Below are 55,714 nucleotides of genomic sequence, written 5' to 3' on the forward strand. Positions count from 1 at the left end.
CACCGGCACCACGCCCGCCGACCCACCCGCGACGGACACCGGCACCACGCCCGCCGACCCACCCGCGACGGACACCGGCACCACGCCCGCCGACCCACCCGCGACGGACACCGGCACCACGCCCGCCGACCCTCCCGCCCGGGCCGCGCTCCCGGGCCCGTACCTGCTCTGGCTGGCCGGCACCCAGGCCGGTCTGCTCGGCGACGCCGCGCTGTACCTCGCCCTGGGCTGGGCGGCCTCCGCGCACGGCGGGGGCGCGGCAGGCCTGGTGCTGACCGCGATCACGCTGCCCCGCACCGTCCTGGTCCTGCTGGGCGGCGCGGTGGCGGACCGGTTCGGTGCCCGCCGGGTGATGCTCGCCGGGGACGCGGTGATGCTGGTCGCCGCCCTGGCCCTCGCGGCCGCCGCGGCTGTCTGGGGCACGCCGCTCCGGCTGCTGCTCCTGGCGGCTGCCGTGATCGGCACCGTCGACGCGTTCTACCTCCCGGCGAGCGGATCGATGCCCTGCCGTCTGGTGGGCGCGGCGCAGCTGCCGCGGGCCCTCGCGCTGCGGCAGGCCGGCGGGCAGACCGCCGCCCTGCTGGGCGCACCGCTCGGCGGTGTCCTGGTCGCGGCGGGCGGCCTGCCGGGGGCGGCCCTGGTGGACGCGGCGAGTTTCGGGGTGCTCCTCCTGGTGCTGCTGAGGATCCGGCCGGTGGAGCCGGCGGCGGCGCGGCCGACCGACCGGGAGGCGGCGGGGTGCGGACCGTCCGCGCCGGGGCTGCTGCGGGAGGCGGCGGCCGGGGTCCGGCTGGCCCTGGCGGATCCGCTGCTGCGTGCCGCGCTGCTGCTCACCGGCGCCGCGGCCGGGGCGCTGCTGCCGGTGGTCCCGCTCCTCGCGCCGCTGCTCGCCCGGGCCCACGGCTGGGGCGCCTGGTCGGCCGGGCTGTCGGCCGGTGGACAGGGGGCCGGGGTGCTCGCGGTGGCGGGGCTGGTCTCCTGGCGGGGCGGCCTGCGCAGGGCAGGAGCCGGGGCGGCGGCCGGGCTCTGCGTGGCCTCGGTGGGGACCGCGGTGCTGGCCTGGGCGTCCGCACCGGCCACGGCGGTGGCGGGCAGCGTGCTGGCCGGGGCGGGGTCGGGGCTGTTCGCCTGCCACCTCGGACCGCTGGTGCTCCGCGGTGCCCCGGTCGGCCATCTCGCCCGGGTCCAGGCTCTGTTGACGTTGGTCCAGAGTGCGGCGCTGGTGCTGTCCACCGGACTGCTCGGTCTCCTCGCCGAGGTGGCCGGCGCCAGGTGGCCGACGACGCTCTGCGCGCTCGCCGCCGGCGGGGCGGGGCTGGCGGCCTGGGCGTCCCCCGCACTGCGCCGGGTCTGAGCCGCGGCCCGTGCCGTCGCTTCGTGGACCGAGGGCCGAGAACCGGACAGGGGCGGGCCGGAGCGGCGTACTTGCCGGTCGTGCGGTGGCGGGGCAGAGTGCGGGCAGAGGCGATGGGCGGCGTGCGGCTCGATCTCCTACGACTCGGCGGCGTGCGGCGCGACCGCGTACGACCGGCGGCGTGAGGCCGGGGCGGCGTGTGCCGGGCGGCGATCGGAGGCGGCGATGAGTGATCTGACGGACCGACTGGCGACGGGGCTCCCGGGTGGGGCCCTGGTGGTGGACCCGGACGTGATGGCCGCCTACAGCCACGACATGGCGGGCTTCTGCGCGGCCGGCAACCCCGCCGTGGTGGTCTTCCCGGAGACGGTCGAGCAGGTGCAGCACGTCCTGCGGACCGCCACCGAGCTGCGCGTACCGGTGGTGCCGCAGGGCGCCCGGACCGGGCTCTCCGGCGCGGCCAACGCGGTGGACGGCTGCATCGTGCTGTCGATGGTGAAGATGAACCGCATCCTGGAGGTCGATCCGGTGAACCGGATCGCGGTGGTGGAGCCGGGCGTGGTGAACGCGGAACTGTCCAGGGCGGCCGGAGAGGTGGGGCTGGCTTACCCACCGGACCCGTCCAGCTGGGAGTCCTGCACCATCGGGGGCAACATCGGTACCGGCGCGGGCGGGCTCTGCTGCGTCAAGTACGGCGTGACCAGTGAGTACGTGCTGGGCCTCGACGTGGTGCTGGCGGACGGGCGGCTGCTGTCCACCGGTCGTCGGACGGCCAAGGGGGTGGCGGGCTACGACCTGACCAGGCTGCTGGTCGGTTCGGAGGGCACGCTGGGCGTGGTGGTGGGCGCCGTGGTGGCGTTGCGGCCCGCTCCGGCACCGCAGTTGGCGCTGGCCGCGGATTTCCCGAGCGCGGACACGGCGGGCGCGGCGGTCTGCGAGGTGATGGCGCGCGGCCTCACGCCGTCGTTGATGGAGCTGATGGACACGGTCTCCGTGCGGGCGGTCAACGAGCTGGGGCAGATGGGGCTGCCGGAGTCGACCCAGGCCCTGCTGCTGGTGGCCTTCGACGGGCCGGACCCGGCGGCCGAGCTCGCGGTGGTGGGCGCGATCTGCCGGGCGGCGGGCGCGACCGAGGTGGTGCCGGCCGAGGACCAGGCGGAGTCCGAACTGCTGCTGCAGGCACGCCGGCTGGCCCTGCCCGCGATGGACCGGCTGGGGACCACGATGATCGACGACGTGGCGGTGCCGCGCTCGCGGCTGGCCGAGATGCTGAACGGCGTCGCCGCGATCGCCGAGCGGCACGCGCTGACCATCGGGGTGGTCAGCCACGCGGGCGACGGCAACACCCATCCGATCGTCATCTTCGACGCGGACGATCCGGAGGAGTCGGCCCGGGCGCAGCGTTCCTTCGACGAGATCATGGCGCTGGGGCTGGAGTTGGGCGGCACGATCACCGGAGAGCACGGGGTCGGGCTGCTGAAGCGGGAGTGGCTGGCACGCGAGCTGGGGCCGGTGGCGCTGGAACTGCAGCAGCAGCTGAAGGCGGTCTTCGATCCGCTGGGCATTCTCAACCCCGGCAAGGCGGTCTGATAATCAGCCCTGAGCGTCTTTCCAGGGCCTTCGGCCGCCGCATTCCCATGAGCTAAGTAGGATGGTGGGATAGTCGCAGGATGGCTGGATATATCGACAAGGTCGAATGGCCCTCCGCAAAGGGGGCGCGTTCGCCTATGTCGTGCGCCAGGGTGGTGCGCCTGGTTCTTCGTGTGCTCCCCGCGCGCCGCTCCCGAACGTCGCGCCAGGCGCCACCGTTCGGGCGAAATGCCAGGTGAGTGCCGGTGTGTCGGCGCACTGTCCGCTGGAGCGCTCGTTATTCACTGTCGCCCTGGATATCACGCTAACGGGCGAAAACGGGGGCGCTAGGTGGTGCTTTGTCGATTTGTTGCGGAAGTCTGTCTCTCGGCGTCGCAGCCCGCAGGGTTCGTCTGGCCGACGAACTCCCGCACACAATGCACGATTTACAGCTTTCTTGGAGGCTCTCATGGTTCGCACTCGCCACCGCCGGCTGGCCGGTCTTCTGGTCGCGGCCCCGCTTGCGGCCGGTCTGCTGCTGGCGGGCGCCGGCGCCGCCGCCGCCGACAACGGCGCGCTGGCCAACGACGGTTCCAACAGTGGGGTGGTGTCCAACGTCGGCACGGGTAACGTCTTCGGCTCCGTCGACGGCAACTACGTGTCGACCCAGCAGACGGCCACCGGGTCCGGTGCCTCGAACCAGGCCAACACCCTCGCGGTGAAGGACAACTCGGGCACCATCCTGGCCGGTCAGTCCAACAAGAACTTCAACATCGTCTTTGCACCGGTCTTCAACTGACGGGAACGGGTGCCACCGCCGGCGGGGGCGCCGGAGGTGGGTGACCGCGAGTGGGTCGAGCGCTCGCGGTGGGGCTCGAAGTGAGACAACTCGATGCAGGGAACCGGGTAGCGGAAAGGGTCACCGCAAGCCGGCCTCGTGGGCGGTGCCGTCGATCGGCACCGCCCACGAGTGCGTTCACGCACCCAGCCCGGAAGGCGCGGCCCCGGAGGGCGCGGCCCCGGAACGCCGTGCCCCGGGCCGCCGTGCCCCGGAGCGCCGGACGGAGCGCGGCCGCCACCCACGCCCACCGGAAGCCGCCTGCGGCCGGCTCGCGCCGGTCCCTACGCCCGCTCCCGACGAGGGCGCGCACCGAGCGGTCACCCGTCGGCGGTACGGTTGCGCTCCGACAGCGCACCTCGCGCCCGGGGCCCCGACGGCCCCGCCGGCGAGGGGCTGCGTCCGCGGCAACCGGAAGGAAGGGCGCGATGGCAGCGGAGGAGGAGGGCCTGAGCGGCCCGGGCGAGGCCAGGCCTGCCCCGGGATCGGAATCGAGGCCCGAGTCGAGGCCCGCGCCCAGGTCCGTACCCGAGCTGTTGCTCGGCCGCCCGCCGATGGCCCGCCCGCTGCCGTCCTTCGACGCCGAGTCGGCACCGGCCGAGCCCGGCCTGCTCTTCGCCGAGTGGCTGGCGACCGCGCTCGCGGCCGGTGTGCTGGACCCGCAGGTGGCCACGCTCTCCACGGTGGACGCCGACGGTCTGCCGGACGCCCGGGTGCTGGTGCTGCGCGATGTCGACGCCTCCGGCACCGGCTGGGTCTTCTCGGCCGCCGCGGACAGCCCCAAGGGCCGCCAGCTCGCCGATCACCCGGCCGCCGCGCTCACCCTCTACTGGCCGCCGCTGGGCCGTCAGGTCCGGGTCCGCGGCACGGTCGAGCGGGCCGCCGACCAGGTCGCGGCCGCCGAGTTCGCCACCCGCTCCCCGGCCGCCCGGGTCGGTGCGCTGGTCGGCCGGCAGAGTGAGCCGCTGGCCTCGCTGGCCGAGTACGACGAGGCGGAGGCGGTCGCCCGCCGCCGGCTGGAGACGACTCCGGACACCGTCGCGGCCGGGCACGCCGTCTACACGCTCTGGGCGCACGAGGTGGAGTACTGGCAGGGCGACGCCAACCGCCGCCACGTCCGGCTGCGCTACACCCGGACGGGCCCGGTCCGCACCCCGGAGTGGTCGCGGACCCTGCTCTGGCCGTAACGGACGCCCGACGGGGCCCCTCCGTGCAGGAGGCTGCCCCGTCACTCCGCCCCCGTCACTCCGCCCCCCGTCATCGCCGCCCGGTGAGCGTGGCCCCCACGCTGGCGGCCACCACGCAGCCGATACCGGCCAGCTGCACCGCGCCGAGCAGCTGGCCCAGCACCACCAGGCCGACCAGCGCGCTGACCGCCGGCTCCAGGCTGACCAGGACGCTGAACACCCGCTGCGGCATCCGTCGCAGCGCGGTCATCTCCAGCGCGTACGGGATCACCGGCAGCAGCAGCGAGACCCCGGCCACCGCGACCAGCAGGGTCAGCGGCGAGGCGCCGGGCGCGGTCAGCCCGTCCCAGGCCTGGCCGAATCCGAACGGCGCCAGGGTCAGGGCGCCGACCGTCATCGACACCGCCAGCCCCTGGAACCCCTGGAACGCGGCGCCGACCTTGTCCGTGAACAGGATGTACGCCGCGTAGCAGGCGGCCGCGCCGAAGGCGTAGGCCAGGCCGACCGGGTCGAGCGACGATCCGCCGCCGCCCTCGCCGAGCAGCGTCAGCAGGGCCACTCCGCCGGCCGCGAGCAGCGCCCAGACCAGATGGCTGGCCCGGCGGGCGAAGATCAGCGCGACCGCGAGCGGGCCGAGGAACTCGATCGTCGCGGCGGTGCCCATCGGCAGCCGGTCGATCGCTCCGGCGAAGAGCAGCGTCATCCCGGCGGACGCCACCCCGAGCAGACCGGCGGCGGCGAGGTCGCGCGGCCGCCGGCCCCGCAGCCTGGGGCGGGTGACGGCGAGCAGGATCACCGCCGCGAACCCGAGCCGCAGGAAGGTCGTGCCGCTCACCCCGAGAGGGTCGAAGAGCGGCTTGGACAGCGCGATGCCGAGCTGCACCAGGAACATCGCGGCCAGACACAGGAACGGCGCCGGGATTCGCTCCGGGCGCCGCACGAGCTTCGAGTACCGCCGGCCGGACGGCTCGGCGGGTCGCCTGCCCGGTGACAGCCCTTGGCCCGGGCCCGGGGCCCCGCCTCGTCGCCAACCACCGCGCTCGCCGGCGGGCTCGCCGGCGGGCTCGCCCTTGGGGGCGGGCGGCATGGCAAGGGCCTCGGCGACGGCGGCGGCCGGCGTCGGGGAGGTGGTTTGGCCGGTGTGGGGCGTGGGCATAGTGGCGAGTTTGCCGTAAGGAGTGACTTGGGGGCAAGCTCGTTACCAAAATGCGGACGGATGCGGACGGGTGCGTCTGAAAGGGTGAGCTTCGCCGGAGCGTGCGGCGCGGTTGCCGTATTCGTCCGATGGCCCGTCAGTATCAAGGCGGGGTGCGCTATCTCCGCCCCGCGGCCCTGGCCGCCGCCTCCCTCGTGCTCCTGCTCGCGATCGACGGGGCAGGCGTGAGCGCCGGGGCGACCGCTCCGGTGGCCGCCGCGGCATCCCGCATCCGGGCCACCGTCCTGCCCGACCGGTCCGGCCCGCCCGCCCAGCGGGTCCGCGACCTCTACAGCGGCGCGGCCTTCGACGCCTGCACCGCACCCCCGCTCGACACCCTCCGGGCCTGGCGCGGCACCTCGCCCTACGGCGCGGTCGGCATCTACACCAGCGGGTCCCAGCGCGGCTGCGCGCAGCCGGGGCTCACCGCCGACTGGGTCCGCCAGGCGCGGGCGATGGGCTGGCGATTCCTCCCCGTCCACGTCGGGCTGCAGGCGCCGTGCAGCGAGCTCAAGGGCAAGCCGCAGCGGATCGACCCGGCCCGCGCGGCCCAGCAGGGGCGGGCCGAAGCGGCCGAGGCGGTCCGCGGCCTCACGGCCGTCGGACTCGGCAAGGGCAGCCCGGTGTTCCTGGACATCGAGTCGTACCCGACGCAGGACCCGGCCTGTGGCCAGGCCGTCGTCGACTTCGCGCTCGGCTGGACCCAGGGGCTGCACGCGGTCGGCTACCGGTCCGGCTTCTACTCCAGCCTCGACTCCGGCGTCGCCGACCTCGCCGCGGCCGCCCGCGCGGGCAGCTCCCCGCTGCCCGACACGCTCTGGTACGCCCGCTGGGACGACCACGCGGACACCGCCGACAGTGGCGCCCTCACCTCCGACCTCTGGGCCGACCGCCAGCGCGTCCACCAGTACCGGGGCAACGTGACGGAGACGTACGGCGGCGCCACGCTCACCGTCGACCGCAACCAGGTGGACGCGCCGCTGGCGGGCTGACGGGCCGGGCACCCGGGCCGGATAGGGTGTCCCGTCGATCGGCCGCACGGAGGGGGACGGGCATGTCGGAGGGTCAGGGGCACTACGCCGGAGCGGGTGGGCAGGGCGCGATCCCACCGCCCGGGCCGTACCCGCAGAGCGGCCCGTACACGGGCCCGAACCCGTACGCCCAGCCGCAGCCGTACCCGCAGCCGCAGCCGTACCCGCAGCCGTACGGCCCGGCCGCCGGCCCGTACGGGCACCCCCAGTCGTACCCCCAGCCCCAGCCCCAGCCGTACGCCGGGCCGAACCCGTACGCCCAGCCGCTCCCACCGCAACCAGCGCCCGCCGGGCTCGCCGCACCCGCCGCCGCGTCCTTCGACGACGGCTTCCCCGGCCCCCGGCCGCGCCGCGGCCGGATCGCCGTGCTGCTGCAGTTCACCCTCCAGTGGATCTACGCACCGGTCTGGATCGCCGCCCTGGTCGCCCTGTTCGCGATCCTGCTCTGGACCGGTGCCGGCGGCCCGTCCGGTCCCGAGTCCGACTCCTGGCTGAAGGTCAACCGCACCTTCGTCCCACCGCGCCGCCTCAAGGCCGAGCTCACCGGCCGCCCGGAGGACTGGGAGCGGTACGTCGGCCCGATCCTGGAGCGCCGGATCCGGCTCGCCGAGGCGGGGTACGCCGCCGGTGACGGCGACGTCGAGGCCGACTTCGGCCGCACCGTCGGGGTCAAGCTGGCGGTCCGCCTCTACCGGGGCCTGGGCGCGGCCGGGGTGGTCCGGCTCGCGGAGCGCTACGGCTGGCAGGGCGTGCCCGCCGGCGGCGACCTGGCGCGTGTCCGGCTGAGCCGCCGGTACCCCGCCCCGCCCCGGGTGTCCGCACCCGGCCCGCAGGATCCGCCGGCCGCCCCGGGCACGCCGTGGGGCGCCCGACCGGGCCGGTCCGCGTTCCTGCTGCCGTTCATGCTCGTGCTGCAGATCGCCTACGTCCCCGTCTGCGGGGTGCTCAGCCTGCTGGCCTTCTGGGTGAAGCACCCCGAGCCCGACTACTGGGACCGCTGGGGCGCCCGCTGGGCGGTCGGGCCGCGCGCCTTCCGGGCGGAGTTCACGGGCAGCGCCGCCGCCTGGGACCGCCACGTCCGCCGCATCGTCGCGCGCGAGGTCCGCCCGGGCAACGGCAAGGGCGCCGAGGCGCCCCGGCGGATCCGGGTCAACCTCGCGACCTATCGCGGCGCGGGCGCCCAGCACGTCCTGCGGGTCGCCGCCGAGCAGGGGTACGTCCTGGACCCGGCCTACCTGCCGGACCCCGGGGTCTGCGTCCGCCTGTACCGCCCCGACCGGCAGGTCTGACCGGTCGCTGCCCTCGCCCGCCCACGCGGGTACGGCTCACCCGCCGGCCCCGCCCGGCTTGCCACCCGGTGTCGTTCCGCGGCTCGGGCCGGCGGGCGCGCCTCAGTCCCGGAGGCCGAGGGAGAGCCAGCCGCGCCCGTCGCAGTCCCGGCAGGTCTCCGGGATGTGCCCGGTACCCGAGCGGTCGGCCCGGACGCCCAGCCGCGCCCGTGTCCGCACCCCGTCGGAACAGCACGGGCACGGCACGCGGAACCCGGCCGGCTCGGGCTGTACCCGGCGATCGTCATGACTGTCGCTCATGCCGCCCAGTATCGCGTGCCGCTGTCGGTGCGACCGGCCGCGGCAGTGTCAGTGCGGCCCGCTACAACAGGGCTGACCGATCGACCCGATCACGGAGGACGCATGGGCACCTGGGGCAGCGGCAACTTCGACAGCGACGCGGCCGCCGATCACCTCGGCGAGTTCACGGCCCGGCTGATCGGCGAGGTCGAGCAGGCGATGGCCGGTGACCGGGTCGAGCTGGAGGCGGACGAGTACTGGGGCACGGCCGTCCCGTGCAACCTCGAACTGCTCCACCTGATCGCCTCCCGCCACTACGTCGGCGCCGGTCTGCCCGCCGCGGCCACGATCGAGGGCTGGAAGGCGGACTTCATGGCGGTCTGGGAGCAGAGCATCGACGGGCTGGAGCCCGCCCCCGGGCACAAGGAGGAGCGGCGGGCCGTCCTGCTGCGGACCTTCGACGACCTGGCGGCCCTGGCCCGCGAGCGCGAGCGGGACGGACTGGCCCCGTAGCGTCACGGGCGGCGGGCACGGCCCGAGGACCCCGCCCACGGCCGACGCGGCCCAAGGACGCCGCCCCCGGCCGACGCGGCGAATCCGTGACCCGTGCAACGGTGCCGGAATGCTGACAGCGGGCAGGTGGAGAGGCACAATCGGGCTCGACTGCCGCTATTACCGCCCAGTAGCCGCCCGGTGACCGTCGCAGTCGCCGCCGCAGTGCCGCCCGGTCAAGGAGGACCCGTGTTCAGCACGATGCAGGACGTCCCGCTCACCGTCGCCAGGATCCTGGAGCACGGGTCGACCATCCACGGGCGGTCGACCGTCACGACCTGGGACGGCACCGGCCCGGTCGTCCGGACGTACGCGGAGGTCGGCGCGCGCGCCGCGCGGCTCGCCCACGCGCTGCGGGACGAGCTCGGGGTGACCGGGGACGACCGGGTGGCCACGCTGATGTGGAACAACGCCGAGCACCTGGAGGCGTACCTCGCGGCCCCGTCCATGGGAGCGGTGCTGCACACGCTCAACCTGCGGCTCCCGCCGGGCCAGCTGTCGTTCATCGTCAACCACGCCGCCGACCGCGTGATCATCGTCAACGGCACCGTGCTCCCGCTGTTGGCGGCCGTCCTGCCGGAACTCGCCCCCACCCTCAAGCACATCGTGGTCAGCGGCCCCGGGGACCGGTCCGTACTGGCCGGTTTCACCGGCGCCGTGCACGACTACGAGGACCTGATCGCCGGACGGCCCACCACGTTCCCGTGGCGGACCGACATCGACGAGCGCCAGGCCGCCGTGCTCTGCTACACCTCCGGCACCACCGGTGACCCGAAGGGCGTGCTCTACAGCCACCGCTCGGTCTACCTGCACGCCCTCCAGGTCAACACCGGCGACAACTTCGCCTTCACCCCGCGCGACATCGCGCTGCCGGTCGTCCCGATGTTCCACGTCAACGCCTGGGGCATCCCGCACGGCGCCTTCATGTCCGGTGCCGGCATGCTGATGCCGGACCGCTTCCTCCAGCCGAAGCCGCTGGCCGAGATGATCGCCCGGGTGCGGCCCACGGTGAGCGCCGCGGTGCCGACGATCTGGAGCGGTCTGCTCGACGAGCTGGACGCGGGCGACTACGACACCTCCAGCCTGCGCATGGTGGTCATCGGCGGCTCCGCCTGCCCGCCCGCCCTGATGAAGGCCTTCGACGAGCGGCACGGCATCCGGGTCGTGCACGCCTGGGGGATGACCGAGACCTCGCCGCTCGGCGCCTTCGCCCAGGCCCCCGGCGGCCTCACCCCCGAGGAGGAGTGGCCGTACCGGGTCACCCAGGGCGTCTTCCCGGCCTCCGTCGAGGCCCGGCTGACCGGTCCGGGCGGCGAGCGGATGCCGCACGACGGCGTCTCGGCGGGCGAGTTGGAGGTGCGCGGGCCGTGGATCGCCGGCGCGTACTACGGCGGCGCCGGCCACGACCCGGAGCGCCCCGACGACAAGTTCTCCGAGGACGGCTGGCTGCGCACCGGCGATGTGGGCACCATCACCCCGGACGGCTACCTGACCCTGACCGACCGCGCCAAGGACGTCATCAAGTCCGGCGGCGAGTGGATCTCCTCGGTGGACCTGGAGAACCACCTGATGGCCCACCCGGAGGTGGCCGAAGCCGCCGTGGTCGCCGTCCCGGACGAGAAGTGGGGCGAGCGCCCGCTGGCCACCGTGGTGCTGCGGCCGGGCGCCACGGCCGGACTGCGGGAGCTGCGCGCGTTCCTGGCCGAGCGGATCGCCTCCTGGCAGCTGCCGGAGCGCTGGGCGATCGTCGACGCGGTGCCGAAGACCTCGGTCGGCAAGTTCGACAAGAAGGTCATCCGGGCCGGCTACGCGGCCGACGAGCTGGACGTCACGGTGCTCGGCAAGGAGTAGCGGACAGCGGCGGGAACAGCCGGGTCCGGGGGCCGGCCACCACGGGTGGCCGGCCCCCGGTCGTGTCAGCCGGCGGCCGCGACGCCCGCCTCGCCCATCGCGCCGATCCGCCCGAGCAGGTCGACGATCCGGGACTGGACGTCGGCGCTGGTGGAGCGCTCGGCGAGGAACAGCACCGTCTCGCCGGTGCGCAGCCGGGGCAGTTCCCGCGGGTCGAGGTCGACCGAGGTGTAGACGACCAGCGGGGTGCGGTGCAGCCGATCGTTGGTGCGCAGCCAGTCCAGCAGGCCGACCCGGCGGCGGCGGATCTGGAAGAGGTCCATCACCACCAGGTTCGGCTGCACGCTGCTGGCGCGGGCGACGGCGTCGGTCTCGTCCACCGCGTGCTCGACGTGCATGCCGCGCCGCTCCAGGCTGCTGATCATCGCGGCGGCGATGTCCGGATCGCCCTCGACCAGCAGCACCCGGGGGGCGTGGTTCTCGCCGTCGCGAGGGGCGAGGGCGCGCAGCAGCACGGCGGGGTCGGCGCCGTACGCGGCGTCCCGGGTGGCCTGGCCGAGGCCGGCGGTGACCAGGACCGGGACCCTGCTGTTGAGGGCGGCGGTGCGCAGCGACTGCAGGGCGGTCCGGGTGATCGGGCCGGTCAGCGGGTCGACGAAGAGCGCGGCGGGGAAACCGGCGATCTGGGCGTCCACCTCTTCGCGGGAGCGGACGATCACCGGCCGGTAGCCGCGGTCCTGCAGGGCCTGCCGGGTGGCCGGGTCCGGCTCGGGCCAGACCAGCAGCCGGCGCGGGCCGCCGTCCCCGGCCGGGACGGGGCGTGCGGGGTGCTCGACGGGGTCGTCGTGACCGGCGGCGGGCAGTTCGGCCATCGGGCGCGGCGCCGTCCTGGCCTCGGGCGCGGCGGGCAGCTGCGGTGCGGCGGCCGGCGCCGCCGGGGCGGCCTGGAAGGCCTCGGCCGGTCCGGCCGGTCCGGCCGGTCCGGCCGGAACGCCCGTACCGGAGCCGCCCGGAGCACCGGGGGCGCCGAGGGGGCGCGGCGGAGCGAGCTCGGCCAGGCCGGTGCCGACCGGCTGCGGGCCGTCCGGGCCGGTCGTGGCCGGTCCGTCCGAGCCGGCGGCGGGCAGCGCGGGCCGGGCGAGCTCCAGGGCGCCGGGAGCGCCCTCGGCCGATCCGTGCGCCGACGGCGGCTGCGCGGCGACCTCCGGGGCCTCGGTGTCGGGGCCGGGCGGAACGGCCAGCCGGCGGCGCCGGCCGGTGGGCGGGGCGGCGGGCGGCTGGGGCGGGGCCGGCGCGGGACCGGCGGGCAGCGCGTGCTCCAGGCCGGGGTAGACCGGGGCGGACTCGGGCATGCCGGGCAGCGCGAACCCGCCGGACGAGTCCTCGTTGGCCGGCAGCGCGCGGCGCCGCCGGGACGGCTTCGGCTCCTCCGCGCCGTCGCCCTCCGCGCTTGGCCGGCCGAAGGCCTCGGCACCGGCCGGAACGCCCGCGGCCGGGCCGACCGGTACGCCGGTCGCCGGGGTGCCGCCGGCCGGCGTACCGGCGGCGGGGGTGTCGGCCGGAGCCGGTGGGGCGGGGTCGGCGGGTGCGGTGCCGGGCCCGAGCGCGAACGGGCCGCGCGGCGCCGCCGGAGCGGCCGCGGCGGGCTCCTCCGGGAGGCCGTCGACCGGCACCGCGTACGCCGTGCCGGACCGGCCGTCGTCCTTGCCCCACGGGTCGCTCGGCTGGGCGGTGGTGGCGCCCCCGCCCTGGCGCCCGTACGCGGGGTCGTTGCCGGTGCCGTTCCACTGCTCGGGGACGGCCCGCTCGACCCGTGCCGGGGCGTTCGGCCAACGGTCGGCGGCGGCCGCCGCGTCGGCCTCGGGCACGGCCTCGGGTTCGGCCGCCGGCCGGCCCCGGCGCCCGCGCCGCTCGGCCACCGGCGGCTGCGCCGGCTCCTCGTTCACGGCCTGCTCCGGTCCGGGCGCCGGGTCGGACGCCCCGGCGGGTGCCGGGCCGTCGGCCGGTGCCTTCTCGGTGTCGTCCTCGGGGCGCCGGGCCGCGGGCAGCTGCGGGATGCCCGGCAGGTCGGGCAGCACCGCGCTGTCGCTCTCCTTGGGCCGGTCCGACCGGCCCTCGGCCGAGGCGCGTTCGGCGGCGGCCTTCGCCGCGACCGGGTCCAGCGGCAGCTCGACGACGTACGTGGTGCCGGCCTTGCCGGGCAGCTCGTGCGGCTGGAGCACGCCGCCGTGGCGCTCGACCACCGTGCGGGCTATCGGCAGGTGGACGGGGCTGCCGCCGCGTCCGGGGCCGCGGATCTCCACCCGGGCGACGTCGCCGCGCTGGGCGGCCGCGAGCACCACCATCGGGGCGTCGCCCTCGGCCGGGGCCGGCGCGGCCGTCCCGGCGGGGTTCAGCCCGGGGGAGCCGACGGCGGGCGGGGCGTCGAGCGAGAGCGCCACCCCGCTGACGTCGGCGACCAGGTGGGCCAGCGCCTGGGCGAGCCGCTCCCGGTCGGCGATCACCTCGACGGCGGCGGCGTGCACGGAGAACCGCACCCGACCCGCGCCGACCAGCTCGCCCGCGTGCTCGACGGCCTTGCGGATCACCTTGTCCAGGCCGACCGGCACCCGGTCGGCGGCGGGCCTCGCGCCGTCCTTGTCGTCGGCCGGGCCGCCGGCCGCGTTCTCGGCCTCGGAACGCTGGTGGGCCAGGACGCCGTCGATCAGCTTGCCGAACCGCCGGCACTCGTCGGCCAGCCGTCGCAGCGTCCAGTTGGCCTCCGGCCAGAGCTGGCCGGCCGGGTCGGCGGCGAGCGCGTCGATCCGCCGGTGCAGCGCGGTCAGGGCGCCGCCCAGCTCGCTCTCCAGGACGGCGGTGAGGTGTTCGTTGCGGGCGACGAGGGCCAGCTCGCGGCTGCGGTCGGTGAAGGTCATCACCGCGCCGACGAGCTGGTCGCCGTCGCGCACCGGGGCGGTGGTGAGGTCGACGGTGACCGGACGGCCGTCCTTGCGCCAGAGCACGGTGCCGCGCACCCGGTGCTTGCGCCCGGAGGTCAGGGTGTCCAGCAGCGCGGACTCCTCCAGCGCCAGCGGGGTGCCGTCGGCCCGGGAGTGCTGGATCAGCGGGTGCAGCTCACGCCCGCCCAGCTCGCTCGCCCGGTACTCCAGGATGTGCGCGGCGGCCGGGTTGACCAGCACGCAGCGGCCTTCGAGGTCCACGCCCAGCACGCCCTCGGCGGCGGCCCGCAGGATCATCTCGGTCTGCTTGTGCTGACGGCGCAGCTCCGCCTCGACGCCGAGCCGGCTGGAGAGGTCGCGGACCAGCAGCAGGAGCAGGTCGCTGCCGGAGGGCCGGGAGCCCTCGCGGTACGGGTCGTAGGGGACGAGCGGGGAGAGCGCGTAGCCCCGCCCCTCGCTCGCGCCGTCGTCGGCGAAGTCGTTGCCCGAGACCTCGACCGGGAACGTGCTGCCGTCGGTACGGCGGGCGGTCATCCGGACCGGGCGGTCGAGGGCGTCGTCCTCGCGCGGTTTCGGCCGCATCGAGCCGGGGATCCGGCTCGGGTCGAACTCCGGCAGCAGGTCCAGTACGCCCATGCCGACCAGTGAGGTGCCGGGTGTCTGGAGCGCCTGGACCGCTGCGCTGTTGGCATCGACGACCGTGCCGTTGCTGTTCACCAGCAACAACGCGTCGGGCAGGGCGTCGAGTATGGCGGCGAGGCGAGCAGCGCCTCGGATCGGCCTGCTGCTCACGTCGACAGGTCTCCTCGGCTCAGGGCAGCTCCTCCGGAGAAGGCAGTATCTCATTCTTCTTTGCGGCGGGGACGACCCGCCTAGTAACGTTGGCGGTGGTTGGTGCCGGGCCCTCGGGTTGTGGCATCATCACTGGCACACGGAGCGAGTCCGCCACGCGGGCGCGATCCATGTGGGGAGGCTTCGCCTAGTCCGGTCTATGGCGCCGCACTGCTAATGCGGTTTGGGTCTTAAAGCCCATCGAGGGTTCAAATCCCTCAGCCTCCGCCAGCCGGGAGCCCCGTCGACGATCACGTCGGCGGGGCTTCTCGCATGTCCGGGGCCCGGTCGGGGCCGGGCCGGACGCCGAGCGCGCCCGGTCGCGGAGGGCCGGGGGATCGGGCCGCCGCCCGGTCGTTCCGGGGCCCGGATCAATCGATTTCGCCCCGCGTCGCAGGTCATGTAATGTTGTCCCCGCAACGCCCCGCTGGCACGTTCACCAGGGCGAGCGCTCATAGCTCAACGGATAGAGCACTTGACTACGGATCAAGAGGTTGCAGGTTCGAATCCTGCTGAGCGCACCAAACCTTCGCAAGACCGGGTTCCGCCCGGCACTTGCGCTCATAGCTCAACGGATAGAGCACTTGACTACGGATCAAGAGGTTGCAGGTTCGAATCCTGCTGAGCGCACCAGCGAGAAGCCCCCGGCCACCGGCCGGGGGCTTCTCCGTTTTCCGGGCGCGTGTCGGCCGTCGGTCCCCGCGCGGCCCGGGCGCTCGGCCCGGCTCCGAATCGCCCGGCCGTCCGCCGCGGCCGGACTGCGGGCTCCGGGCTCCGGGTTCCGGTTTCCGGGTTCCGGGCGGCCGGGCCGAGGGCGCCACGGCCGGGCTCGGACGGCTGCCGGTGGAGCCCCCCGGCGAAGCCGGCCCCGTGGTCGAACGGTCGCGAAGTCGCTGGCGGCGTGGATAGGTGCGGGCGCCGGCTCCGCCGAGCGCACCGATCGTTCGCGCTGATCGTTCGCGCTGATCGTTCGCACCGGTGATGCGCAACGGGAGCGCTCGACGCACGGTCAGGTACCGGTCCGCGGCGCCCGATCGGAATCCCCCGGATTCCCCGCGATTCGCCGCTAATGGATGAAATCCACTCCCTTCGGGTACATCCTTTCCTGTCGGTCGGATGACCGCCGAACGGGTGGGACCCGGCCGATAGCGCAGGTGTCGCAGTATGACCGGCCCAGGATCGTGATTCCGTTTTGTCAGATCTTGTGCCCAGACTGCCCGGCCACCCCGGCAGCCGATACCGAAGGAGAGCCGGATGAGCCGACAGTCCCCCCGCGATGCCGCCCTGTCCGCCCCGGCCCCGGCCCGGCCCGCGTACCGGACGGGAGGAATGCGGCGGCCGCGCCTGGTGGCGGCCGGTGCCTCGGCGGCTCTGGCGGCCGCGCTGCTGATCGGCTGGAACCCGCCCACCTCCGCCGCCCAGCAGTCCCCCGACACCTGGTCGGGGGACCGGAGCGCCGTCCTTCCCTCCGGCCTCACCGTCCACATCGATTTCTTCGCCGCCCCGGGATTCGACGTCGCGGCCGAGCCGGGGGAATTGGCCGAGCGGTTCGGCGGCGGTCGGGCGGCCGCCCTCTATACGGACGGACTGCGGCCCGGAGATCCCGCGCAGACCTTCCGGATCACCGACAACCGTCCGCAGAAGGACGGTTCCTGGCGCACGGTCGGAACACTCGGCATCGCCTTTTCCCGGCCGGTCCGCAATCCCCGCCTGCACGTCAGTGGACTCTCCGCCGTCGCCACCGGAAAGGGCGGGGCCACCGGCACCGTCTCGCGTCTGTCGCTCACCGGTGGCTCACCGGGCGCACCCGCCCTGGTCAACCGGACCGACTGGCCGGGCTGGACGGTCGACGGCAACAGCCTGGCCCCCGCCGGCGCGGGCGGCGCCGCCGACGCCGGATCCGCCGCCGAGGGCAGCCTGGAGCTGGCCGGGACCTTCCGCACCGCCGTCTTCCGGGTCGAGCAGCGCTCCACCGCCCGGGCCGGCTCCACCGCCGCGCCCGCGCCGGCGCCGCTCCTCCAGGCCTACACCGTCACCCTGGACGAGGGCGTCGGCACCGCCCCGCAGGGCTACGACAACGCCTCCCACCTGCTCTCCGACCTCTTCCTCGGAGCGGACGCCGGCGGCGCCGCCCGGCTCGGCCGGCGGGCCGCCACCACCGGCACGACCCCGCTGGTGCCGCCCGCCACCCCGGCCGGGGGCACGGACGCGGCCGGCGAGCCGCTGGTCCAGCTCGACCACGGCGCCGGCCGGCGCAGCGTCTTCTCCAGCCCGGCACCGCCCCGGCTCCAGCCCGGGCGCGGCGAGTACCAGGGCGGCGACCCGGCCGTCGGCTATCCGGCCGAGGCCGCGATCGGCCGGTACTACCGGGTCACCGTCCCGGTCGCGGTGGGTGGCGCCCCCGCCACCCTGGCCGGCTGGGTCGACTTCGACCGCAACGGCCGGTTCGACCCCGCCGAGCGGGTGCAGACCGAGGTCCCGGCCACGGCGGACAGCGCGACCCTGGAGTGGACCGTCCCCGCGAACGCGTCGTCGGGGGAGACCTGGGCCCGGCTGCGGATCGGCCGCGACGCGGCCCAGTTGGTGTCGGCCGGCGGCTTCGCCGACTCAGGCCAGGTCTCGGACCAGCGGATCAGGTTGACGGTCGGCGCCGCCCGGCCGGAGATCGCCACCCCGGTCGACGGCACCGTCGTCGCGGACGCCCGCCCGCAGGTGCGCGGTGAGGGGGCGGTGGCCGGAGCGACGGTCGAGGTGCGCGACGGGGACGCGGTGGTCTGCAAGACCCGGGTCGAGAAGGGCGGTGACTGGTCCTGCCGGCCGAGCGGGCCGCTGACCGCGGGCGCGCACACCCTCACCCCGGTCGAGACCACCAGTGGCGGGCTGGTGCTGCGCGGCGATCCGGTCCGGGTCACCGTGAAGACCGCTCCGCCCACGGCTCCCGTGCTCACCCTCCCCGAATACACCAACGACCCCGGCCTCCAGCTGACCGGCACGGGGGAGCCGGGCAGCACCGTCTCGGTCACCGACCGGCCGCCCGGGGCACGAGGCGCCGCCGGCGGCGGTGCGGGCGGCGAGCTGTGCAGCACGGCGGTGCGGTCCGACGGCGGGTGGTCCTGCCTGCCGGTGGAGAACCTGCCGGACGGGCGCCACCAGCTGACGCCGAACGCCGTCGACGCCGCCGGGAACCGGACGCCGGGCCAGGTCTTCACGCTGTTCGTCGACACCGTGCCGCCGGACCGGCCGGTGCTGACCACGCCGACGGCGGGCGAGACGGTCCGGGTGGCGCGCCCGAAGCTGGGCGGCCGGGCCGAGCCTGGGGCCCGGGTGATCGTCACCGCCCGGGCCGGCAGCTCGGCCTCGGCGGAGCGGATCGTGGCCTGCGGTGCCACCGCCGCCGTCGACGGCAGCTGGACCTGCGCGGCCAACCGAGACCTGACGGACGGCGAGCAGTGGCTGGTCGTCACGGCGACCGACCTGGCGGGCAACGGGACGGCGGCGGACGCGGTCACCGTCCGGGTCGCGGCGGCCGTCCCGCCCGCGCCGGGGACGCCGTCCCCTTCGGTGGCCTCGCCGTCGCCCTCGGCACCGGCGTCCACCCCTGCGGCGGCGTCGACCGCCCCGGCGGTTCCGGTGCCCGGCGCGCCGTCACCGTCCGCTCCCTCACCGTCCACTCCCTCACCATCCGTTCCCTTGGCGTCCGTTCCCTCGCCGTCCGTTCCCTCGCCGTCCGTTCCCTCGCCGTCCGTTCCCTTGGCGTCGGGGCCGGCGGTCGCGGTGCCGTCGCCGGTGGTGCCGTCCTCCGCGCCCGCCGTGGTGGCGCCGTCCGCGTCCGCGGCGGCTCCGGCTCCGGCGACGGCTCCCACACCGCCCGGGCCCGCCGTCTCGCCGTCGGCCGACCGGCCTACGGCGACGGCCCCCGCCGTGCCCGTGCCGACGGTCTCGCCGTCGGTGCCCGCCCCGCCGAGCCCGACCGTCCCCACTGCCCCGACCGCCCCCGCCGTCGAGGCCGTCCCGGAGCCCGTCCTGCCCGGGTTGCTGCCGATCGTCGTCCCGCCCGCCGCCGGGACGGTGCCCCCGGCCAGTGCGAGTGCGAGCCCGAGCGCCGGACCGGCCCCGAGCCCGAGTGCCGGGGCGTCCGCCTCCGGTGCGACCGGCACGGCCATCCCGGCAGCCCCGGCGATGCCGACCTCACCGGCCGCTTCGGCAACTCCAGCCACTTCGGCCGCCCCGTCGACCGCCCCCACCGCGGCCGTCCCCACAGCCGCCCCCACCGCCACCCCGACCGCCGGGGTCGCGCCGGCGGTGCACGCCGGGCAGGTCTCGCCCGAGACCTCCCGGGCCCTGGCCGCACCCCCGGCCGAGCAGTCCGCGGAGCCCTCCCCGGAGAGCGGGGCGACGCAGGCGCAACCCGCGTCCGACCACTCCCGGTCGGAGGGCTGGCGCGCTGGGCTCGCTGGTCTCCTGCTGCTGCTCACCGGGGTCGGCCTGATCACCCGCCGGGTCTTCGCCCGAGGCCCCGGCGCCCGACGACGCTGAACCGCTCCGACCATCCGCTCATGTGCCTGCGCGTCAGATCGGCTATGGATGATTCGTCAGTAAATGTCGACACGCTCTATCGCAAATGTCGCATTTGATGACGTATGAACTTAGCCTGACTCTGGCACTGCCCGTCAGATCCGGGCCGCCCGTTGCGCGACACACCGAACCCGAGGATCCGTGCATGGACGTCACCCGCGATTCTTCGCCGCGACCCGACAATCTGCCCAAGGCGTTGCCGCCGACCCTGCGGGAACGTTCCGCCTCCGGCTCCAGCCCGATGGCGAGGGCGCCCAAGACGGGCAAACCCATCGACAACGGGCCGGCGACCACGCCGCTGGCGGTCGTCCCCGGTCCGGCGGTCACGCCGGTCGACCTGCGCGACCCGCTGGAGACGGCGGTCCTGGAGGCGGTGGAGCTGCCGGAGGCCACCCCGCCCGGCGCGGTCACCGCGACCACCTCCCGCCGGCCCCCGCGCGCCGACCAGGCGCTGCGCGAGCACGGAGCCGCGGTGCTGCCCGGCTGGATCGCGCTGCTGGCGCTGCTGGCGGGGGTGGCCGCCGTCGTGCTGGTCCTGCTGAACGACGGCGTCATCCCGTCCTGGGAGGCGCTGCCCGATCTGCGCGGTGCCGCCGCCCGGGCCAGCGGCGGGGCGGAGGTGACGGTGCGGTCCGGCGTCGCGGTCAGCGCGGCCGGTCTGCTGATCGTCCTCGCGCTGGCCGGGCTGCTGGCCAACGCGGGCGGTGAGACCCGGGTGCTCAGCCGCTGGGGCCGCTACCGCGGCACCGTCCGGCGCACCGGTCTGGTCTGGGTCAACCCGCTGCTGCGCCGGCGCCGGGTGGACGTGCGGCTGCGGCACTGGCGCAGCGAGCCGGTCAAGGTGGTCGACCGAACCGGTACGCCGATCGTCGTGCGGCTGCTGATCGTCTGGCGGGTCAAGGACACCGCCCGGGCGCTGCTGGCGATCGAGGACCACGAGCACTACCTGCGCGAGCAGGTGCAGGCGGTGCTGACCCGGACGGCGTCCATGCTGCCGTGCGACAGCAACGCGGCCCCCGGCCCGGCGCTGCGCGACGGCCAGTGGTTCGCCGACGAGCTGACCAGGGCGCTGGCCGCCGAGGTCGCCCCGGCCGGGCTGGAGGTCTACTCGGCGCAGCCGCTCGCGCTGGACTACGCGCCCGAGGTCGCCGAGTCGATGCGCCGACGCCGACTGGCCGACCTGGACGCGGGCCTGCGCACGGTGCTGGTGGACGACGCGGTCGAGGCGGCGGCGCTCGCCGTCCGCCGGCTGGAGCGCGCGACCGCGCACGAGCTGGACGAGGCCGCCCGCAGCGCTCTGATGGAGCAGTTGCTGGTCGCCTTCGTCGCCCCGGCCGGAGTGGCCGCTTCGGTACCGTCCCCGGCCGCCCGGGCCGGGCGGAAGGAAGGACGACCGGCATGAGGATAGCCATCGGCACGGAGAGCGGTTTCGAGACCGACGTCGAGGCCGAGTTCGAAGCCGAGTTCGAGGCGGAGTTCGCCGGTGCCGGCGCCGCGCTGATCGGTTTCGAGGAGACGCTCGGCAGCACCCCCGCCGTGGCGGGCTGCGGCTGCCCGAACTGCGCGGCCCGGCCGCGCACCGCCCGCCCGGCGGCCGGGACGTCCGGTGGCGCGCGAATACACCGCGCCGTGCGGACCACCTGCCTGGCCACCACCGTGCTGGCGGGAACCGGCGTGGTCGGTCTGACGGCCGGTGCCGGGTCCGCGCACGCCGCGCCCGGCCAGCAGGGCTGGGACGGCTCGAAGTACTGGTTCAAGGCCGCGAACGGCGCCTGGCGCTGGACCGGCCACTACGACGTCTACGCCGCCCGTACCGGCGCGACCGGCGCGTCCGGGGGATCCGGGGGATCCGGCAAGGGATCCGGCAAGGCGGCCGTCTCCAACGGCGCCGCGTCCACGCCGGCGCCCACCTCGTCGAGCGGGTCGTCGAGTGGGTCGTCCTCGGGTCTGCGGCAGGGCTGGGACGGCTCGAAGTACTGGTTCAAGAACGGCAGCGGCGAGTGGCGGTACACCAGCCACTACGACATCTACCTCAGCCGCACCAGCGGGACCGGCGGCGGGTCGGACCCGGCGCCCGACCGGCCGGCCGCCGGGAGCGGGCCGTCCTCCCGCAGCACGCAGTCGGCGATCGACTACGCACTCGCCCAGCTCGGCAAGCCCTACGTCTGGGGCGGTGACGGCCCGTCGGGCTTCGACTGCTCGGGGCTGGTCCAGCAGGCCTTTCGGCGCAGCGGCATCAGCCTGCCGCGGGTGGCGGACGACCAGTACGCGGCCACCACCCCGATCACCGCCGGACAGCTGCACCGCGGTGACCTGCTGTTCTGGTCGGACAGCGGCCGGGCCTCCGGGATCCACCACGTGGGGATCTACCTCGGCGGCGGGAAGTTCGTCGAGGCGCCCCGGCCGGGGAAGACGGTGCGGGTCTCCACCCTCAGCAGCGGCTTCTACCCGACCCATTTCGGACGCCCGTAACGGCGCGTCCGGCGCGGCGGCCCCCGAGCGGATCGATTCCGCCGGGGGCCGCCGCGCGCCGGGGTCAGGCGGAGGCGGCGTCCAGCAGGGCGAGCTGCCCCGCAGTGAGGCGCAGCGAGGCGGCGGCGAGCAGCGGCGGCAGCTGCTCGACCCGGCGGGCGCTGGCGATCGGCGCGGCGACCGTCGGGCGGGTGGTCAGCCAGGCCAGGGCCACCGTGGCGATCTCCGCCTCGTGCTCGGCGGCGACGGTGTCCAGCGCCTCCAGCACCTTGGGGCCGCGCGGGTCGGCCAGGTAGCGGGAGGCGCCCTCGGAGCGGGCGCTGGCCACCTCGCCGCCGCCGAGCCGGTACTTGCCGGTCAGGAAGCCGGAGGCGAGGGCGTAGTAGGGCACCGTGGCCAGGCCGTGCGCGGCGACCACGTCGGCGAGCGGGCCCTCGAAGGTGGCGCGGGAGACCAGGTTGTAGTGCGGCTGGACGGCGACGTACGCGGCCAGGCCCTCGCGCTCGGAGAAGGCCAGCGCCTCGGCGAGCCGCTCGGCGCCGATGTTGGAGGCGGCGATCTCGCGGACCTTGCCCTCCTTCACCAGCTCGTCCAGGGCGGTGATGAACTCCTCCACCGGGGTGTCGTCGTCCTGGTGGGTGTAGTAGAGGTCGATGTGCTCGATGCCGAGCCGGCGCAGTGAGCCCTCGACCGAGGACTTGATGGTGGCCGCGCCCAGGCCGCGCGCCTCGGGGTGGAGGCCGACCTTGGTGGCGATCACCAGGTCGTCGCGGTTGCCGCGGCTGCGCAGCCAGTCGCCGATGATGCTCTCGGACTCGCCGCCGGTGTTGCCGGGCACCCAGGAGGAGTAGGTGTCGGCGGTGTCGACGAAGTTGCCGCCGGCGGCGGTGTAGGCGTCCAGGACGGCGAACGACTGCTGTTCGTCGGCCGTCCAGCCGAAGACGTTGCCGCCCAGGGAGAGGGGGTGGACGGCGAGGTCGGAGGTGCCGAGCCGGACCCGGCCGGGGGCGTCACTGTGGATTCCGGTCATGACCCGAGTCAACCGGATCGCCCGGACCGGCATTCCGTGGTCGCGGCAGAGTTCACGTGCCTGTCGCACTCGCCCCGCCCCGCCCGCCCCGCCCGGGCCGGCGGGCGGGGCGGGCGGGGCGCCGGAGGAGGGTCCGGGGTGTCGGCGGGGTCGGCGGATTCGTTAGAGTCCGTGCCATGGCTGACAACGACTACGACCCCGCCGGCAACACCCAGATGTTCCGGGCGTTCGTCGACGAGACCCCGGCACCCCAGGCTCCGGGCTCCGTCTCCACCTATGGCAGCAGCAGCGGCGGCAACCGGACCGGTCTGATCGCCGTGATCGCCGTCGTCGCGCTGGTCGTGGTGGGCGCCGTCATCTGGCTGGCTGTCAAGTAATCCGTCCGACGGAGTGCCTGGCGGGCCGGTACGCCCTGCTGCCCCGACGGGGCCTCAGCAGGACTTCCGCCAGGCGTCCAGCTCCAACTTCTTCTGCATGGAGCTGAGGCCCAGCGACTTGGTCCGGGCACAGAACTTCTCCGTGCCGAGCTTGTACTCGACGTGGAAGACCGCCTTGCCCGCCTGGATGAAGGGCGAGAGCCGGGCGCACTCGTCGAACTGCGCGCACTCCTCGTTCACGGCGAAGTCGAAGTCGGGCAGCAGGGCGGGGATCTGGTCCAGGTCGTTCTTCAGGCCGATCGCCATGCCGCGCTCATGGGCGAGCGAGGCCAGCATGCGGTTGTACCGCAGCTGGTCCTCGGCGGTCAGCGGGAAGCCGCTGTTCTGGTTGTAGGCCTCGATGGTGTCCGGTTCGACAGCGTCGAAGCCCTTGCTCCGGCACATGTCGAATCGGGCCGCCATCAGCGGCTTCAGCTGGTCCAGCTTGCGGATGTCGAACCACTTCTCGCCCTTCCAGCCGTTGCCGGAGCCCTGGAGAGCCTTGGTGAAGGCGGCGGCGTCGGGGCGGAAGTCCTCCCAGGAGCCGGCGTTGATGTAGCAGATCACCTTCCGGCCCTTGGCGTGCAGGGCGGCGACCACGGCGGCGTCGGTCTCGAAGCCGTCCACGTCGTAGACCGGGACGTCCACCGACTGGTCGACCCCGCCGCCGAGTTGCCACTGCCAGGCGAGGCCGGGGGTGGGCTGCCAGCGGGCGCCGGCGGGCTGCGCCGGCGTGCCCGGGGTGCCGGGCACCGAGGGGGGGCCCGGGGCCGGCGGCGTGCCCGGTGTTCCCGGGTCGCTCGGCGTGCCCGGGGTGGTCGCGGGCGCCGGGGTGCCGGGCGCGCTCGGTGTCCCGGGGTCGGTCGTCGCAGGTGCGGACGGGGTGCCCGGGACGGGTGCGGCGGTGGCCGCGGGCGGCTGGGAGCCGGTGGCGTCGGCCGAGGTGTCGTCCTCGTCCTCCTGGCCCGAGCTGCTGCACGAGGTCAGCACCAGGGCGGTGGTCAGGGCGAGGGCGGCCAGCAGGGGCCGGGTGGGACGGGTCACGGTACTCGAACTCCGGGTGAGGTCAGGTCGGTTCGGTGACGGCCAGGGCGTGCGGCAGGGTGCTCCAGGGGTTCTCCCCGGCGCCCGGGACCGCGCAGCCGACGCCGGCCCGGCGGGCGGTGATCAGCGCGGCGGCCTCCCCGGCCTCCTCGGCGGGGACGTCGTACACCAGGTGGCAGAACCGGGCGGCGGCGTGCCGGCCGGTCCAGACCGGCAGGGTCATCGCGCGGTACGCCTCCCAGTCCCCCTCGAAGGTGACGAGCAGGTCGGCGAGTCCGACCTCGGCGTAGCCGGGATCGGGGTGGTCGCCGTGGCCGAACACCACGGTCGCGCAACCGGCGGCGCGGGCCGCGGTGGCGAGCCGCCGGTAGTGCGCCAGCGCACCCGGGTGGGTGGCGACCTGGTCGAGGTAGACGCCGGTGATGCCGTGTCGCTGACGGTACGTCAAGATGTCGTCGACCACGGCGGCGTGGGGTCGTCGGCCGTAGTCGGTGTCGGCGTAGCCGAGCAGCGGGAGGCCCGCCTTGCGCAGCTCGTCGGCGGCCTCGGCGAAGACGTTGTCGGGGACGGCGCCGGGGCCGTCGGCCAGGTTCAGCACGACGGCGGCGATCCGGCCCGGGTCGGCGGCGGCGACCGCCTGCCAGGCCGCCGGGTCCACCGCGGGGTGGACGTACAGCGGCACCAGCAGGCGGCCGTCGACAGGGCTCGCGCCGGTCATCCGGTGACCAGGGGATCGGTGCTGAGCCAGAGGTCGCGCAGGGTGTCGGCGAGGTCCGTCTCCGGGTGCCAGCCGAGCTCCCGGGCGGCGGCCGAGACCTCGGCCTGCTGCCAGGAGACGGCGGCCGAGCGCTCGGAGCCGGCGCCGCTCTCGTCGATCCGGCCGGTGAACCCGGCCGCGGCGGCCAGGCCGTCCGCGATCGCCCGGACCGGCTTCGCCCGCCCGGAGGCGAGGTTGAGCACCCGGGGCAGCGGGTGCTCGGCGGCGACGGCCAGGCCGACCGCGCGGGCGACGTCCCGGGCGTCGACGAAGTCGCGGTGGGCCGAGAGGTCCCCGACCTCCACCACGCCGTCGGCGCCCTGCGGCGCGGCCCGGCGCAGCTCGGCGGCGAGCCGGCCGGGCAGCGAGCCGGCCGGTGCGCCCGGTCCGACCGGGTTGAACACCCGCAGCACCACGGCGTCCAGCGGCGAGCCGGCCACCGCGAGGGAGCCGGCCAGCTTGGTCGCGCCGTAGACGCCGACCGGGCGGGCGTCGGCGTCCTCGGCGAGGGAGCTGCCGGGCTCGCAGACGCCGTACTCGCCGGCCGAGCCGATGTGCACCAGCCGGGCCTTCGGCGCGCCCTGGGCCAGGGCCTCGCAGAGCACGGCCGGGCCGCGCGCGTTGACCTCGGCGAGCGTGACCGCGCTGCCGGACACCGCGCCGGCGAAGTTCACCACCGCGTCCGGGGCGAGCGCGGCCAGCTCCTCGCCGAGCGGACCGGCCTGCGCGGTGGCGAGGTCCAGGCGCAGGTCGTGGTCGGGCCGCCGCCCGGCGGTCAGCACGGTGGCTCCGGGCAGTGACCGCAGGACGGTGGCGGCGTGCCGGCCGAGGAAGCCGTCCACGCCGAGCAGCAGGATTCTCACGCGGCCCGTCCGTCGTTCTCGGGGCCCGTCGCGGCGGAGGCCGTCGGCTGCCCGTCGGCGGCGTCCGCCGCGGTGCGGGCGGCCGGGACCGCCGCTCCCGGGCTGTTCGGCACGGCGTACAGGCCCTCGGGCTCGCCCGGGAGCAGCACCGAGCGGTTGAGCGCGAACTCGGCGTTGGCCCGGTCGTAGTCGTCCGGGCGGCCGATGTCGAGCCAGTAGCCGCCGAACTCGTAGGCGGCCGGCGGGGTCTGCGCGGCGAGCAGGTCGAGCACCAGCTCGTCGAAGCCCAGCGGCAGGCCCGGGGTGTAGGCGGCGAGCGCCGAGCGCGACACGCCGTAGACACCCATCGAGACCCGGTAGTCGATGGTCGGCTTCTCCTGGAAGCCGGTGATCGAGCCGGACTCGGTGGTCAGCACACCGAAGTCGATCCTGACCTGGCGGGCGTAGGTGGCGATGGTGAGCGGCGCCCCGGAGGACTCGTGGTGCTTGAGCACCCCGGCGAAGTCCAGGTCGGTGAGGATGTCGCCGTTCATCACCAGGAAGTGCTCGGGCAGCCGGTCCTGCATGGTGAGCAGCGGGCCCATGGTGCCGAGCGGGCTGTCCTCGACGGCGTAGCCGACCCGGAGCCCCCACTGGGAGCCGTTGCCGACGTAGGCGCGGATGATGTGGCCGAGGTGGCCGATGGCCAGGGTGACGGAGGTGAAGCCCGCCGCGGCGAGCTGGCGCATCACGATCTCCAGGATCGCGTGCTGGTCGCCGATCGGGACGAGCGGCTTGGGGAGGGCGGTGGTGTAGGGACGAAGGCGAACGCCCTTGCCACCGGCCAGGATCACTGCGTGCATGGTGTTTCCCCCACGGAAGTATGGTGCGACAGGAGCCTTGTGGTTGCCGGTGCTGCCAGTGAGGTGCGGCAGGTCAGACGTTGTAGATGTCGGTCTTGTAGCGCGCCAGGTTGGCGGGGTCACGGAAGAACTCGATGGTCTGCTCAAGGCCCTGCTCCAGGGAGAACTCCGGGGCCCAGCCGGTGGCCGTACGCAGCCGGGTCGCGTCGGCGACCAGGCGCATCACCTCGGAGTTGGCCGGACGGATGCGCTGCTCGTCCTCCTTCACCGTGAGGTCGGCGCCCATCAGCTTGCCGATCAGGACGACCAGGTCGCCGACCGAGATCTCGCCGCCGGTGCCGGCGTTGAAGGTCCTGCCGACCACGGTCTCGGCCGGGGCGGTGCCGACCGTGCGGAAGGCGTTGGCGGTGTCCTTCACGAAGGTGAAGTCACGGGTCGGGCGCAGGTCGCCCAGGGTGATCTCGCGCTCGCCGGCGGCCACCTGGGCGATCACGGTGGGGATGACGGCGCGCATCGACTGGCGCGGGCCGAAGGTGTTGAACGGGCGCAGCGTGACGACCGGGGTCTCGAAGCTCGCGTAGTAGCTGTCGGCGAGCCGGTCCCCGCCGGCCTTGGAGGCGGCGTACGGGGACTGGGTGTTGATCGGGTGGTCCTCGGTGATCGGCACGGTCTGCGCGGTCCCGTAGGTCTCGCTGGTGGAGGTGTGCACCAGGCGCGGCACGTCGAGGTGGCGCACCGCCTCCAGCACGTTGAGGGTGCCGGTGACGTTGGTGTCGACGTAGGAGTGCGGAGCCCGGTAGGAGTACGGGATCGCGATCAGGGCGGCCAGGTGGTAGACCGCCTCGGTGCCCTTGACCAGGCCGGTGACGGAGCCCGGGTCCCGGACGTCGCCGAGGACGATCTCGACGGAGTCCAGCACCTCCTTGGGGAGGGTCTCCAGCCATCCGAAGGAGGAGAAGGAGTTGTACTGCACCATGGCGCGGACCTGATGGCCGTCCGCGACCAGGGTCTCGACGAGGTGGGAGCCGATGAAGCCCTCGGCTCCGGTAACGGCGACGTTGCTCATCCGGTAGATCGCTTTCTGCTCTGGTACGGGTGGGGACGGCTGGGCGCGGAACGGTGGTGACCCAGCACTGGGGTGGTTCAGCGGTGCCTGGTGGTGCGGCCGAGCACGGGCCCGGCGATGGCGGTGAGGACCGCGGCCGCGGCCCCGCAGCCGATCAGCTGCAGGACGGTCGGGTCGACACCGGTCAGCAGTCCGGCGCACTCGGCGCCCGCGGCTGCCAGACAGATCAGGGCGGTGCTCCAGCTGAACCCGAAGGCGTTCAGCAGCAGCGCCAGCCAGAGGGAGCCGCCGAGCAGCAGCAGCGCACCGAGCTCCGGGACCCCGAGCGCCGGGGCGCCGGGCCAGAGCACGGTGGCGGCGGCGTCCAGCGCGGCCACGGTGGTGAGGTAGATGAACAGGCAGCCGAGCAGCACGCCGGCGGTGCGGCGGGCGAACGCGGCCGGGGTGTGGCTGGTCCGCAGCCCGGCCACGGCCATCGCCCGGTAGCGGAACAGCAGCCACTCGGCGAGCCCGAGGCTGAGCGTCAGCGCGATCATGGCCGGCCCCGTCGGGCTGGCGGACGCGCCTTCCGCGGCCCCGGTGCGGACCGCCTGGTGGACGGTCGTGCCGAGGCCGGCGATCATGGTGAGGGTGCCGACGGCCAGGCCGAACAGCAGGTGCGGCACCTCCTTGCGGAGCGGGAGCCTGAGCACCGTGGTGTCCTGCTCGCTGCGCAGACAGCGGACGACCTCCCGGCCGGCCAGGCCCACCGCGAGCGCGAGCGAGGCCAGCAGCACGACCGTCCGGACGAGTTGCGGCACGTCCACGGCCAGCACCACGCCGGCCCCGATCGCCGACGGTGCCAGTGCCACCAGCAGGAACTTCTCCCGCCCGAGCACCAGCAGGACGGTGGCCGCCGCCAGGTAGCCGGACTGCCCGGCGGCGAAGCAGAGCGCACCGAGCGGACCGCCGATCACGTAGCCGGCGACGGCGGCGACCAGTGCGCCCAGCGGTGCGCCGACCGCCAGGCAGACGCCGGCCGCACGCCGCCGGCCGCGGCCCAGCCAGGCGTACGAGCGGTGCGCCAGCGCCTGGTTCCACGACCAGCTGACCAGGGTGGCGACGGAGAGCGCGAGCATCCCCGAGGGGAGGCCGAAGCGCATCCGGGTGGCCGCGAACAGGTTGGCGCCGAGCAGGTAGCCGAGGCCGGGCAGGGCGAACACCAGGCCGCGCACGACGCACCGCCAGGGGTCGGCCCGCCAGGGGTTGGCGAACTCGGAGCTCGGTCCCGGGTAGCGGCGCTCGACCTTCTCGAACAGCTCCTCGGCGACGGTGAACGCGTCGGGGCGGCCGTACAGCAGCCCGGCCTGCTCGTCGGAGAGGCCGTCGGACTCCAGGAAGGCCGCGATCTCGTAGGGGTGGACGGCGTCGGCGCAGACGTCGGCGAGCCGCTCGGCGAGCTCGTCCAGCGGGTCCGGGGAGAGCTCCAGCTGCTCCTCGGGCTCGGGGACGGGCCGCTGCGCGGGCAGTACGGGCCGGCGGCGCCCCCTCGGGAGGGTGCGCAGCTGTACGGTCTGCTCGGCCCAGTCGGGGCCGGCCTCGTCGGGCACCAGGCGGAGCGGGCCGCTCATGCGCCCACCTCGCTTCGCTCGGCAGCCGCTTCGCGGGACGCGCAGCTTGTGATGGTTCGCTCCCTGCGGTCGTTCACGCGCCCACCTCGCTTCGCTCGGCAGCCGCTTCGAGGGGCACCGGGTCGTCCCAGTCCGCGTCGGACGCGCCGTCGGTGACGGCGACGACGCCGTTCGGCAGCCAGCGGGAGGTGCCCAGCAGCTCGGTGTAGATGCCGCGGAAGCCGTCGATGTTCTGGCGGAGCGTGAACTGCTCGATCACCCGCAGCCGGGCCTGCTCGCCGAGCCGGGCCCGGCGCTCCGGGTCGCGCAGCAGCTCGACGGCGGCGGCCGCCATCGGTTCGGGTTCGCGCGGCGGGACGACCAGACCGGTGTCGCCGACGGCCTCGCGCACGCCGCCCACGTCGGTCGAGACCGTGGAGCGGCCGCAGGACATCGCTTCGATCAGGGTGAACGGGAAGCCCTCGCTGATGCTGGAGAGCATCACCACGTTCCCCGCCGCGTACGCGTCGGTGATGTCCGCGACGCGGCCTTCGAAGGCCACCGAGTCGGCGACGCCGAGCTCGGCGGCCAGGGCTATGCAGCGGTCGCGGTAGGCCTCGCCGCCCTTGGGCGTGCCGCCGAACAGCCGCAGCCGCGCGTCGGGTATCTCGTCGCGGACGATGGCGAAGGCGCGGATCAGCGTCTCCAGGTCCTTGATCGGGTCGACCCGGCCGGCCCAGCTGAGGGTGGGCGTCTCGGGCTCCGGCCCGGCGGGCGGGAAGGCCGCCGGGTCCACGCCGTTGTAGACGGTCCGGATGTGCGCGGACGGCGTGCCGCCGCGCTCCTCCCAGCGCCGGTTGTACCGGTTGCCGGGGGTGACCAGCGCGGCCCGCCGGTAGCTCTCCTCGGCGAGCATCCGGTAGAAGCCCAGCAGCAGCGCCTTGACCGGCCAGCGGTAGGGGCCGGTGCGGTAGCCGAGGTAGCGCTCGCGCAGGTAGATGCCGTGCTCGGTGAGGAGAAACGGTACGCCGTACTGCTGCGAGGCGATCAGCCCGGGCAGGGTGGCGAGGCCGCCGCTCGCCGCGTGCGCGACGCCGTCCTGGGGCGGCTCGACCGACAGCGGGCGCAGCGCGTGCTCCAGCAGGTCGGTGGCGTTGAGCGCGTCGTGCAGGGTGGGCCGGGAGACGCCGGTGGAGAGGTAGTCGCGGGTCCAGACGTGCTGGAGGGTGCGCAGGGCGCGCTCGCTGCGCAGCGCCGGGCTGAGCAGCCCGCGCCGGGCGAGGTCGGCGAAGCCGTACAGCTCGGTGCCGAAGTGGGTGGTGTAGACGGGGTCCAGGATGGAGTGCAGGAAGCGCTCGTACGCGTTGAGGAAGCGGCGCATCTCGCGGCCGCGGGGTGCTCTGCCGTCGGCGGCAGGGCCCCAGAGCGGTGCGGTCGTGACGGACCGCACGTTGGCGGGCAGCTCCCAGGCCAGCGGTTCGTGGCCGGTCCCGGTGACGGCGATGACGTCGAAGTCGACGTCCGGCATGCCCTGGACGAGCTGGTCGCACCAGACGCTCACGCCGCCGTGCTGGTGCGGGTACGTCCCCTCGGTGAGCAGGGTGACGCGCATTCCTGTCCCCCCTCCTGTCCTTGCGTCAAGCGGCCGGCCTGGACGGCCGGGCCCGGTGGCCGGTGGTGGGGCGGGCCGTCGCCCGTCCCACCACCGGTGTCACCTGTTAGCGGGTGCCGGACTGGCCGGCGGTCTTCTTGGTCGGGTCGGCCTTCCCCCCGGAGGCCTTGCCGGTCTGGGCGCCGCCCTTGGCGTTGCCCTTGGTGCTGCTCTTGCCGGCCGTGACGCCCTTGCCCGGCACCGGGACCCCGCTACCGGGGACCAGCGTCGGGGCGTCGGTCCGGGCGGTGTCGCCCGGACCGGCCGGGACGGCGTCGGCGGTGCCCTGGGGCACGACCTTCTTGTCGGCCGGCGCCGGAGCGGTCAGCGTCTTGGCGGTGTTCGGCGCGGCGGCCGGAGCCGCCGGGGTGACCGCCGCGGCCAGCTTGAGCTGGACGCTGCTCTGGAGCGCTCCGGGCTTCACCCAGCCGGACAGCGTACCGGCGTAGGCGGTGCCGAACGCACCCGAGCCGATCGCGAGCTTCTGGGTGGTGCCGGTCGGCATGGTGGCCTGCACCTGGACGCCGGCCGGAGCGCTCACCGTGACGGTGTCGCCGACCCGGTAGGCGGTGACCTGGCCGGCGGTGAGCGCCGCGTTCCAGGCCGCGCGGCGCTGGAACTCGGCGCCGAGGTCCTTCTGCGCCAGGTTCACGATCGGCGCGTTGTCGGCGTGCAGCGCGCGGTAGGTGGAGAGGACCTTCTCCAGCACCGGGTAGACGATCCGGTCCTCGGACAGGTTCGACTGGTGGATGAAGTGCGGTCGCGGGTCGTTGCTCAGCACGTGGCCGAGGTCGATCCGGGCCTCCAGCGGCACGATGTACGACTGGTAGCCGGTGTTCACGTCCAGCGGCGTCGGCAGGCAGGTGGAGTTGGCGTTGTTCTCGCAGACCCCGCTGCCGCCGTTGGCCACGCTGGTGTAGATCCAGTTGTACTCGTCCGTCTCCTCCTTCGCCGTGGCGGCGTTGTAGAAGACGTTCATCGGGTACCGCGGCACGGTCAGCACCGACGAGCCGACGGCCCGCTGGCCGGTCTCGCGGGAGGCGTCGCTGGCCGTCCACTTCACGCCGTTGGCGACCAGCGAGGGAGCCAGGTACGGGTTGTCGCTGGTCTCCTGCGGAGCGGTCAGCAGGCCCGAGTGCTCACCGGTGACCAGCTCGGTCTTGTCGATGTGCAGGTTGCGCGCCGCGGCCCAGTCGATGTTGTTCTTGATCTGGGACGTGATGGTGGCCTGGTCGACCCAGACGGTGTTTCCGGCGGTGTCCTTGGTGCACTTCCACGGCACCACCGAGACGTCCTGGAGGCAGCCCAGGTACGGGTGGGTGTAGGTGTGGTTGACCCACCGGTAGCTGGTCTGGTCGGCGACCATCTGGTCCACCACCGGGTCGGTGGTGACGGAGTGGTCGGCCTTCCAGTCCTCGCTGCCGCCGCCGTTGAACACCATGTCCATGGTGAAGTTGTTGGCGGTCTGCCACTGCTTGGCGTACTGCGCGTCGGCGACCGTCATCCGGATCGGGTCGGCCGTCTCCGGGGTGCCGGGCGGGCAGGTGACGTCACCGGGGGTGCACTTCAGCACGGTGTCCCAGCGGTCGTCCGCCAGGAAGACGTCGTCCACGTGGGCCGCGAAGTAGTTGCGGTCGTAGCCGAGGTGGACGCCCTGGGTTATCCAGTCGACTATGCCGCGCGCCAGCAGGCGGTACTGCTGCTGGTACTGGTTGTAGACGAAGGTGACGACCAGCTCCTTGCGGCCGTCGTGGCTGTACTCGCCGACCAGCGAGCCCTTGGTGGTGGTGCCCGGGATGGTCGTCTCGACCAGCGGGGTGAAGCTCGCACCGGCCGGCAGGGTGGTCAGCGGGGTGGCGAGGAAGCCGTAGCTCTCGCCGACCGCCGGGTCGTTGTCCTCGAACGGGACGCTGCCCTTGAGGTAGCCGAACGGACCCGCGAGACCGGCCGTGGAGACCTGGCCCTGGAAGCCGTCGAGGCTGCCCATGTAACCCGGGTCGGCGGCGTAGTTCAGGCCGACCTCCGGCCTGGCGTAGGTGTACGCGTCGACCTGGCGCACGCCGAACGCCGCCTCGTAGGCGGCGATCGCGGCCATCTCGGCGGAGCCGGCCGCGAACGGGTTGTCGTTGGGCAGCACGATGCCCTGGAACTTGCCGCGCGGCTGGCCGTTGAGGCTGTCGCTGAGGAAGGCCGCATTGATCACCGGGCGTCCGGCGTCGTTGAGGTCGACCAACTTGTACGGGGTGCCCTGGCTCTTCAGCTCGGCCGCGATGGCCGCCGAGGCGGGGCCGCCGTCGCTGATCACCAGGACCGTGAGGTCGATCCTGGGTGCTGCGGTGGCACCGTGTGCGAGGGATGACTGCAGGCCGCCGGCCAGCAGGACTGCTGCCGCGCAGGCGGCAACTCTTCGGGTCGCTCGACCCATGTGTGTTCCTCCCCTGGGCAGGGCGCTTTCGCTGCTCGACGCTCGCCTGCCCGGTCGCTGTTCGCGGGCAGCAGGCTGCCCGGCGCCCATCCTGGTGGAGACTCCGCACCGATTGGGACCAAATGGGCAGGAGTGCAGCGAATCTGTTACCAACGTTCATGGCGATGCCATGAAGGCGCTGATTGTGACCGGAAGAGCGCCTGTTGCGCAAATAATGAATTGAGAATTAAAAACGGCGCCGGAGCGTTACCGCTGGTCACCGACCGTGCGGTGATGACATGTATGCCGCGCCCTACACTGGCGGCGTTGCGCATGACACTCTTGCACATCCCCCTGTTCCGTCGGGCAGGTTCATGCAATATCGCGTCGGGTTGTGCCACGGCACCGCTCGAATATCCAATGGAGGCCGCCGCGTGACCGAGCAGCAGACCGAGACCGCCGCAATCGAGGCCCTGCGGAATGCCGTGGGGACGTCGGTGGAGGGCGACCGGGACGGTGCCCGGGAAGAGGTCCCGGAGCCCGCTCCGGAAGCCGCCCAGCAGGCCCGGAGCCTCGGCCTGCGGGGCGCCGTCAACGCCCGCGATCTCGGTGGCTACCGGACGGCCGACGGACGGGTGCTGAAGCACGGCGCCGTGCTGCGCAGCGACGGCCTCAACCGCCTCACCGACGAGGACCTCGACCTGCTCGCGGCGCTCGGCCTGCGCCAGGTCGTCGACCTGCGCAGCCTCGACGAGGTCCGCGAGGCCGGCCCCGACCGGGTCCGCGGCCTGCCGGTGGCCGTGATCGCGGCCGCCGAACTGTCCGCCGCGCCCATCACCGTCGAGCGCACCGCCCCGGACGGCGTGACCCTGCACCACCTGCCGGTCTTCGCCGCGGATTTCGACATCTACGTCGCGCTGCGCGACGCCCTGGCCGACCGCAGCCCGGAGAAGCAGCGCGCCCTGCTCGGTGACGGCCGGGCCGCCGCGATGATGACCGGCCTCTACCGGTGGTTCGTGACCGACCCGGTGGCCCGCGAGCGGTTCGCCACCGTGCTGCGCCTGCTGGCCGCGCCGGACGGCGCACCGCTGCTGTTCCACTGTTCGGCCGGCAAGGACCGCACCGGGTGGACGGCGGCCGTCCTGCTCACCGCCCTCGGGGTGGACCGCGAGACGGTCTTCGCCGACTACCTGCTGACCAACGAGCGCTCCGCCGCGATCGTCGAGACCATCGTGGACAGCTTCGGCACCCGCGGCCTGATGCAGGAGCCGGAGCTGCTGCTCCCGGTGTTCCGGGCGGAGCGCGACTACCTGGAGGCGGCCTTCGAGGAGGTCGAGGCCGGCTGGCCCGACTTCGCGTCGTTCTGGCGGGACGGCCTGGGCCTGGACGACGCCGTGCTGGCGGGCCTGCGGGCCAACCTGCTCGTACCCTGAGTCGCCCCGGCCCGGCCCGGGCCCCGGCTCACCCCTCGCTGATCAGGCCCTCGCGCAGCTGTGTGAGGGTCCTGGTCAGCAGTCGGGAGACATGCATCTGGGAGATGCCGATCTCCTCGCCGATCTGCGACTGGGTGAGGTTGCCGAAGAACCGCAGCATGATGATCCGGCGCTCGCGCGGCGGGAGCTTGGCCAGCAGCGGCTTCAGCGACTCGCGGTACTCCACGCCCTCCAGCGCGAGGTCCTCGTAGCCGAGCCGCTCGGCCAGCGGGCCGTCGCCGTCCTCCTCGCCGGGGCTGGAGTCCAGGGAGCTGGCGGTGTAGGCGTTGCCCACCGCGAGCCCCTCGACCACGTCCTCCTCGCTGACGCCGAGGCAGACGGCCAGCTCGGCGACGGTGGGGGAGCGGTCCAGCTTCTGGGCCAGGTCGTCACCGGCCTTGGTGAGCGCCAGCCGCAGCTCCTGCAGTCGCCGGGGCACCCGGACCGACCAGCTGGTGTCCCGGAAGAAGCGCTTGATCTCGCCGACCACCGTCGGCATCGCGAAGGTGGGGAACTCCACCCCGCGGTTCGGGTCGAACCGGTCGATCGCCTTGATCAGGCCGATCGTGCCGACCTGGACGATGTCCTCCATCGGCTCGTTGCGGCTGCGGAAGCGCGCGGAGGCGTACCGCACCAGCGGCAGGTTGAGCTCGATCAGGGTGTCACGGACGTAGGTGTGCTCGGCGCTGTCGGCCTCCAGGGCGGCGAGCCGCTGGAAGAGCGAGCGCGAGAGCGTCCGGGTGTCCAGCCCGGGGCCCGGCGGCGCCTGCGGCGCGACGACGGCCGTCGCGGCCGGCGCGGGGTCGATCTCGGCGACGGACGGTGCGTCCGGGCCCCGCTGGAGCGGGATCCGGTCGACGGCGACCGCGGTGCCATGGGCCTGACCAGCGTGGATCTCCGCAGTGCCCAGGTCTCCGGACATGCACCCACCCCCTTGTGACTGACAGTTGAACGGATTCCGTCGCGCGGTGGTTCCCGAGGACGCCCTCCCCCTGCATACCGGAACACAGTCCCCGGCAAACCCGAAGGTCGCAAGACGTCACGCGGCGGTAACGCGCAGCAATCCCGGGCGGGCCCAGTGGTTCGCGGTGTTCTGTCCGTGATTGTGACGGTCAGTCTTCCCAGGAATTGCCGGTCCGAAGCCTGGTCAGGATCCGCGAGAGCAGGCGGCTGACGTGCATCTGCGACATCCCCAGCTCGGTGCTGATCTGGGACTGCGTCAGGTTGGCGAAGAACCGCAGCATGACGATCCGCCGCTCCCGCTCGGGCAGCTGGACCAGCAGGTGGCGGACCATGTCCCGGTGTTCGACCTCCGCCAGCGCCGAGTCCTCGTAGCCGAGCCGGTCCAGCAGGGCGAGCCCGCCCTCGTGCTCCTGGGCCGCCTCCAGGGAGGCCGCGTTGTAGGCCCGGCCGGCGTCCAGGCAGGCCCGGACGTCCTCCTCCGGGATGCGCAGGCTGGCGGCGATCTCGGGCACCTTGGGGGCCCGTCCGTGCACCACCGTCAGCTCCTCCATCGCGCCGCTGACCTGGACCCAGAGCTCCTGGAGCCGGCGCGGGACGTGCATGGTGCGGACGTTGTCGCGGAAGTAGCGCTTGATCTCGCCCAGGATGGTCGGCAGCGCGTAGGTCGGGAACTGCACGCCGCGGTTCGGGTCGAACCGGTCGATCGCGTTGATCAGGCCGATCGTGCCGACCTGGACGACGTCCTCCATCGGCTCGCTGCGGCTGCGGAAGCGGGTGGCCGCGTAGCGCACCAGCGGGATGTTGACCTCGATCAGCGCCGCCCGGACCCGCTCCCGCTCGGGGGCGTCCGGGGGCAGTTCGGCGAGCCGCTCGAACAGCACCCGGGTGAGCGTCCGGACGTCCACCACCGGGCGGCCGCCGGGGCCGCGCAGGCCGTCCGGGCGGAGCTCGCCGGCCGGGCCGATGACGGTGGCCAGGACCTCGTCCCCGGGCGGGGGCGCCGGGCGACCGGCGTCCGGTGCGGCGGCCTGGGCCTGGGCCTGGGCCGGGGCCTGCGCCTGGGTCGGGGCCTGGGTCTGCACCTGGGTCGGGGCCTGGGCCTGCGCCGGGGCCTGGGCCTGCGCCGGGGCCTGGGCCTGCGTCGGGGCCTGGGCCTGCGTCGGGGCCTGGGCGGTGGTCGGTCCGGCGGTCTGGACGACGGACTGGACGACGGTCTCCGCGGTGATCTGCCCGGCGGCTTGACCGGTGCCGGTGTCCGGCGCACTCCCTGGTGTCCGCACGGACACGTCACCCCTCCCAAAGTCGACAAACGGTGGGACTTGCGGATCGGGTGTCGCGGCTCGATTCACCACCTCGCCGTGTCCGGCAAAACCGGTCATAGCATCACAAGCCGGGCGCAGGTCGGGCAAGTACCGAGGGGAGGTGTGTTGGTGCGGCGCCGGTGCGCCACCCGGCCCCCCGGGTGGCGCGGCGCCGGGGGCGGTTTCCGGACAGCGCAAGGCGCCCCGCCCGGGACCCGGGCGGGGCGCCTGCGGCCGTCCGGGGGACGGTCCGGGGTCAGACCTCGATGTCGGCGATCACCCAGGTGGCGAACTCCCGCCACTGACCGGCCGCGGCCTGGTGGGCCGGGTGGGTGAGGTAGGCCTGCAGCGCCGCACGGTCCTCGACCAGGCTGTTGATCGCGTAGTCGTGGGCGATGTCGCGCTCGGTGGTGTTCCAGCCGCACTCCCACTCGCGCAGCTCGGGGATGACCGGGCCGAGCGCCTCGAAGGCCTCGGCGCCGGCGAGCGCCCGCTCGTCGTCCTTGCTGACGCCTTCGTTGAGCTTGAACAGGACCAGGTGCCGGATCACGATGCCGCTCCTCGCGGACGGGGGACTGAGGGTCCCGCACACCGTAGCCGGAGCCGCCGGGGCCGGAGGACCACCCCCTGGTCCGCTACTTCACCAGCCCGGTCATGAAGGTGCCGACCGCTTTGGCGGCGTTCGAGATGCCCTCGAACCCCAGCTGGACCAGCTCGGCCGCGCGGGCGGGCGAGGTGATGATCGTGTAGAGCACGAAGATGAGCAGGAGGACCATGCCGATCTTCTTCGCCTGCGCCATCCGGTGACCTTCCTCCCTGCTGTGGGCCGCCGCCATTCGGTCCCCGAGCGGCCCTCTGCAGAGCGCAGCTTATCCACCGGACGGCCCATCAAGTGTGCGACGCGTTCACCCGGCGGGACGAAGGTCCCCGGGAGTGGGGCCTTTCTCCGGGTGCCCGGGCGCGGACCGTCGCGCAGGATGGGTGGTGTGCCGCGGATCTGGCAGGAATCCCCCGGCACGTGGATCCGGAGCTCCCCGCTGTGGGACCGGTCGCCGCGACTTCCCCCCGACGCGGCGCCGGTTGTGGGAACTCCGCCGGGGGAGCGGTTGGTCCCCCGAGCCGCTCCCCCTCCAGGCTCCGTACTCGCCGGGCGTTGGTGGTCATCGGCCCCGGGTGCGGAGCCCTTCCGCGCCCGAGGGTGCGCGGGAACGACGAGGGCCCCGACCGTCTCCGGTCGGGGCCCTCGTGCTGCTGGCGGTAGCGGTGGGATTCGAACCCACGGTGAAGTTGCCCCCACACACGCTTTCGAGGCGTGCTCCTTTGGCCGCTCGGACACGCTACCGAGGGGAACTCTACCGGACGGGTGGCGAGGTCACGAAATCCGTATCCGGCCGGCGGCCGGCGGCCGCGTTCAGCGGTGGTTCTCGAAGAACGCGCGGAGCTGCTCGCCGCACTCGTCGGCGAGGACGCCCGGGATCACCTCGGGGCGGTGGTTGAGCCGGCGGTCGCGCATCACGTCGAAGAGCGAGCCGGCGGCGCCGGCCTTCTCGTCGAGGGCGCCGTAGACCACCCGGTCGATCCGGGAGAGCACGAGGGCGCCCGCGCACATGGTGCAGGGCTCCAGGGTGACGACGAGGGTGCAGCCGACGAGCCGCCACTCCCCGAGCGCGGCGGCGGCCTCCCGGACGGCGACCACCTCGGCGTGGGCGGTCGGGTCGCCGACCGCCTCGCGCGCGTTGTGGCCGCGTCCGATCACCTCGCCGTCCGGGCCCAGGACGAGCGCCCCGACCGGGACGTCCCCGGTGGCCGGCGCCAGGGCGGCCTCGGCGATGGCGAGGCGCATCGGCGCCGCCCAGCGGTCGCGGACCGGGTCGGGGCGGACGGGGGCGGGGAGCGGGGCTATCTGGCGGGTGGACGCGGACTGCATGGCATCCAGTGTCCGGCATCCGGCGAGGGGCACCGGCCCGTTACCGGACGGCCTCCAGGACCTCGCCGCAGCCGAGGGCCTCGGCGATCTCCTCCAGGGCGTCGCCCGGCACCGCGCCCTCGCCGCTGAGGGCGAGCAGCTCCTCGGCCGGCAGCCCGAACTCGGTGAGCAGGTGGGCGTCGCCGAGCGGGCCGACCGGGACGCCGCCGCGGGCGTCCGCGTCGCCGTCCTCGTCCTCCTGCCCGGTTGAGGCCTGCGCCTCCTCGTCCTCCAGCTCGGCGACCAGGTTGTCGAGGTCGCCGAACTCGCTCTCGCCGGCCTGGTCGACCAGCTCGTCGGTGAGGACGGAGCCGTAGCTGCTGCGGGCGGCGGCGGCGCCGTCCGACACGAAGATCCGCGGGTCCTCCTCACCGTCGACCCGGACGATGGCGAACCAGACGTCCTCCTGTTCGATGAAGACCAGGACGCTGTCGTCGTCCTGGGCGGCTTCGCGGGCCAGATCGGCCAGGTCCGCCAGGGTTTCGACGTCGTCGAGCTCCGTCTCGCTCACATCCCACCCGTCCTCGGTGCGAGCAAGCACTGCAGCGAAGTACGCCACCAGGGACACTCCCAAGATCATCGGTCTCGGCTCGGCGCTCCGGGCAACGCGGAATCTGGCCGCCCCCGCGCCAGAGGCGGCCCGCTGTTCGGACCGTCCCCTCGGAATCGTGACAGAAAGCCCGGCTTTGCGGGGAGTGTTCGGCAGCGCGTCTTTGCAGGTCGTGTCGGAAGGGCCGGCCCGGAGCCGGTGAACGGGCGCCGGGTGCGCCGGGTGCGCGCCGTCGGATCCCCGTGGGCGCGCCGCGGGCCCGTCAGAACCGGAAGGTTCGCATCCGCATCGCTTCGCGCATCCGGCGCTCCTTGGTGCGCCGGGGCTGGACCCGTTCCCGCAGTTCGCGCGCCTCGGCCAGTTCGCGCAGGAACACCGTCCGCCGTTTGCGGCGCTCCGCCTCGGTCTCCGGGTGGTCCGGGGGCAGGCCCGAGCGCCCGCCCGACGGGCCCGTGGACCCGCCCGCCGAGCCGTCCCCGTTCTTCGGGTTGCTCGTCATAGGACCTGACTTTCCCAGATCGGCCGGATTGATACCACAGGAGGACGTTCCGCCCCGACATTCGCGGTGCGTCACGGCGCGTCATCGCTGGGTGACCGCGGTCGGCTCCGCGCCGGGACGCGGCGCCGGCCCGGTGGGCCACCGGGTGGCGTACGGGCGTCCGGGGCCGGGCTAACCTCGACGTATGCGGATCCACGTCGTCGACCACCCCCTGGTCGCCCACAAGCTCTCCACCCTGCGCGACGAGCGCACCGACTCGCCGACCTTCCGTCGCCTGACCGACGAGCTGGTGACCCTCCTCGCGTACGAGGCGACGAGGGACGTCCGCACCGAGGAGGTGGAGATCACCACCCCCGTGGCGGTCACCACCGGAACCCGGCTGAGCTACCCCCGGCCGCTGGTCGTCCCGATCCTGCGGGCCGGCCTGGGCATGCTGGACGGGATGACCCGGCTGCTGCCGACCGCCGAGGTGGGCTTCCTCGGCATGGTGCGCAACGAGGAGACCCTGGAGGCCTCCACCTACGCCACCCGGATGCCGGACGACCTCTCCGGCCGCCAGGTCTACGTGCTCGACCCGATGCTGGCCACCGGCGGCACGCTGGTCGCCGCGATCAGGATGCTGATCGAGCGGGGCGCCACCGACGTCACCGCCGTGGTGCTGCTGGCCGCGCCCGAGGGCGTCGCGGTGATGGAGAAGGAACTGGCCGGGCTGCCCGTCACCGTGGTGACCGCCGCCGTCGACGAGCGGCTGAACGAGAACGGCTACATCGTCCCGGGCCTCGGCGACGCGGGCGACCGCCTGTACGGCACCGCGGGCTGAGCCCGCGCGCCACGAACGGACGAACGGAGCCCCCCGGCGGTGCCGGGGGGCTCCGTTGTGCCCGGGGGCCGGCTCAGCAGCTGCCGGTGGTGCTCGGGGTCGGGGTGGGTTTGGTCGCCAGGGCCAGCGCGGCGGCGGCCTGGGTCTCGTCCAGCAGGGCGTTGTAGCTGTCGCCGATCACGAAGTCGACGGTGGTGTCGGTCCGGGCGTCCGCCGTGGTGAGGGCCCCGGCGATCTGGGAGCCGAGCAGGGTGGACGCCCCGGCGCCGGCCGGGCCGGCGACCACCTGGGCGGTGCCGGGCACCTTCTTGTCCAGCTCGGCGGGCGCGTTGCCGACCTTGCCGATGGTGAAGCCGCGCTTCTTCAGCTCCTCGGCGGTCCGCGCGGCCAGCCCGGACTTGGCGGTGGCGTTGTAGACGTTCACCGTGATCGAGGCCGGCTGCGGGATGGCGTTCGGATCGGTGGGGGCGCCGGAGGGCGGGGCCGAGCCGTCCGGGGTGGGGGCGGCCAGCGGTTTGCCCGAGGGCGACGCGCAGGCCTGGGCGGAGGCGTTCTTGCCCTTGCCGGTGAAGATGTCCCAGAGCTGCACGCCGCCGAGGCCGATCAGGGCCAGGGCGAGCAGTGAGCCGATCAGGGCGAGGACCTTGCGGCTCTTCTTCGGCGGCCGGCCCAGCCGTGGATAGCTGTTGCCGGTGACGCGGTACTGCTTCCCCTTCAGGCCTTGGGGAGTCAACATGCTCACGGTTTGTCTCCCCCTCGTGCCAGGGCGGGGATCGGGTGACGGAAACGGCCTGGGTGGGCGGCGTACGCCACGGACTGCGGCCGTAGTCAGCAGATTAGTGCCGGACGGCTGCGAAGGTACTAAATGATCATCATCTGGAGTACGCCGGCACCCGAACGGGGGTACCGGTGCATGCGCGGACCGCCCTCCGGAGGTGGCCGGAGGGCGGTGTCCACACGGGTCGCGGGGTGCGGGACGGGCCCGTCACTCCATTTCGAGGACGCGGGCGTGCAGCACCTGGCGCTGCTGGAGCGCGGCGCGTACGGCGCGGTGCAGCCCGTCCTCCAGGTAGAGGTCGCCGTGCCACTTCACGACGTGGGCGAAGAGATCGCCGTAGAAGGTGGAGTCCTCCGCGAGGAGGGTCTCCAGGTCGAGTTGGCCCTTGGTGGTCACCAGCTGGTCCAGCCGCACCGGACGCGGGGCGACGTCCGCCCACTGGCGGGTGCTGGTCCGGCCGTGATCCGGGTACGGCCGCCCATTGCCGATGCGCTTGAAGATCACACGGAAAGCCTACCGTTTGGGCGGCGGATGGCGCAGCAGCCGCGACCGCGCCACGCGCACCGGCACGAGCTGCGGGCGGACGATTGCGGCTGTTTCATGGGAAATGTCGTGAACGTCGCCCCTCAGTCGTGCCCTGGAGCGTGCACCGATGTCCACCGCCGAGCCGCCGTCCGCCCCCTCCGGCACCGAGGTCGTCCCGGAAGTCGTCCCGCCCGCGGTGCGGGAGATCGCCGAGGGGTACGCCTTCGCCGGGCCCGCCCTCGACCTCGGGGCGGTGCTGCTGGACGGCACCGCCTACCGGGACGCCCAGGTGCGCATCCCGCTCGGGGTGCTCAACCGGCACGGGCTGGTCGCGGGCGCCACCGGCACCGGCAAGACCAAGACCCTCCAGCTGATCGCCGAACAGCTCTCCGCCCAGGGGGTGCCGGTGTTTCTGGCCGACATCAAGGGCGACGTCTCCGGGATCTCCGTGCCCGGCGCACCGGGCGAGCGGACCGCCGCCCGGGCCGCCGAGGTCGGCCAGGACTGGTCGGCGCAGGGCTGCCCGACCGAGTTCTACGCCCTGGGCGGCCTGGGCACGGGCATCCCGATCCGAGCCACCGTCACCAGCTTCGGCCCGCTGCTGCTCGCCAAGGTGCTCGACCTGAACGAGACCCAGGAGTCCTCGCTCGGGCTGGTCTTCCACTACGCCGACCGCAACGGCCTGGAGCTGTACGACCTCAAGGACCTCACCGCCGTCATCACCTTCCTCACCTCGCCCGAGGGCAAGGAGGAACTGAAGGGCATCGGCGGGCTGTCGGCCGCCACCGCGGGAGTGATCCTGCGCTCGCTCACCATGCTGGAGAACGAGGGCGCCGGGGCGTTCTTCGGAGAGCCGGAGTTCGACACCGCCGAGCTGCTGCGGACCGCCCCGGACGGGCGGGGCCTCGTCTCGGCGCTGGAACTGCCCGCGGTGCAGGACCGGCCGCGGCTCTTCTCCACCTTCCTGATGTGGCTGCTGGCCGACCTCTACCAGGAGCTGCCCGAGGTGGGGGACCTCGACAAGCCCAAGCTGGTGTTCTTCTTCGACGAGGCGCACCTGCTCTTCAGCGGCGCCTCCAAGGCGTTCCGGGAGGCGATCACCCAGACCGTCCGGCTGATCCGCTCCAAGGGCGTCGGGATCTTCTTCGTCACCCAGACGCCGAAGGACGTCCCGGCCGAGGTGCTCGCCCAGCTGGGCAACCGGGTGCAGCACGCGCTGCGCGCCTTCACCCCGGACGACGCCAAGGCGCTCAAGGCGACGGTCTCGACCTTCCCCCGGTCCTCGTACGACCTGAGCGAGGTGCTGACCTCGCTCGGCACCGGCGAGGCGGTGGTCACGGTGCTCTCCGAGCGGGGCGCGCCGACGCCGGTGGCGGCGACCAGGCTGCGGGCGCCGCGGTCGCTGATGGGTCCGGTCGAACCGGCCGCGCTGCGGGCGGCGGTGGACGCGTCGCCGCTGGCGGCCCGCTACCGGGACGCGATCGACCGGGAGTCGGCCTACGAGAAGCTGGCCGCCCGGGCGGCGCGGCCGGAGCCGGCACCGGTGCCCGAGCCGGTCCCGGAGTCGGTGCCGGCCGGGGAGCCCGCCGCGCCGCGGCCGGCGCCCGAACCGCGTCGGAGGTCCGAGGCGGGGTCGGGGGAAGGGGCCGGGGACGGTGGTGGGCTGCTCGGGTCCCTGCTGAGCAACCCGACGCTCAAGTCCTTCGCCCGCTCGGCCGGGACGCAGCTCGGGCGGGAGATCTCGCGCAGCCTGTTCGGGACGTCCCGGCGGCGGCGGTGAGCCGGGCCGTGGTGCCGGGAGTGTGGTCGGCCGGCCCGGCCCGGCCCGGCCCGGCCCGGCCCGGCCCGGCCCGGCCCGGCCCGGCCCGGCTTAGCTGGGCTCGGCCCGGCTCCGCTCAGCCGGTGAGCGCGGTGCCGATCCGGTCCAGCGAGGAGAGCCGCATCAGGCCGTAGTGGTAGAACTCGACCTCCGGCACGCCGAGCTCACGGAGTGTGGCGATCTTGGCGGCGAGGTTGGCCGGGCCATCGCAGTCCGAGGCCATCGGGCGCAGGATCACCGCCATGTCGCGCGGGCGGACGCCGTGCAGGGCGAACGCGGCGACCTTCTCCCGGACGGCCTCCGGGGTCCGCGCGTAGCCGAGCGTCTCGATCTGGTCGGCGACCCCGGCGAGCGCGGGCAGGTCGATGCCGGCGAGCCAGCCCCGGCCCGGGCCGCCGCCGTCCATGAAGCTCAGCCGCATGCCGTGCCGTCGCGCCTCCTCGGCCACCTCGGCGGCGAGTGAGGTCACGGTCGCGGCGGAGGCGTCGACGTAGGCCGCCAGGGCGCCGTCGGCCAGCTCGTCGAGGGCGGCGGGCTCGGCGGCGGCCGTGTCGTCGGCCAGCCGGCGGCGCAGCTCGGCGCGGACGGTCGCCGCCACCTCGTCGGCCGGGACGCCCGCCCGGACGGCGGCGGCGCGGCAGTGGTCGCAGAAGCAGATCCCGAGCAGCGCCTCGGCGACCGGGCCCAGCTCCTCGAAGTAGCGCTCGTGGTGGTAGCCGTGGCGCAGCCCGTGGAAGTGCAGCGACTCGGCGCGGATCGCGTCCACGCCGTACCGGGCCAGCTCGGCGACCAGCGTCACCGCGTACTCGCGGACCTCCGGGGCGGCCGGGCAGAGTTCGGTGAGGTGGCGGTCGCCGAAGGCGTTGGCGGGGGCGCAGTCGGGGTGTTCGAAGCCGAGCCGGTCGTTGTGGCAGAACACCGTCCAGGCGTGCAGCTTCATCCCGCGGCGCCGCGCCTCGGCGGCGGCCTCGGCGAAGGGGTCGCGGTCGCCGATCGCGGTGGAGGGGGTGGGCCGCAGCCGCCGCCCGGCCCAGCGCGCCGGGTCGGGGCGGAAGTAGGCGGCGCCCGGCTCCAGGTAGCGGATCACCCGGCGCGGGTTGTGCGGGAAGACGTCCCGGGCCTCGTGGTAGACCGAGGCGAGGGTGACGCCGCCGACCCCGGCCCGGTCGGCGAGGTTGCCGAAGAAGGTGTCGGTGCCCTCGTCCAGCAGGTCGGTGGCGAAGGCGAGGACGGACGACTCCACGGTGCGGCTCCGGAGCAGGGGGCAGGGGGGAGAGGGCAGAAGGCAGAAGGTAGAAGGCAGGAGGCAGAGGGCAGGGCTCTCCCACGCTAGTCGCAGGTCCGGGATTGGTCTATACCTGGCCGCGGCGCGCTCGCGGGGCCCCTCGCCGTGCTCCTGGCGCGCTCCTGGCGTGCTCCTCCGGCGCTCAGAGGCCGAGGTCGTCCAGCTCCTTGTGCAGGGCGGACCGGGGGCCGGCGGCGGGCTCGGACGCCGGGGCGGCGGCCGTCTTCGGTCCGCGGTTGCGGAGCAGCCAGGCGGCGGTGAGCCCGCCGATCAGACCGCCGAGGTGGCCCAGCCAGCTGACCCCCTGGGTCACCGGCAGGACGCCGATCAGGAGGTAGGAGTACACCGCCGCGACGACGACGGCGATCACCGCGTCCAGCAGGTTGCGGTCGAGCACGCCGCGCAGCACCAGGTAGCCGAAGTAGCCGTAGACCAGGCCGCTGGCCCCGGCGGTGACCGTCTCGGGGCGCTCGCACAGCCAGACGGTGAGGCCGCCGACCACGACGATCATCAGGGTCGCCCAGAGGAACCTCTTCATGCCCCGGTAGGCGGAGAGGAAGCCGAAGGCGAACAGCGGCCAGGAGTTGGCCTCGATGTGCTCCCAACTGAAGTGCAGCAGCGGCATGGCGAACACGTCCGGCAGCTCGTCGAGCCGGCGCGGCATCAGGCCGTGTTGGTAGGTGAGGCCGTAGTCGTCCATCCAGTTCACCAACTGCACCAGCCAGATGACGGCGAGCAGGCCGACCATGGTGAGGAGGGCTCGTCGGGAGTCGGCCAGCAGGCGGGCGGGTGTCGAAGCCATGACCCGACTGTAGAGGGGGCCCGTGAACGGTGGCACCCCACTACAGTGAATCGCGTCATTCAGCCTGGTCCGGGCTGTCCTGGCTTGTCGAGAGGTGACCGTTTCATGAGCGTTCGTCCGCCGCTGCCCTACGAGTTCCTGCCGCAGGTGCCGTCCTTCGAGCTGACCAGTGATGACCTCGCCGAAGGCGGCAAGCTGGCCGAGGAGTTCGTCCACGCGGGCGGCAACCTGTCGCCGCAGCTGGCCTGGTCGGGCCTGCCGGAGGGCACCCGGTCCGTCGCCGTCACCTGCTACGACCCGGACGCCCCGACCGGCTCCGGCTGGTGGCACTGGCTCGCCCTCAACCTGCCCGGTGACACCGCCGGCCTGGCGCGCGGCGCCGGTTCGTCCGACGCGGACCTGCCCGGGGCGGCCTCGTTCCACGGCCGCAACGACTTCCCCGGCAACAAGTACGACGGCGCGGCCCCGCCGCCCGGCGCCCCGCACCGGTACGCCTTCGCCGTGCACGCGCTGGACGTGGACGCGCTGGACGTCACCCCGGAGACGCCGGCGGCCCAGATCGGCTTCCACATCACCTTCCACACGCTGGCCCGTGCGGTGATCACCGCCGAGTACGGGGTCTGAGATCCTCGGCGGATGAACGAACCGGTGGAGGTCTGGCGGCTGCCCGAGCACGATGCCGGGGCGGGCCGCCGGGCCTCCGGCTGGACGGTCGGACCGGACGGCGAACTGGTCGTGCTGCTGGTGCCCGGGGAGAAGCCGTCCGGCGCCTCCGGCCGGACGTGCCCCGACCCGCCCCCGGACGCCGAGCTGGTGACGGTGACACCGGAGGGGGAGCGGCGGACGGCGCTGCGCGGGCTCGCCGTCGACCCGGACCACCTGGCGCTGCTGCCCGGCGGCCGGCTGCTGGTGGCGAGCTACCGGGCCGACGAGGAGCCGGGCGGATGGGCGCCCAACGCGGTCGTGTTCGGGCCCGACGGCGAGCCCGCCCACGAGCTGGTGCTCGGCGACGACATCCGGACGCTGGTCGCCGACCGGGACGGCCGGATCTGGATGGCCTTCGGGGACGAGGGCATCTACGGGGACCACCCGATGGCCCACCCCGGTCTGGTCGGGGCGGACCCGGCCGGGCGGATGGTCTGGCGACCGGGGCGGGACGAACTGCCCGGCTACCCGCTGGAGGGCCTGGCCGGGGCGACCGAGGGCCGCGCGGTCTGGCTGGCCTGGTACCCGGGCAGTACGGCGAGCTACCTGACCCGGATCGACCCGGCCGGGGGGTCCGTGAGTCGGCGGTCCCCGGTCCGGCTGCCGCTCGGCTTCGCCGTCGGCGGCCGGCAGGGGATCTTCCTGACGCACGCGGGTGAGCTGGTCCGCTGCCTGCTGGTCGGCAAGGAGTGGAAGGAGACCGGGCGGCGCCGGCTCCGGCTGCCCGGAGAGCTGGACCGGGAGCGGGCCTACGGGCGGGACGGCGTGCTCCGGTTCCGTTCGGGGGACGCCTGGTACCGGGTGGCGGCGTAGCGCGGGCGGCTCAGGGTCGGACCGGACCCCCGCTGTCGGCGGCGGGGTGGACCGGACCCCCGCTGTCGGCGGCCCGGCCGGCGCGGGCGGCGAGGGCGCGCAGGTGGGCGTTCATCTCCGGGGGCTCGTGGACCTCGAACTCGCAGCCCAGCATGAGGAGCCGCATCGCCAGGTACCCCAGCGAGTCGGACCGCGAGCGGAGCCGGCAGCTCCGGTCGTCGACCGGCTCGACCGTGGTGTCGGCGGCGCGGCTGATCCAGCTCTCCACCTCGGAGGCGGGCATGTGCAGCGTCGCCACCAGGGTGTGGGTGGCCGCCGGCCGGCGGAGCTTGCTCGCCACGTACGCGGCCGCGTCCTCGGCGGGGAGTTCGCGCGGGGTGAAGCGGGCGCCGGTCGGGAAGGGCTCGCTGATCCGGTCCACCCGGAAGAGCCGCCAGTCGTCGCGGTCGAGGTCGTAGCCGACCAGGTACCAGCGCCGACCGGTCGAGACCAGGCGGTTGGGCTCGACCTGGCGCCGGGTCTCGGCGCCGTCACCCGCCCGGTAGTGGAAGCGCAGCCGCTCCCGGTTGGTGACGGCGCCCGCGAGCACGGTGAGGTCCTCGGGGTCGACGGTCGGTCCGTCGCCGGTGAGCAGCGGCACGGTGGCCGTGTTCAGCGCGCCGACCCGGTGGCGCAGGCGCCCCGGCAGCACCTGGAGCAGTTTGCCGAGCGCCCGGACGGACGCCTCCTCGATGCCGACCACGGCGTGCCCGGCGGCCGCCCGCAGGCCGACCGCGATGGCCACCGCCTCCTCGTCGTCCAGCAGCAGCGGTGGCATCGCCGTCCCGGCCACCAGCCGGTAGCCGCCGATCGCGCCCATCGTCGCCTCGACCGGGTACCCCAGGGCGCGCAGCCGGTCGATGTCGCGGCGGATCGTCCGGGAGCTGACCTGGAGGCGTTCGGCCAGTTCGCTGCCCGGCCACTCGCGCGGGGTCTGGAGGAGGGAGAGCAGGTTCAGCAGCCGCGCCGGAGTGTCCGTCATGGCACCCAGGATGCCGGACAACGAGGACAAGAGCTGACCTACATTCCCTCTACTGTCGCAGACGTGCCGAAGAGCGAGGTAGAGGAGAAGACGATGACAGCGGATTCCGGGGAGGGCTCCGGAGCGGGCTCCGGTGTGGTGTCCGACCGGCGGAGGTGGATCGCGCTGGCGATCGTGATGACGGCCTCGTTCATGGACCTGGTGGACGTCACCATCGTGAACATCGCCATCCCCAGCATCCAGGAGGACACCGGCGCCTCGTTCAGTGCCGTCCAGTGGGTGACCGGCGGCTACGCCCTGGCCTTCGCGATCGGGCTGATCACCGGCGGTCGACTGGGCGACATCTACGGCCGGAAGCGACTGTTCCTGATCGGAATCGGCGGCTTCACCGTCGCCTCGGCACTCTGCGGTCTGGCGACCGGCGCCGAGATGCTGGTCGCGACCCGGATCCTCCAGGGCGGGACGGCGGCGCTGATGGTGCCGCAGGTGCTGTCGATCATCCACGCCTCCTTCCCGGCGGAGGAGCGCGGCAAGGTGTTCGGCCTGTTCGGCGCGGTGGTCGGTCTGGGCGCCGTCTCCGGGCCGCTGATCGGCGCGCTGCTGACGGAGTGGGACCTCTTCGGGCTGGCCTGGCGGCCGATCTTCCTGATCAACCTGCCGGTGGGCATCGCCGGACTGCTGCTCGGCCGGGCGTTCATCGGCGAGTCGCGGGCGGAGAAGGCGCTCAAGCTGGACCTCGTGGGTGTGCTGCTGGCCAGCGTCGGCCTGCTGATGCTGCTCTACCCGCTCACCCACGGCCGGGAGGCCGGCTGGCCGCTCTGGGGCCACCTCTCGATGGCCGGCAGCCTGCCGGTGTTCGCCCTGTTCGTCGCGTACGAGAAGGTGAAGACGCGGCGGGACGGTTCGCCGCTGGTCGAGCTGTCGCTGTTCCGGGTGAAGAGCTTCGCGGCCGGCATCGGCGTCCAGCTGACCTTCGGCGTGGTCACCGGGATCTTCTTCCTGGTCTGGACGCTCTACATGCAGATCGGGCTGGGCTGGAGCCCGCTCAAGGCCGGGACCACGGGCATCCCCTTCTCGATCGCGGTCTCGGTGGCGGCCGGACTCTCGGTCCAGCAGCTGGTGCCGCGCTTCGGACGCAAGGTGCTCCAGGCCGGTGCGCTGGTGATGACGGTCGGCGCGCTGACCTACATCTGGGAGGCCGACCGGTACGGCACGGCGATCACGTCCTGGCAGATGGCGCTGCCGCTGGTGGTGATGGGCCTGGGGATGGGCCTGATCGTGGCGCCGATCACCGACGCGGTGCTGGCCGAGGTGCCGCGTGAGCACGCCGGTTCGGCGTCGGGCCTGATCAACACGGTGAACCAGCTCGGGACGGCGCTGGGGCTCGGGCTGGTGTCGGTGGCGTTCTTCGGGGCGATGGACGACGTGGTCGCCCCCGAGGCGGTCGGGACGGCGTTCGGCGGGGCCTTCGTCCACGCGATGTGGTGGGTCGTCGCGGTGCTGGCGGCGGTGTTCCTGCTGATGTTCGCGCTGCCGAGGCGGAAGGCGGCGGTCGCCACCGGTACCTCCTCCGCGTCCTCTGCCGACGAGCCCGAGCGGGAGCAGGAGCAGGAGCCCGTCCTCGTCTGACGGTGGGTGGAGGGCCCCGGCCGCGATGCGCGGCCGGGGCCCTCGCGCGCACACTGGGAGCATGGAGCGGCTGGCGGTGGACTCCTCGGCGCTGCGCTCGGTCGGCTACGACGCGGCGCGGCGGGTACTGGAGCTGGAGTTCACCGGCGGGAGCGTCTACCGGTACGACGCGGTCCCCGGGCGGGTGCACCGGGAGCTGATGGCGGCGGAGAGCCACGGACGGTACTTCGCCCGGAGGATCCGCGGGCGGTACGCGTACCGGCGGGTGCGCTGAGGCCCTCGCCTCCCCGGGGGGCGGGGTTCAGGCGGCGCGGCGGTAGCTGCTGCCGTCCTGGGGACGCGCCAGGTGGCCGGCCTCGACCAGGAAGCGGCGCAGGGCCGGGTAGTCGTCGTGCACCGCCCGCAGCGTCTCGTTGACCTCGCGCTCGCTGTAGGAGCGGCCCGGTTCGAAGAGGGTGCCGGCGAGGTGGGCGAGCAGCTGCTCGCGGCGGGCCGCCTTGCGGGGGATCGTGGTCAGCCGGCCGTCGCCGGAGAAGAGGGAACGCACGCCGGGGCTGTCCTGGCTGTCGGTGTCGGTCATCCGTCGAGCCTCACCCGGCGGGGCTGGGCGGGCAACCCGTTTTCGGGGCGGGCGCCGGGGCGGGCGCCACGCGCCGCTGCCCGGCACTCCTCGGGAGTGCCGGGCAGCAGGAGTGATCGGTCATCAGACCTTGGCGGTCTTGGCCTCCTTGGCGGCGCGCTTCACCTCCTGCTTGTGGGCGCGCACCTTCTCCAGCGACTCCGGGCCGGTGATGTCCGCGACCGACCGGTAGGCCCCCTCCTCGCCGTACAGGCCCGCCGCCTCGCGCCAGCCCTCGGGCCGCACGCCGTACTGCTTGCCGAGCAGCGCGAGGAAGATCTGCGACTTCTGCTTCCCGAAGCCGGGAAGGGCGTTGAGGCGGCTGAGCAGCTCCCGGCCGGTCGCGACGTCGCGCCAGAGCGCCGCCGCGTCGCCGTCGTACTGCGCCACCACGAACTGGCAGAGCTGCTGCACCCGCTTGGCCATCGCGGCCGGGTAGCGGTGCACGGCCGGCTTCTCGGAGAGCAGGGCGACGAACGCCTCGGGGTTGTGGACGGCGATCTCGTGCGCGTCCAGGTCGTCCCGGCCCAGACGCTGCGCGATGGTGAGCGGGCCGGTGAACGCCCACTCCATGGGCACCTGCTGGTCGAGAAGCATCCCGACGAGCGCGGCGAGCGCGCTGCGCCCGAGCAGGTCGTCGGCCTCGGGCTGCTGCGCGAGCCGGACGGTGACGTTCATGGGCAGGCCCTCCTCGGATCGTGGAGACTCGGATCGTCGCCCAGTCTGGTGGACGGGGGATGAGGGGAGCGGGTCAACACGCCCGCCGGACCGGATTGCTTGAGTTGGCCGCCCTTGGCCCGCCTGGGTAGTTCGTTGGCGTATCGTTGCGCGGTCGGAATGGCCCGGGTAATCCGTCCGGATCGGTGACCCGCCGCCAACATCCTTTTCCGCACGACGGATCGCCCCCGAGGGTGGATGCCGGGTTGTTCCGTCCGCACAGGTGAACGAGAAGCGTGCGTTCCATCGGGCGGGTGTTCGGGGGAAGTGGGTTATCTCATACGACTGTTGCGGTTGTCCGGTGGAGATCGTCGGCGAGGGGTAATGCTGAGCCGACCGGGTCGTGGGGCAGCGGACCGACCGGCTCCGCTCCGCCGGGCCGGTCGGCCTCCTCGACGCGTCCAGAAAGGCTCGCCCGGTGACTCAGCCGTTCGAACTGCCCTCCTTCTACGTGCCGCACCCGGCGCGCCTGAACCCCCATCTCGAAGGCGCCCGGGCCCACTCCACCGCGTGGGCCCGGGAGATGGGGATGCTGGAGGGGTCGGGCATCTGGGACCAGGCCGATCTGGAGGCGCACGACTACGGCCTGCTCTGCGCGTACACCCACCCGGACGCCTCCGCCGAGGCGTTGTCGCTGGTCACCGACTGGTACGTGTGGGTCTTCTTCTTCGACGACCACTTCCTGGAGATCTTCAAGCGCAGCAACGACCGCGCGGGCGGCAAGGCCTATCTGGACCGGCTGCCGCTGTTCATGCCGGCCGACCCGTCGACCCCGGTGCCCGAGCCCACCAACCCGGTCGAGGCAGGCCTGGCCGATCTGTGGCGGCGCACGGTGCCCTCGATGGGGGAGGACTGGCGGATCCGGTTCGCCGAGAGCACCCGGAACCTGCTCAACGAGTCGCTCTGGGAACTCGCCAACATCAACGCCGGCCGGATCGCCAACCCGGTCGAGTACATCGAGATGCGCCGCAAGGTCGGCGGCGCGCCCTGGTCGGCCGGTCTGATCGAGTACGCCGCCAACGCCGAAGTGCCGAAGGAGGTTTCGGGTTCGCGACCGCTTCGGGTGCTGATGGACGCCTTCTCGGACGGCGTCCACCTGCGCAACGACATCTTCTCCTACCAGCGGGAGGTCGAGGACGAGGGCGAGCTGAGCAACGGCATCCTCGTGCTGGAGACCTTCCTGGGCTGCACGACGCAGGAGGCCGCGGACGCCGTCAACGACCTGCTCACCTCGCGGCTCCAGCAGTTCGAGAACACCGTGTTCACCGAGCTGCCCTGGCTGTTCACCGAGACCGGGCTGGACCCGGCGGGCGTCGCGCGGGTGATGGCGTACGTCAAGGGCCTGCAGGACTGGCAGTCGGGCGGCCACGAGTGGCACATGCGGTCCAGCCGGTACATGAACGGCGGCGGCGCGTCCGCCGCGCCGGCCCGTTGGTGGGACCAGTACGCGATCGGCGGGATCGGGACGTCGGCGCTGGACGTGCTGCGGGCCGGGTCGGGGCGCGGACTTCCCGGCGGCTTGGGTGAGTTGGGCTCGCTGAGTGGGGTGAACACGCTGAACGGGACGCCCGGCTGGCCCGGTGGCGTCGACCCGGCGGTGCGGCGGGCGCGCTCGCACGGCCATGTGCCGTTCCAGCGGGTCGGGGCCTCCAGGCTGCCGGAGTTCAGGCTCCCGTACACCGTCGAACTCAGCCCGCACCTGGACGCCTCCCGGCTCAACACCGTGGCGTGGGCCGCCCGGATGGGCATGCTGGAGGCGCAGCCGGGCGTACCGGGCTCGGGCATCTGGACGGCCGAGAAGCTCGCCGACTACGACTTCCCGCTCTGCTCGGCCGGCATCCACCCGGACGCCACCCCCGAGCAACTCGACCTCACCTCGGCGTGGTTGACGTGGGGGACCTACGGCGACGACTACTACCCGGTGGTCTACGGGCGGACCCGCGACCTGGTCGGCGCCAAGCTGCTCACCGAGCGCTTCTCGACGTTCATGCCCGTCGACGACAGCCCGGCGCCGGTGCCGGTCAACGCCCTGGAGCGGGGCCTGGCCGACCTCTGGGAGCGGACCAGCGCCCCGATGACGCCGGACGCCCGGCGGAAGTTCCGCGCCGCGATCGAGGACATGACCCTGAGCTGGGTCTGGGAGCTCAACAACCAGGCGCAGCACCGGATCCCTGACCCGGTGGACTACATCGAGATGCGCCGGAAGACCTTCGGCTCCGACCTCACCATGAGCCTGTGCCGGCTGGCGCACGGCCAGGCCGTCCCGCCGGAGATCTACGAGAGCGGGCCGATGCGCTCGCTGGAGAGCGCGGCCGCCGACTACGCGTGCATGATGAACGACCTCTTCTCGTACCAGAAGGAGGTCGAGTACGAGGGCGAGGTGCACAACGCCGTCCTGGTGGTGCAGAACTTCTTCAACTGCGACTACCCCTCGGCCGTCGGCATCGTCGACGACCTGATGCACTCGCGGTTGCGGCAGTTCGAGCACGTGGCGCAGAACGAGTTCCCGGTGCTGTACGACGACTTCGGGCTGGAGCCGGAGGCCCGGGAGCTGCTGGACGGGTACGTCAAGGAGCTGGAGAACTGGCTCGCGGGTATCCACGTCTGGCACCGGGACTGCCACCGGTACGGCGAGGCGGACCTTCGGCGGCACTTCGGGCGCGGGTCGGGGGCGGACGGCAGGGCGGCCGAGCTCCCGGCCGGGCCGGCGGCCGATGAGGTGCCGAAGGCGGACGGGGTGCCGGCGGCGGAGGTGCCGGCCGACGGCGTGGGTGTCCCGGCCACGGCCGTGCCGGAGGGCGTCCCGGTCGGTGCCGGGGGTGCGCTCCCGTTCGGCGCGCCCGGACTGGGGACGGCGGCGTCGCGGTTCGCCTTCGCGGCGGCCCTTCCGGTGACCCTCCCGGCGGGTGCGGCCGACGTGTAGCGGTGACCGGTTCTCGCGACGGCCCGCCGGGGTGCTCCGGCGGGCCGTCGCCGTGTCCGGCCGGGAATGCCGGGAAGGGCAGGGGCCGGGGAGGGCGGGTGCGGAGGGCACGGGCGGCGCGGTGCGGGCGGCGCGGTGCGGGTACTCGGGGCGCGGTCCGACGGGGGACTGGCTACTGTGACGAATCGGGGCATACCGTTACATGGAGGGCAGGATCATGACCGTGCTACCTGAGGGCACACCCTGTTGGGCCGACGCCATGTTCAAGGATCTGGACGGCGCCAAGGCCTTCTACGGGGCGGTGCTGGGCTGGACCTTCGGCGAGAGCGCGTCGGAGTTCGGCAACTACACGACGGCGTACTCGGACGGCAAGGCGGTGGCCGCCGTCGTCCCGCCGATGCCCGGGGACGACGTGCCGTCGGCCTGGTGCCTGTACCTCGCCTCGCCGGACACCGCCGCGACCGTCGAGAAGATCCGCGCCGCGGGCGGCGAGGTGCTGATGGGGCCGATGCAGGTCGGCGACTTCGGTTCGATGGCGATCGCCAAGGACCCGGGCGGCGTCACCTTCGGCGTCTGGCAGGCCGGCAGCCACGAGGGCTTCGAGAAGCAGAACGAGCCGGGTTCGTACACCTGGGCCGAGGTGCTCACGCGTGAGCCGGGCAAGGCCGACGCCTTCTTCCCCGCGGTCTTCCCCTACAGCACCAAGCGGATGGACACCGACCAGGTCGACTACAAGATCTTCCAGGTCGCCGACCGGCCCGCGCTCGGCCGGATGAAGGTCGGACCGGACGACATGCCGCCCGAGGCGCCCTCGTACGTGAGCGTCTACTTCTCGGTGGACGACTGCGACGCCGCCATCGCCAAGGTGACCGAGCACGGCGGA

Annotated in this window: 46 protein-coding genes, 4 tRNA genes and 1 pseudogene (1 of these 51 running past the window's edge); 24 read left to right on the forward strand and 27 right to left on the reverse strand. The window is 74.0% G+C overall.

The genetic code is table 11. The features are described from left to right. From ABZ497_RS08805 to ABZ497_RS08820, 4 genes are all read left to right on the forward strand, one after another. A partial coding sequence (locus tag ABZ497_RS08805) for an MFS transporter (protein WP_359804063.1) occupies positions 1 to 1,354 on the forward strand: 1,354 nt, incomplete at its 5' end. Between the two features lie 225 nt (positions 1,355 to 1,579). Then, complete coding sequence (locus ABZ497_RS08810) at positions 1,580 to 2,944, forward strand: FAD-linked oxidase C-terminal domain-containing protein (RefSeq protein ID WP_359804064.1); 1,365 nt, start codon at positions 1,580 to 1,582, stop codon at positions 2,942 to 2,944. Between the two features lie 448 nt (positions 2,945 to 3,392). Beyond that, a complete protein-coding gene (locus ABZ497_RS08815; RefSeq protein WP_329488666.1) occupies positions 3,393 to 3,722 on the forward strand; it encodes a hypothetical protein in 330 nt (109 codons plus the stop codon). 467 nt (positions 3,723 to 4,189) lie between these two features. After that, entirely contained in the window at positions 4,190 to 4,948 is a 759-nt protein-coding gene (locus ABZ497_RS08820) for a pyridoxal 5'-phosphate synthase (RefSeq protein ID WP_329488665.1), read from the forward strand. 70 nt (positions 4,949 to 5,018) lie between these two features. Here the strand turns inward: ABZ497_RS08820 and ABZ497_RS08825 are convergent, their stop codons facing one another. Further along, positions 5,019 to 5,840, reverse strand: coding sequence for an EamA family transporter (locus tag ABZ497_RS08825; protein WP_359804065.1), 822 nt, complete (start codon positions 5,838 to 5,840; stop codon positions 5,019 to 5,021). A 416-nt stretch (positions 5,841 to 6,256) separates the two neighbouring features. Between ABZ497_RS08825 and ABZ497_RS08830 the strand changes: the two genes are divergently transcribed. Both ABZ497_RS08830 and ABZ497_RS08835 read left to right on the forward strand, forming a co-directional pair. Then, on the forward strand, positions 6,257 to 7,135 hold the full coding sequence (locus tag ABZ497_RS08830; RefSeq protein WP_359804066.1) for a DUF1906 domain-containing protein: 879 nt from the start codon (positions 6,257 to 6,259) through the stop codon (positions 7,133 to 7,135). A 62-nt stretch (positions 7,136 to 7,197) separates the two neighbouring features. After that, a complete protein-coding gene (locus ABZ497_RS08835; protein ID WP_359804067.1) occupies positions 7,198 to 8,463 on the forward strand; it encodes a hypothetical protein in 1,266 nt (421 codons plus the stop codon). Between the two features lie 102 nt (positions 8,464 to 8,565). On the opposite strand, the gene ABZ497_RS08840 is transcribed toward ABZ497_RS08835, so the two are convergent. Continuing rightward, entirely contained in the window at positions 8,566 to 8,763 is a 198-nt protein-coding gene (locus ABZ497_RS08840) for a hypothetical protein (protein WP_329488661.1), read from the reverse strand. Positions 8,764 to 8,865: 102 nt separating this feature from the next. Here ABZ497_RS08840 and ABZ497_RS08845 point away from each other — a divergent pair, with 102 nt between their 5' ends. Both ABZ497_RS08845 and ABZ497_RS08850 read left to right on the forward strand, forming a co-directional pair. Continuing rightward, positions 8,866 to 9,255, forward strand: coding sequence for a DUF4259 domain-containing protein (locus ABZ497_RS08845; protein ID WP_359804068.1), 390 nt, complete (start codon positions 8,866 to 8,868; stop codon positions 9,253 to 9,255). A 228-nt stretch (positions 9,256 to 9,483) separates the two neighbouring features. Further along, entirely contained in the window at positions 9,484 to 11,145 is a 1,662-nt protein-coding gene (locus ABZ497_RS08850; protein ID WP_359804069.1) for a long-chain fatty acid--CoA ligase, read from the forward strand. 65 nt (positions 11,146 to 11,210) lie between these two features. On the opposite strand, the gene ABZ497_RS08855 is transcribed toward ABZ497_RS08850, so the two are convergent. Continuing rightward, positions 11,211 to 14,876, reverse strand: a complete 3,666-nt coding sequence (locus tag ABZ497_RS08855) for a PAS domain-containing protein (RefSeq protein ID WP_359804070.1) — start codon at positions 14,874 to 14,876, stop codon at positions 11,211 to 11,213. A gap of 176 nt (positions 14,877 to 15,052) precedes the next feature. Here ABZ497_RS08855 and ABZ497_RS08860 point away from each other — a divergent pair. From ABZ497_RS08860 to ABZ497_RS08885, 6 genes are all read left to right on the forward strand, one after another. Further along, positions 15,053 to 15,146 (forward strand) — tRNA-Ser (locus ABZ497_RS08860). A gap of 217 nt (positions 15,147 to 15,363) precedes the next feature. Further along, a tRNA-Arg gene (locus ABZ497_RS08865) sits at positions 15,364 to 15,439 on the forward strand. A gap of 33 nt (positions 15,440 to 15,472) precedes the next feature. After that, a tRNA-Arg gene (locus tag ABZ497_RS08870) sits at positions 15,473 to 15,548 on the forward strand. A 621-nt stretch (positions 15,549 to 16,169) separates the two neighbouring features. Further along, positions 16,170 to 19,451 carry an Ig-like domain-containing protein gene (locus ABZ497_RS08875; RefSeq protein WP_359804071.1) on the forward strand — a complete coding sequence of 1,094 codons (3,282 nt, stop codon included), beginning with the start codon at positions 16,170 to 16,172 and terminating at the stop codon, positions 19,449 to 19,451. Positions 19,452 to 19,635: 184 nt separating this feature from the next. Further along, a complete protein-coding gene (locus tag ABZ497_RS08880) occupies positions 19,636 to 20,892 on the forward strand; it encodes an SPFH domain-containing protein (RefSeq protein ID WP_359804072.1) in 1,257 nt (418 codons plus the stop codon). Continuing rightward, entirely contained in the window at positions 20,889 to 21,962 is a 1,074-nt protein-coding gene (locus ABZ497_RS08885; protein ID WP_359804073.1) for a C40 family peptidase, read from the forward strand. Before ABZ497_RS08880 ends, ABZ497_RS08885 begins: the two co-directional genes overlap by 4 nt. A 64-nt stretch (positions 21,963 to 22,026) precedes the next feature. Here ABZ497_RS08885 and ABZ497_RS08890 read toward each other — a convergent pair whose 3' ends face one another. Continuing rightward, positions 22,027 to 22,992 carry an aldo/keto reductase gene (locus ABZ497_RS08890; protein WP_359804074.1) on the reverse strand — a complete coding sequence of 322 codons (966 nt, stop codon included), beginning with the start codon at positions 22,990 to 22,992 and terminating at the stop codon, positions 22,027 to 22,029. A gap of 176 nt (positions 22,993 to 23,168) precedes the next feature. Here ABZ497_RS08890 and ABZ497_RS08895 point away from each other — a divergent pair, with 176 nt between their 5' ends. Continuing rightward, a complete protein-coding gene (locus ABZ497_RS08895; protein WP_329488653.1) occupies positions 23,169 to 23,369 on the forward strand; it encodes a hypothetical protein in 201 nt (66 codons plus the stop codon). Between the two features lie 54 nt (positions 23,370 to 23,423). Here the strand turns inward: ABZ497_RS08895 and ABZ497_RS08900 are convergent, their stop codons facing one another. The 8 genes and pseudogenes from ABZ497_RS08900 to ABZ497_RS08935 all read right to left on the reverse strand — a co-directional run bounded on the left by ABZ497_RS08900 (position 23,424) and on the right by ABZ497_RS08935 (position 33,645). Continuing rightward, positions 23,424 to 24,161 carry an endo alpha-1,4 polygalactosaminidase gene (locus ABZ497_RS08900; protein WP_359804178.1) on the reverse strand — a complete coding sequence of 246 codons (738 nt, stop codon included), beginning with the start codon at positions 24,159 to 24,161 and terminating at the stop codon, positions 23,424 to 23,426. A 313-nt stretch (positions 24,162 to 24,474) separates the two neighbouring features. Continuing rightward, entirely contained in the window at positions 24,475 to 25,170 is a 696-nt protein-coding gene (locus tag ABZ497_RS08905) for a spherulation-specific family 4 protein (RefSeq protein ID WP_329488652.1), read from the reverse strand. Beyond that, positions 25,167 to 26,072, reverse strand: coding sequence for an NAD(P)-dependent oxidoreductase (locus tag ABZ497_RS08910; RefSeq protein ID WP_359804075.1), 906 nt, complete (start codon positions 26,070 to 26,072; stop codon positions 25,167 to 25,169). Before ABZ497_RS08910 ends, ABZ497_RS08905 begins: the two co-directional genes overlap by 4 nt. A gap of 134 nt (positions 26,073 to 26,206) precedes the next feature. Next, positions 26,207 to 26,914: pseudogene (locus ABZ497_RS08915) on the reverse strand (nucleotidyltransferase family protein); the annotation flags it as partial. A gap of 73 nt (positions 26,915 to 26,987) precedes the next feature. Next, on the reverse strand, positions 26,988 to 27,980 hold the full coding sequence (locus tag ABZ497_RS08920) for an SDR family NAD(P)-dependent oxidoreductase (protein ID WP_329488650.1): 993 nt from the start codon (positions 27,978 to 27,980) through the stop codon (positions 26,988 to 26,990). A 77-nt stretch (positions 27,981 to 28,057) separates the two neighbouring features. Further along, the gene (locus ABZ497_RS08925; RefSeq protein ID WP_359804076.1) at positions 28,058 to 29,590 is read right to left on the reverse strand and encodes a hypothetical protein; all 1,533 of its coding nucleotides are present in this window, start codon (positions 29,588 to 29,590) and stop codon (positions 28,058 to 28,060) included. Between the two features lie 73 nt (positions 29,591 to 29,663). Further along, on the reverse strand, positions 29,664 to 31,181 hold the full coding sequence (gene pelF, locus ABZ497_RS08930; protein WP_329488648.1) for a GT4 family glycosyltransferase PelF: 1,518 nt from the start codon (positions 31,179 to 31,181) through the stop codon (positions 29,664 to 29,666). A gap of 106 nt (positions 31,182 to 31,287) precedes the next feature. Next, complete coding sequence (locus ABZ497_RS08935) at positions 31,288 to 33,645, reverse strand: hypothetical protein (protein ID WP_359804077.1); 2,358 nt, start codon at positions 33,643 to 33,645, stop codon at positions 31,288 to 31,290. Between the two features lie 413 nt (positions 33,646 to 34,058). Here ABZ497_RS08935 and ABZ497_RS08940 point away from each other — a divergent pair, with 413 nt between their 5' ends. After that, entirely contained in the window at positions 34,059 to 35,057 is a 999-nt protein-coding gene (locus tag ABZ497_RS08940; RefSeq protein ID WP_359804078.1) for a tyrosine-protein phosphatase, read from the forward strand. A 28-nt stretch (positions 35,058 to 35,085) separates the two neighbouring features. Here ABZ497_RS08940 and ABZ497_RS08945 read toward each other — a convergent pair whose 3' ends face one another. From ABZ497_RS08945 to ABZ497_RS08980, 8 genes are all read right to left on the reverse strand, one after another. Beyond that, on the reverse strand, positions 35,086 to 36,018 hold the full coding sequence (locus ABZ497_RS08945) for an RNA polymerase sigma factor SigF (RefSeq protein ID WP_359804079.1): 933 nt from the start codon (positions 36,016 to 36,018) through the stop codon (positions 35,086 to 35,088). 190 nt (positions 36,019 to 36,208) lie between these two features. Then, positions 36,209 to 37,141, reverse strand: coding sequence for an RNA polymerase sigma factor SigF (locus tag ABZ497_RS08950; protein WP_359804179.1), 933 nt, complete (start codon positions 37,139 to 37,141; stop codon positions 36,209 to 36,211). 475 nt (positions 37,142 to 37,616) lie between these two features. Beyond that, positions 37,617 to 37,910 (reverse strand): Dabb family protein, encoded by a 294-nt coding sequence (locus ABZ497_RS08955; RefSeq protein WP_329488644.1) that lies wholly within the window; start codon positions 37,908 to 37,910, stop codon positions 37,617 to 37,619. Between the two features lie 85 nt (positions 37,911 to 37,995). Continuing rightward, entirely contained in the window at positions 37,996 to 38,160 is a 165-nt protein-coding gene (locus ABZ497_RS08960) for a hypothetical protein (RefSeq protein WP_199926184.1), read from the reverse strand. 452 nt (positions 38,161 to 38,612) lie between these two features. Next, positions 38,613 to 38,702 (reverse strand) — tRNA-Ser (locus tag ABZ497_RS08965). Between the two features lie 69 nt (positions 38,703 to 38,771). After that, positions 38,772 to 39,287: a tRNA adenosine(34) deaminase TadA gene (gene tadA / locus ABZ497_RS08970; RefSeq protein WP_352290499.1), complete on the reverse strand. Its 516-nt coding sequence runs from the start codon at positions 39,285 to 39,287 to the stop codon at positions 38,772 to 38,774. Positions 39,288 to 39,327: 40 nt separating this feature from the next. Further along, complete coding sequence (locus ABZ497_RS08975) at positions 39,328 to 39,906, reverse strand: tRNA adenosine deaminase-associated protein (protein WP_359804080.1); 579 nt, start codon at positions 39,904 to 39,906, stop codon at positions 39,328 to 39,330. A gap of 232 nt (positions 39,907 to 40,138) precedes the next feature. Continuing rightward, positions 40,139 to 40,375: a hypothetical protein gene (locus ABZ497_RS08980; protein ID WP_359804081.1), complete on the reverse strand. Its 237-nt coding sequence runs from the start codon at positions 40,373 to 40,375 to the stop codon at positions 40,139 to 40,141. A gap of 184 nt (positions 40,376 to 40,559) precedes the next feature. Between ABZ497_RS08980 and upp the strand changes: the two genes are divergently transcribed. Beyond that, positions 40,560 to 41,195 carry a uracil phosphoribosyltransferase gene (upp, locus tag ABZ497_RS08985; RefSeq protein WP_329488640.1) on the forward strand — a complete coding sequence of 212 codons (636 nt, stop codon included), beginning with the start codon at positions 40,560 to 40,562 and terminating at the stop codon, positions 41,193 to 41,195. 73 nt (positions 41,196 to 41,268) lie between these two features. Here upp and ABZ497_RS08990 read toward each other — a convergent pair whose 3' ends face one another. Both ABZ497_RS08990 and ABZ497_RS08995 read right to left on the reverse strand, forming a co-directional pair. After that, the gene (locus ABZ497_RS08990) at positions 41,269 to 41,931 is read right to left on the reverse strand and encodes a LytR C-terminal domain-containing protein (protein ID WP_329488639.1); all 663 of its coding nucleotides are present in this window, start codon (positions 41,929 to 41,931) and stop codon (positions 41,269 to 41,271) included. A gap of 249 nt (positions 41,932 to 42,180) precedes the next feature. After that, a complete protein-coding gene (locus ABZ497_RS08995) occupies positions 42,181 to 42,477 on the reverse strand; it encodes a type II toxin-antitoxin system VapB family antitoxin (protein ID WP_030061387.1) in 297 nt (98 codons plus the stop codon). A 148-nt stretch (positions 42,478 to 42,625) separates the two neighbouring features. Here ABZ497_RS08995 and ABZ497_RS09000 point away from each other — a divergent pair, with 148 nt between their 5' ends. Continuing rightward, on the forward strand, positions 42,626 to 44,278 hold the full coding sequence (locus ABZ497_RS09000; protein ID WP_359804082.1) for a helicase HerA-like domain-containing protein: 1,653 nt from the start codon (positions 42,626 to 42,628) through the stop codon (positions 44,276 to 44,278). A 115-nt stretch (positions 44,279 to 44,393) separates the two neighbouring features. Here the strand turns inward: ABZ497_RS09000 and ABZ497_RS09005 are convergent, their stop codons facing one another. Next, positions 44,394 to 45,560 (reverse strand): hypothetical protein, encoded by a 1,167-nt coding sequence (locus ABZ497_RS09005; protein WP_359804083.1) that lies wholly within the window; start codon positions 45,558 to 45,560, stop codon positions 44,394 to 44,396. Between the two features lie 184 nt (positions 45,561 to 45,744). Next, entirely contained in the window at positions 45,745 to 46,404 is a 660-nt protein-coding gene (locus ABZ497_RS09010; RefSeq protein WP_359804084.1) for a rhomboid family intramembrane serine protease, read from the reverse strand. Between the two features lie 105 nt (positions 46,405 to 46,509). On the opposite strand from ABZ497_RS09010, the gene ABZ497_RS09015 reads away from it, so the two are divergent. Continuing rightward, on the forward strand, positions 46,510 to 47,028 hold the full coding sequence (locus ABZ497_RS09015; RefSeq protein WP_329488635.1) for a YbhB/YbcL family Raf kinase inhibitor-like protein: 519 nt from the start codon (positions 46,510 to 46,512) through the stop codon (positions 47,026 to 47,028). Positions 47,029 to 47,040: 12 nt separating this feature from the next. Then, positions 47,041 to 47,922: a hypothetical protein gene (locus ABZ497_RS09020; RefSeq protein WP_359804085.1), complete on the forward strand. Its 882-nt coding sequence runs from the start codon at positions 47,041 to 47,043 to the stop codon at positions 47,920 to 47,922. A gap of 10 nt (positions 47,923 to 47,932) precedes the next feature. Here ABZ497_RS09020 and ABZ497_RS09025 read toward each other — a convergent pair whose 3' ends face one another. Next, a complete protein-coding gene (locus ABZ497_RS09025) occupies positions 47,933 to 48,943 on the reverse strand; it encodes a YafY family protein (protein ID WP_359804086.1) in 1,011 nt (336 codons plus the stop codon). Between the two features lie 93 nt (positions 48,944 to 49,036). On the opposite strand from ABZ497_RS09025, the gene ABZ497_RS09030 reads away from it, so the two are divergent. Further along, a complete protein-coding gene (locus ABZ497_RS09030; RefSeq protein WP_359804087.1) occupies positions 49,037 to 50,572 on the forward strand; it encodes an MFS transporter in 1,536 nt (511 codons plus the stop codon). 61 nt (positions 50,573 to 50,633) lie between these two features. Next, positions 50,634 to 50,846 (forward strand): KTSC domain-containing protein, encoded by a 213-nt coding sequence (locus tag ABZ497_RS09035; protein WP_329488631.1) that lies wholly within the window; start codon positions 50,634 to 50,636, stop codon positions 50,844 to 50,846. Positions 50,847 to 50,873: 27 nt separating this feature from the next. Here the strand turns inward: ABZ497_RS09035 and ABZ497_RS09040 are convergent, their stop codons facing one another. After that, positions 50,874 to 51,152 (reverse strand): DUF2087 domain-containing protein, encoded by a 279-nt coding sequence (locus tag ABZ497_RS09040; protein ID WP_359804088.1) that lies wholly within the window; start codon positions 51,150 to 51,152, stop codon positions 50,874 to 50,876. 123 nt (positions 51,153 to 51,275) lie between these two features. Continuing rightward, positions 51,276 to 51,869 carry an HhH-GPD-type base excision DNA repair protein gene (locus ABZ497_RS09045; RefSeq protein WP_329488629.1) on the reverse strand — a complete coding sequence of 198 codons (594 nt, stop codon included), beginning with the start codon at positions 51,867 to 51,869 and terminating at the stop codon, positions 51,276 to 51,278. Between the two features lie 457 nt (positions 51,870 to 52,326). On the opposite strand from ABZ497_RS09045, the gene ABZ497_RS09050 reads away from it, so the two are divergent. Both ABZ497_RS09050 and ABZ497_RS09055 read left to right on the forward strand, forming a co-directional pair. After that, positions 52,327 to 54,831: a terpene synthase family protein gene (locus ABZ497_RS09050; RefSeq protein WP_359804089.1), complete on the forward strand. Its 2,505-nt coding sequence runs from the start codon at positions 52,327 to 52,329 to the stop codon at positions 54,829 to 54,831. Positions 54,832 to 55,048: 217 nt separating this feature from the next. Then, on the forward strand, positions 55,049 to 55,714 hold the 5' portion of the coding sequence (locus tag ABZ497_RS09055; RefSeq protein ID WP_359804090.1) for a VOC family protein. It continues 132 nt past the right edge of the window; only the first 666 of its 798 coding nucleotides appear in the window; its start codon is at positions 55,049 to 55,051; its stop codon lies off the right edge, out of view.

Source organism: Kitasatospora sp. NPDC005751 (genome assembly GCF_040630835.1).
GTDB lineage: Bacteria > Actinomycetota > Actinomycetes > Streptomycetales > Streptomycetaceae > Kitasatospora.

Bases quoted from the DNA above. Each gene is read 5' to 3' on its own strand.
- ABZ497_RS08810 (WP_359804064.1), top strand. From the start codon at position 1,580: ATGAGTGATCTGACGGACCGACTGGCGACGGGGCTCCCGGGTGGGGCC.
- ABZ497_RS08815 (WP_329488666.1), top strand. From the start codon at position 3,393: ATGGTTCGCACTCGCCACCGCCGGCTGGCCGGTCTTCTGGTCGCGGCC.
- ABZ497_RS08820 (WP_329488665.1), top strand. From the start codon at position 4,190: ATGGCAGCGGAGGAGGAGGGCCTGAGCGGCCCGGGCGAGGCCAGGCCT.
- ABZ497_RS08825 (WP_359804065.1), bottom strand. From the start codon at position 5,840: ATGTTCCTGGTGCAGCTCGGCATCGCGCTGTCCAAGCCGCTCTTCGAC.
- ABZ497_RS08835 (WP_359804067.1), top strand. From the start codon at position 7,198: ATGTCGGAGGGTCAGGGGCACTACGCCGGAGCGGGTGGGCAGGGCGCG.
- ABZ497_RS08840 (WP_329488661.1), bottom strand. From the start codon at position 8,763: ATGAGCGACAGTCATGACGATCGCCGGGTACAGCCCGAGCCGGCCGGG.
- ABZ497_RS08845 (WP_359804068.1), top strand. From the start codon at position 8,866: ATGGGCACCTGGGGCAGCGGCAACTTCGACAGCGACGCGGCCGCCGAT.
- ABZ497_RS08875 (WP_359804071.1), top strand. From the start codon at position 16,170: ATGAGCCGACAGTCCCCCCGCGATGCCGCCCTGTCCGCCCCGGCCCCG.
- ABZ497_RS08880 (WP_359804072.1), top strand. From the start codon at position 19,636: ATGGACGTCACCCGCGATTCTTCGCCGCGACCCGACAATCTGCCCAAG.
- ABZ497_RS08885 (WP_359804073.1), top strand. From the start codon at position 20,889: ATGAGGATAGCCATCGGCACGGAGAGCGGTTTCGAGACCGACGTCGAG.
- ABZ497_RS08890 (WP_359804074.1), bottom strand. From the start codon at position 22,992: ATGACCGGAATCCACAGTGACGCCCCCGGCCGGGTCCGGCTCGGCACC.
- ABZ497_RS08895 (WP_329488653.1), top strand. From the start codon at position 23,169: ATGGCTGACAACGACTACGACCCCGCCGGCAACACCCAGATGTTCCGG.
- ABZ497_RS08905 (WP_329488652.1), bottom strand. From the start codon at position 25,170: ATGACCGGCGCGAGCCCTGTCGACGGCCGCCTGCTGGTGCCGCTGTAC.
- ABZ497_RS08920 (WP_329488650.1), bottom strand. From the start codon at position 27,980: ATGAGCAACGTCGCCGTTACCGGAGCCGAGGGCTTCATCGGCTCCCAC.
- ABZ497_RS08925 (WP_359804076.1), bottom strand. From the start codon at position 29,590: ATGAGCGGCCCGCTCCGCCTGGTGCCCGACGAGGCCGGCCCCGACTGG.
- pelF (WP_329488648.1), bottom strand. From the start codon at position 31,181: ATGCGCGTCACCCTGCTCACCGAGGGGACGTACCCGCACCAGCACGGC.
- ABZ497_RS08935 (WP_359804077.1), bottom strand. From the start codon at position 33,645: ATGGGTCGAGCGACCCGAAGAGTTGCCGCCTGCGCGGCAGCAGTCCTG.
- ABZ497_RS08945 (WP_359804079.1), bottom strand. From the start codon at position 36,018: ATGTCCGGAGACCTGGGCACTGCGGAGATCCACGCTGGTCAGGCCCAT.
- ABZ497_RS08960 (WP_199926184.1), bottom strand. From the start codon at position 38,160: ATGGCGCAGGCGAAGAAGATCGGCATGGTCCTCCTGCTCATCTTCGTG.
- tadA (WP_352290499.1), bottom strand. From the start codon at position 39,287: ATGCAGTCCGCGTCCACCCGCCAGATAGCCCCGCTCCCCGCCCCCGTC.
- ABZ497_RS08975 (WP_359804080.1), bottom strand. From the start codon at position 39,906: ATGATCTTGGGAGTGTCCCTGGTGGCGTACTTCGCTGCAGTGCTTGCT.
- ABZ497_RS08980 (WP_359804081.1), bottom strand. From the start codon at position 40,375: ATGACGAGCAACCCGAAGAACGGGGACGGCTCGGCGGGCGGGTCCACG.
- upp (WP_329488640.1), top strand. From the start codon at position 40,560: ATGCGGATCCACGTCGTCGACCACCCCCTGGTCGCCCACAAGCTCTCC.
- ABZ497_RS08990 (WP_329488639.1), bottom strand. From the start codon at position 41,931: ATGTTGACTCCCCAAGGCCTGAAGGGGAAGCAGTACCGCGTCACCGGC.
- ABZ497_RS09000 (WP_359804082.1), top strand. From the start codon at position 42,626: ATGTCCACCGCCGAGCCGCCGTCCGCCCCCTCCGGCACCGAGGTCGTC.
- ABZ497_RS09010 (WP_359804084.1), bottom strand. From the start codon at position 46,404: ATGGCTTCGACACCCGCCCGCCTGCTGGCCGACTCCCGACGAGCCCTC.
- ABZ497_RS09015 (WP_329488635.1), top strand. From the start codon at position 46,510: ATGAGCGTTCGTCCGCCGCTGCCCTACGAGTTCCTGCCGCAGGTGCCG.
- ABZ497_RS09020 (WP_359804085.1), top strand. From the start codon at position 47,041: ATGAACGAACCGGTGGAGGTCTGGCGGCTGCCCGAGCACGATGCCGGG.
- ABZ497_RS09025 (WP_359804086.1), bottom strand. From the start codon at position 48,943: ATGACGGACACTCCGGCGCGGCTGCTGAACCTGCTCTCCCTCCTCCAG.
- ABZ497_RS09030 (WP_359804087.1), top strand. From the start codon at position 49,037: ATGACAGCGGATTCCGGGGAGGGCTCCGGAGCGGGCTCCGGTGTGGTG.
- ABZ497_RS09035 (WP_329488631.1), top strand. From the start codon at position 50,634: ATGGAGCGGCTGGCGGTGGACTCCTCGGCGCTGCGCTCGGTCGGCTAC.
- ABZ497_RS09040 (WP_359804088.1), bottom strand. From the start codon at position 51,152: ATGACCGACACCGACAGCCAGGACAGCCCCGGCGTGCGTTCCCTCTTC.
- ABZ497_RS09045 (WP_329488629.1), bottom strand. From the start codon at position 51,869: ATGAACGTCACCGTCCGGCTCGCGCAGCAGCCCGAGGCCGACGACCTG.